44 protein-coding genes (2 of these 44 running past the window's edge) are annotated in these 57671 nt (G+C 46.6%); 34 read left to right on the top strand and 10 right to left on the bottom strand.

Going from position 1 to position 57671, the window contains the following annotated elements; translation table 11 throughout:
* On the top strand, nucleotides 1-24 hold the 3' portion of the coding sequence (gene mglC, locus JEM67_RS08530) for a galactose/methyl galactoside ABC transporter permease MglC (RefSeq protein WP_006322189.1). It extends 987 nt beyond the left edge of the window; 24 of the gene's 1011 nt are visible here — the last part of the coding sequence; the start codon falls outside the window, past its left edge; the stop codon is at nucleotides 22-24.
* Nucleotides 25-84: 60 nt separating this feature from the next.
* Here the strand turns inward: mglC and sanA are convergent, their stop codons facing one another.
* The 8 genes from sanA to metG all read right to left on the bottom strand — a co-directional run bounded on the left by sanA (nucleotide 85) and on the right by metG (nucleotide 9887).
* On the bottom strand, nucleotides 85-822 hold the full coding sequence (sanA, locus tag JEM67_RS08535) for an outer membrane permeability protein SanA (RefSeq protein WP_013812180.1): 738 nt from the start codon (nucleotides 820-822) through the stop codon (nucleotides 85-87).
* Nucleotides 823-991: 169 nt separating this feature from the next.
* Nucleotides 992-2689, bottom strand: a complete 1698-nt coding sequence (locus JEM67_RS08540; RefSeq protein ID WP_199635235.1) for an NAD-dependent malic enzyme — start codon at nucleotides 2687-2689, stop codon at nucleotides 992-994.
* Between the two features lie 221 nt (nucleotides 2690-2910).
* The gene (gene cdd / locus JEM67_RS08545; RefSeq protein WP_013812182.1) at nucleotides 2911-3795 is read right to left on the bottom strand and encodes a cytidine deaminase; all 885 of its coding nucleotides are present in this window, start codon (nucleotides 3793-3795) and stop codon (nucleotides 2911-2913) included.
* Between the two features lie 137 nt (nucleotides 3796-3932).
* Nucleotides 3933-4628, bottom strand: coding sequence for a CidB/LrgB family autolysis modulator (locus JEM67_RS08550; protein WP_199635234.1), 696 nt, complete (start codon nucleotides 4626-4628; stop codon nucleotides 3933-3935).
* Nucleotides 4625-5032, bottom strand: a complete 408-nt coding sequence (locus JEM67_RS08555; RefSeq protein WP_199635233.1) for a CidA/LrgA family protein — start codon at nucleotides 5030-5032, stop codon at nucleotides 4625-4627. The genes JEM67_RS08550 and JEM67_RS08555 overlap by 4 nt, the downstream gene beginning before the upstream one ends.
* A 138-nt stretch (nucleotides 5033-5170) precedes the next feature.
* Nucleotides 5171-6397: an MFS transporter gene (locus JEM67_RS08560; protein WP_199635232.1), complete on the bottom strand. Its 1227-nt coding sequence runs from the start codon at nucleotides 6395-6397 to the stop codon at nucleotides 5171-5173.
* Between the two features lie 181 nt (nucleotides 6398-6578).
* On the bottom strand, nucleotides 6579-7655 hold the full coding sequence (locus JEM67_RS08565; protein WP_199635231.1) for a sugar ABC transporter substrate-binding protein: 1077 nt from the start codon (nucleotides 7653-7655) through the stop codon (nucleotides 6579-6581).
* A 204-nt stretch (nucleotides 7656-7859) separates the two neighbouring features.
* Entirely contained in the window at nucleotides 7860-9887 is a 2028-nt protein-coding gene (metG, locus tag JEM67_RS08570; protein ID WP_199635230.1) for a methionine--tRNA ligase, read from the bottom strand.
* A 160-nt stretch (nucleotides 9888-10047) separates the two neighbouring features.
* Here metG and apbC point away from each other — a divergent pair, with 160 nt between their 5' ends.
* Nucleotides 10048-11160 (top strand): iron-sulfur cluster carrier protein ApbC, encoded by a 1113-nt coding sequence (gene apbC / locus JEM67_RS08575; protein ID WP_199635229.1) that lies wholly within the window; start codon nucleotides 10048-10050, stop codon nucleotides 11158-11160.
* A gap of 49 nt (nucleotides 11161-11209) precedes the next feature.
* Here the strand turns inward: apbC and JEM67_RS08580 are convergent, their stop codons facing one another.
* On the bottom strand, nucleotides 11210-11839 hold the full coding sequence (locus JEM67_RS08580) for a phosphatase PAP2 family protein (protein WP_199635228.1): 630 nt from the start codon (nucleotides 11837-11839) through the stop codon (nucleotides 11210-11212).
* A 243-nt stretch (nucleotides 11840-12082) separates the two neighbouring features.
* On the opposite strand from JEM67_RS08580, the gene udk reads away from it, so the two are divergent.
* From udk to dcuC, 5 genes are all read left to right on the top strand, one after another.
* A complete protein-coding gene (gene udk / locus JEM67_RS08585) occupies nucleotides 12083-12724 on the top strand; it encodes a uridine kinase (protein ID WP_004942376.1) in 642 nt (213 codons plus the stop codon).
* Nucleotides 12725-12850: 126 nt separating this feature from the next.
* Nucleotides 12851-13432 carry a dCTP deaminase gene (gene dcd / locus JEM67_RS08590; protein WP_004942378.1) on the top strand — a complete coding sequence of 194 codons (582 nt, stop codon included), beginning with the start codon at nucleotides 12851-12853 and terminating at the stop codon, nucleotides 13430-13432.
* 44 nt (nucleotides 13433-13476) lie between these two features.
* Entirely contained in the window at nucleotides 13477-15309 is a 1833-nt protein-coding gene (gene asmA, locus JEM67_RS08595; protein ID WP_199635227.1) for an outer membrane assembly protein AsmA, read from the top strand.
* 160 nt (nucleotides 15310-15469) lie between these two features.
* Nucleotides 15470-16576 (top strand): acyltransferase family protein, encoded by a 1107-nt coding sequence (locus JEM67_RS08600; RefSeq protein WP_199635226.1) that lies wholly within the window; start codon nucleotides 15470-15472, stop codon nucleotides 16574-16576.
* A 215-nt stretch (nucleotides 16577-16791) separates the two neighbouring features.
* On the top strand, nucleotides 16792-18150 hold the full coding sequence (gene dcuC, locus JEM67_RS08605) for an anaerobic C4-dicarboxylate transporter DcuC (RefSeq protein WP_199635225.1): 1359 nt from the start codon (nucleotides 16792-16794) through the stop codon (nucleotides 18148-18150).
* 37 nt (nucleotides 18151-18187) lie between these two features.
* On the opposite strand, the gene JEM67_RS08610 is transcribed toward dcuC, so the two are convergent.
* Nucleotides 18188-19774, bottom strand: a complete 1587-nt coding sequence (locus JEM67_RS08610) for a TerC family protein (RefSeq protein ID WP_199635224.1) — start codon at nucleotides 19772-19774, stop codon at nucleotides 18188-18190.
* 679 nt (nucleotides 19775-20453) lie between these two features.
* Between JEM67_RS08610 and galU (JEM67_RS08615) the strand changes: the two genes are divergently transcribed.
* From galU (JEM67_RS08615) to glf, 27 genes are all read left to right on the top strand, one after another.
* Nucleotides 20454-21353, top strand: coding sequence for a UTP--glucose-1-phosphate uridylyltransferase GalU (gene galU, locus JEM67_RS08615; protein ID WP_199635559.1), 900 nt, complete (start codon nucleotides 20454-20456; stop codon nucleotides 21351-21353).
* A 45-nt stretch (nucleotides 21354-21398) separates the two neighbouring features.
* Nucleotides 21399-22295, top strand: a complete 897-nt coding sequence (locus tag JEM67_RS08620) for a UTP--glucose-1-phosphate uridylyltransferase (RefSeq protein WP_199635223.1) — start codon at nucleotides 21399-21401, stop codon at nucleotides 22293-22295.
* Between the two features lie 279 nt (nucleotides 22296-22574).
* On the top strand, nucleotides 22575-23711 hold the full coding sequence (locus tag JEM67_RS08625) for a polysaccharide export protein (protein WP_199635222.1): 1137 nt from the start codon (nucleotides 22575-22577) through the stop codon (nucleotides 23709-23711).
* A gap of 9 nt (nucleotides 23712-23720) precedes the next feature.
* Nucleotides 23721-24155, top strand: a complete 435-nt coding sequence (locus tag JEM67_RS08630) for a protein tyrosine phosphatase (RefSeq protein WP_199635221.1) — start codon at nucleotides 23721-23723, stop codon at nucleotides 24153-24155.
* Nucleotides 24156-24167: 12 nt separating this feature from the next.
* Entirely contained in the window at nucleotides 24168-26333 is a 2166-nt protein-coding gene (wzc, locus tag JEM67_RS08635; protein WP_199635220.1) for a tyrosine-protein kinase Wzc, read from the top strand.
* 149 nt (nucleotides 26334-26482) lie between these two features.
* A complete protein-coding gene (locus JEM67_RS08640; protein ID WP_199635219.1) occupies nucleotides 26483-27622 on the top strand; it encodes a glycosyltransferase family 4 protein in 1140 nt (379 codons plus the stop codon).
* A gap of 57 nt (nucleotides 27623-27679) precedes the next feature.
* The gene (locus JEM67_RS08645) at nucleotides 27680-29095 is read left to right on the top strand and encodes a hypothetical protein (RefSeq protein WP_199635218.1); all 1416 of its coding nucleotides are present in this window, start codon (nucleotides 27680-27682) and stop codon (nucleotides 29093-29095) included.
* A gap of 63 nt (nucleotides 29096-29158) precedes the next feature.
* A complete protein-coding gene (locus JEM67_RS08650; protein ID WP_199635217.1) occupies nucleotides 29159-30214 on the top strand; it encodes a glycosyltransferase family 4 protein in 1056 nt (351 codons plus the stop codon).
* Nucleotides 30215-30229: 15 nt separating this feature from the next.
* Nucleotides 30230-31531, top strand: a complete 1302-nt coding sequence (locus JEM67_RS08655) for an oligosaccharide flippase family protein (protein WP_199635216.1) — start codon at nucleotides 30230-30232, stop codon at nucleotides 31529-31531.
* Nucleotides 31503-32318, top strand: a complete 816-nt coding sequence (locus JEM67_RS08660; protein WP_199635215.1) for a polysaccharide pyruvyl transferase family protein — start codon at nucleotides 31503-31505, stop codon at nucleotides 32316-32318. Before JEM67_RS08655 ends, JEM67_RS08660 begins: the two co-directional genes overlap by 29 nt.
* Before the next feature lie 9 nt (nucleotides 32319-32327).
* Nucleotides 32328-33314: a hypothetical protein gene (locus JEM67_RS08665; protein ID WP_199635214.1), complete on the top strand. Its 987-nt coding sequence runs from the start codon at nucleotides 32328-32330 to the stop codon at nucleotides 33312-33314.
* Between the two features lie 30 nt (nucleotides 33315-33344).
* Nucleotides 33345-34511, top strand: a complete 1167-nt coding sequence (locus JEM67_RS08670) for a glycosyltransferase family 4 protein (RefSeq protein WP_199635213.1) — start codon at nucleotides 33345-33347, stop codon at nucleotides 34509-34511.
* A 158-nt stretch (nucleotides 34512-34669) separates the two neighbouring features.
* Nucleotides 34670-36100 (top strand): undecaprenyl-phosphate galactose phosphotransferase WbaP, encoded by a 1431-nt coding sequence (gene wbaP, locus JEM67_RS08675; protein ID WP_199635212.1) that lies wholly within the window; start codon nucleotides 34670-34672, stop codon nucleotides 36098-36100.
* 20 nt (nucleotides 36101-36120) lie between these two features.
* A complete protein-coding gene (locus JEM67_RS08680; protein ID WP_199635211.1) occupies nucleotides 36121-38106 on the top strand; it encodes a right-handed parallel beta-helix repeat-containing protein in 1986 nt (661 codons plus the stop codon).
* Between the two features lie 42 nt (nucleotides 38107-38148).
* Nucleotides 38149-39231 (top strand): acyltransferase family protein, encoded by a 1083-nt coding sequence (locus tag JEM67_RS08685; protein ID WP_233527592.1) that lies wholly within the window; start codon nucleotides 38149-38151, stop codon nucleotides 39229-39231.
* A gap of 306 nt (nucleotides 39232-39537) precedes the next feature.
* Nucleotides 39538-42510, top strand: a complete 2973-nt coding sequence (locus tag JEM67_RS08690; RefSeq protein WP_199635210.1) for a beta strand repeat-containing protein — start codon at nucleotides 39538-39540, stop codon at nucleotides 42508-42510.
* Nucleotides 42511-42896: 386 nt separating this feature from the next.
* A complete protein-coding gene (locus tag JEM67_RS08695; protein ID WP_199635209.1) occupies nucleotides 42897-44663 on the top strand; it encodes a type I secretion system permease/ATPase in 1767 nt (588 codons plus the stop codon).
* Nucleotides 44664-44719: 56 nt separating this feature from the next.
* Entirely contained in the window at nucleotides 44720-46051 is a 1332-nt protein-coding gene (locus JEM67_RS08700) for an HlyD family type I secretion periplasmic adaptor subunit (protein WP_199635208.1), read from the top strand.
* 2 nt (nucleotides 46052-46053) lie between these two features.
* Complete coding sequence (locus tag JEM67_RS08705) at nucleotides 46054-47430, top strand: TolC family outer membrane protein (protein ID WP_199635207.1); 1377 nt, start codon at nucleotides 46054-46056, stop codon at nucleotides 47428-47430.
* Between the two features lie 302 nt (nucleotides 47431-47732).
* Nucleotides 47733-49157, top strand: a complete 1425-nt coding sequence (locus tag JEM67_RS08710) for a mannose-1-phosphate guanylyltransferase/mannose-6-phosphate isomerase (protein WP_199635206.1) — start codon at nucleotides 47733-47735, stop codon at nucleotides 49155-49157.
* A gap of 15 nt (nucleotides 49158-49172) precedes the next feature.
* Nucleotides 49173-50540 carry a phosphomannomutase CpsG gene (gene cpsG / locus JEM67_RS08715; RefSeq protein ID WP_199635205.1) on the top strand — a complete coding sequence of 456 codons (1368 nt, stop codon included), beginning with the start codon at nucleotides 49173-49175 and terminating at the stop codon, nucleotides 50538-50540.
* Between the two features lie 124 nt (nucleotides 50541-50664).
* On the top strand, nucleotides 50665-51687 hold the full coding sequence (gene galE / locus JEM67_RS08720; protein WP_199635204.1) for a UDP-glucose 4-epimerase GalE: 1023 nt from the start codon (nucleotides 50665-50667) through the stop codon (nucleotides 51685-51687).
* Between the two features lie 503 nt (nucleotides 51688-52190).
* A complete protein-coding gene (gene galU / locus JEM67_RS08725; protein WP_199635203.1) occupies nucleotides 52191-53078 on the top strand; it encodes a UTP--glucose-1-phosphate uridylyltransferase GalU in 888 nt (295 codons plus the stop codon).
* A gap of 362 nt (nucleotides 53079-53440) precedes the next feature.
* Complete coding sequence (locus tag JEM67_RS08730; protein ID WP_020438761.1) at nucleotides 53441-54208, top strand: ABC transporter permease; 768 nt, start codon at nucleotides 53441-53443, stop codon at nucleotides 54206-54208.
* The gene (locus tag JEM67_RS08735; protein ID WP_020438762.1) at nucleotides 54208-54948 is read left to right on the top strand and encodes an ABC transporter ATP-binding protein; all 741 of its coding nucleotides are present in this window, start codon (nucleotides 54208-54210) and stop codon (nucleotides 54946-54948) included. The genes JEM67_RS08730 and JEM67_RS08735 overlap by 1 nt, the downstream gene beginning before the upstream one ends.
* Nucleotides 54949-54982: 34 nt before the next feature.
* Nucleotides 54983-56878, top strand: coding sequence for a DUF4422 domain-containing protein (locus JEM67_RS08740; RefSeq protein ID WP_199635202.1), 1896 nt, complete (start codon nucleotides 54983-54985; stop codon nucleotides 56876-56878).
* Between the two features lie 7 nt (nucleotides 56879-56885).
* Nucleotides 56886-57671 carry the 5' portion of a UDP-galactopyranose mutase gene (gene glf / locus JEM67_RS08745; protein ID WP_199635201.1) on the top strand. The gene runs 369 nt beyond the window's last position, so only the first 786 of its 1155 coding nucleotides appear in the window; it begins with the start codon at nucleotides 56886-56888; the stop codon falls past the right edge of the window.

Here is a 57671-nt window from a genome sequence, read left to right on the forward strand (position 1 = left end):
CTAAAGTACGCCAAGAAGAAATAAGCGTTCTTCAGATATAACAACGGCCAGCAAATGCTGGCCGTTGTTATTTGTATGGCGGGATTACTTGGCCTTTTGCTTTTCTTCTTTCAGCTTGTGCTCCAGCTCCACCAGTTGCTCTGGCGACACCGCCGGATAACCCTGGGCATCCTCAGGCACGGCATGCATGGAGGAGATGGGGATCAGCGGGCCGAGGAAGCGCGGTTCGCGTTTGAGTATGTACAGGTCGGTCAGCGCGCCAAGGCGAGCGAAGATCTCGCGAGCGCGCACCGTCATCATGTCTTTCGGCGACGGCACTGCGTAGCATTGAGCCTGTATCCCCATATGCAGGGCAATAAACAGCGCGCGCTCGCAGTGGAAACGCTGGGTGATAATGATGAAGTCATTGGTGTCGAACACCTTGCGGGTGCGCACGATGGAGTCCAGGGTGCGGAACCCGGCGTAATCCAGCACAATATCGCTGGGCGCCACGCCTGCGGCGATCAGATCGCGGCGCATGGTCATGGGCTCGTTATAGCTTTGCTGGGCGTTGTCTCCGCTCAGCAGCAGGTATTTCACCTTGCCGCTGTTATAGGCGTTAATCGCGCCCTGAATACGGTAACGGTAATACTGGTTGATGACGCCGGTACGGTAATATTTGGCGGTGCCGAGCACCACGCCAACCTGGCGATGAGGCAGACCCTGGAGTTCGTCGTAGACGTAGGGTGCGGTTTTCCAACTGATCCAGCGATCGAGCGCGAGCGCCGAGAGCATCAACACCGCAATGATGATGAACAGGCTGATTATCAGGCGTTTCCACATGTTATTGCCTTACGCGCACAGGGGCCAAAAAAGATGGCTCAAGGCTACTTTACCTGACTGGCTGACGCAAGCTGTCCACCGCCTGAAGCACGTATTGCGCCGCATTTTTAGGCGGTTTTGACAATAAAAAAGGTCCGGCGTGCCGGACCTTGCGCTTCACCTGCGTAAATCAGAACGAGGTGCGTTTGTAGCTGCGGTACTGCGGTCGCCAGAAGTTGTGTTCAATGGCTTTCGACAGCGCTTCTTCAGAGGTGACTACCGCCATTCCCTGCAGCTGCGCCGCTTTACCCACTTCCATCGCGATGCACTTGGATACGCCCTGAATATCGTCGATATCCGGCAACAGCGCGCCATGTCCGTCGGTCGCCAGCGGCGAACAATCTGCCAGCGCACGGCTGGCGGCCATCAGCATGGCGTCGGTCACGCGAGTGGCGCCGGAAGCCAACACGCCCAAACCAATCCCCGGGAAGATATAGGAGTTGTTGCATTGGGCGATAGGGAACAGCTGGTCTTTATAGCTCACTGGTGCGAACGGGCTGCCGGTCGCGACCAGCGCGGTACCGTCGGTCCAGTTGATGATGTCTTCCGGGCGGGCTTCCACGCGCGAGGTCGGGTTGGACAGCGGCATGACGATCGGACGCGGACAATGCTTGTGCATTTCGCGGATCAGCTCTTCGGTAAACAGGCCCGGCTGGCCGGAAACGCCGATCAAAATGCTTGGTTTGGCGTTACGCACCACGTCCAGCAGAGAGATGGCGTCGCTGGACGTCTGCCACGAAGCCAGGTTTTCGCTCTTTTGCACCAGTTTGCTCTGGAAATCGAGCAGGTTGGGCAGTTTGTCGGTCAGCAGGCCGAAACGGTCCACCATGAAGACCTGGGCGCGCGCTTCGTCTTCGCTCAACCCTTCGGATTTCATCTGCGCGATAATCTGTTCGGCGATGCCGCAACCGGCTGAACCGGCGCCAAGGAAGGTCACGGTTTGGTCGCGCAACTGGCTGCCGGCGGCGCGGCTGGCGGCGATCAGGCTGCCCAAGGTGACCGCTGCGGTGCCCTGAATATCGTCGTTGAAGCAGCAAATCTCATCGCGATAGCGGTTCAACAGCGGAGTGGCGTTGTTTTGCGCGAAGTCTTCGAACTGCAGCAGCACATTTGGCCAGCGGCGTTTTACGGCCTGAATGAACTCTTCGACAAAGGCGTGGTATTCATCGCCGGAGATGCGCGGGTGGCGCCAGCCCATGTACAGCGGATCGTTCAGGCGCTGCGGGTTGTTGGTGCCGACGTCCAGTACGACCGGCAGGGTATAGGCCGGGCTGATGCCGCCACAGGCGGTATACAGCGACAGCTTGCCGATAGGAATGCCCATGCCGCCGATGCCCTGATCGCCCAGGCCGAGAATACGCTCACCGTCGGTGACCACGATCACTTTGACGTTTTGCTTGGTGGCGTTTTGCAGCATGTCGTCGATGCGATCGCGGTTTGGGTAGGAGATAAACAGCCCGCGCGCGCGGCGGTAGATATCGGAGAAATGCTCACAGGCCTCACCGACCGTCGGGGTGTAAATGATGGGCATCATCTCGCTCAGATGCGCGTCCAGCAGGCGGTAGAACAGGGTTTCGTTGGTATCCTGGATATTGCGCAAATAGATGTGCTTGTCGTTATCGTTCTTGAAATCCTGATACTGACGATAGGCGCGCTCAACCTGTTCTTCGATGGTTTCCACCGCTTCAGGCAGTAAACCGTGCAGGTTGAAATGGCTGCGTTCATCTTCAGTGAAGGCGCTGCCTTTGTTCAGCAGCGGAAATTCCAGCAGAATCGGGCCGGCGTAAGGGATGTAGAGGGGGCGTTTGCTTTCGTATTCAAGTTCCATTGTTTTGCTCTTCAACGTATCGGATAACTTTTATGATGCCGATCCTAAAAGATCGGGAAAATATGTACAGCAATTGTTATCGGATCATGAGGTAAATTGGCGTAATTATCGACGATCACGTCCTAATTTAACTAAAGAAAGTGTTTTAAGACGTGAATGCCATTGTAATCGGCTTACGGGGCTGTTAACAGCGGTGCCGGGCGGCACCGCCGTGATCGGGATCAGAAAGTGATGCGGCTGACGTTTTGGCAACCCAGCGCTTCCAGGGTGGCACGGGTCGCGTCCCACTGGGTGAGGATAGCGGTTTGTGGCTCAGCCAGTACCGCGCGGCGGATTTTCCGGCAGTCGCGTCCGGAGACGTTCAGCAGAATCAACGCAGCTTGCAGCGGCGGCAGGCTTGGGTTAAAGGCAGCGTTCTCCGCATAGCGCCCGGCGTAAATCGTGCCGTCTTCGGCCTCCAGCGCGACACCGCTGTGGGCGTTGCTGTAGGGCGCATGGCTCTGGTTAGCGGCGGCCAGCGCGGCTTTCTCCAGTTCGTCAGACAGCGTCAACTGGTAGCCCTGATCGACCCGGTCCATCAGCAGCGTGGCGATATCCAGATCTTTCGGGCCGAACGAATCCGGCAGATAGTCGCCAAGCGTGGCAGGCTCACGGCCGGGCAGGCGAATTTGCAGGCCGGCACCGCTGTTCAGTTCGTTCATAAACTGACGGCAGTGGCCGCAAGGCGTGTAGTTAACGGTGATCGAGACCAGGCCAGGTTCACCGCGTAACCAGGCGTGGGTCACGGCACACTGTTCTGCATGAATGGTTTGTTGCATCGGCGCACCGCTGAACTCCATATTGGCGCCAAAATAGAGATTGCCGCTCTGGCCGCGGGCAATGGCACCGACGTGGAAATGAGAGATCGGCGCTAACGAGCAGGCCGCTGCCAGAGGCAGCAGGGCAAATGCCAGAGCATCATCATCCAGCCCGCAGCGCTGCTTGATCGCGTCTACCTGCTCCGCTCTGAACATGGCCGGGAAATCGGGCGCATCAAAATAAGGCAGCAGGATGGATTGCAATGTCGCGGACAGTTCGCCGAAAGCAGTGTGAAAACGCGGATGCATAGAAAATCTCTCTACAGGTTAACGGGATAACATTTTAGGCAGCCTTGAAGCAATAAAGTGTGATTTATATCTCTTTATTGATGAAATCAATGCAATGAAAACGATAAATGCGAGATGTATCGCAAGTTTCTAACCCGTTAACCGAACAAATGCAGTAGCACCGGGAAGACAAAGGGCGCCAGCAGCGAAGTAATAATCCCGCAGATCACCAGCGCCAGCGAACTGAAAGCGCCTTCCTGATAGTCCATTTCCGCACAGCGTGCCGTGCCTATGGCATGCGAAGCGGTGCCCATCGCCAGGCCGCGTGCCGAACGGGTGGTGATTCTCAGTCCTCTGAACAACGAATGACCAAATACCGAACCGAAGATGCCGACGAAAATAACGCAGACGGCGCTGATTGCGGGGATGCCGCCAAGGGATCCCGCTACTGCCATGGCGATCGGCGTAGTGACGGATTTCGGCATGATTGACGCGGCAATCTCGGGCGTTGCGCCCATCCACAGCGCGATGGCGCCACCGCTGATCATTGCCGTCATGCTGCCGATAAAGCACACTGTGATAATCGACTTCCAGCGGGCGCGGATCTGATGCAACTGCTCATACAGAGGGAAGGCCAGCGCCACCACCGCCGGTTGCAGCAAATCGTTGAGAATTTTGCTGCCCTGAAAATAGCGTTCATAGGGAACGCCGGTCAGCAGCAGCAGGGGAATGATCACCGCCATGGAAACCAGCAACGGGTTCAGCAGCGGCATCTTCAGCCGCTGAGCCAGCCAGCGAGCCGCAAAGTAGACCAACAGCGTCAACGGCAATGACCACCAGATTTCATGGATCATTTTTTACCCTCCACAGGATCGTCACTGCCGATGATTTTACGTTCACGGTGAAAATAATGAGAGGTGCAGGCGACGACGATAAGCACCATCAGGGTGCTGATAACGCAGGAAACCACCAGCGGGCTGAGATGTTCGATGATTTCATCGTAATAGTTCATCACGCCGACGCCAATCGGCACGAACAGCAGTACCATATAACGGATTAGCAGATGACAGCCGGGCTTGACCCATTTCGCCGGCAAAATTTGGCTGGAGAGCAGGGCAAACAGGATCAGCATGCCGATAATGCTACCGGGAATGGCGATCGGCAGTAGCGCTGCGATGGCATTGCCGGCAAACAAGCAGAGGTAGATAAGGACGATTGCCCTCAGGTATTTCCAGCACAGTGCAAGCACGTTGACCATCACCTTTTCCCGTTTAACTGATGTATTCATCATACAATTAAACTGTGACCTGCGCCACAAATCACACCATGAATTCTCTCTATGACATCCATGCCAGTTAGGCAGGTTGACAGCACTGGCGAAAGGTTGCGCGCGGCCTTATTCCACGTGGGTGGCGATCGCATTCGGTTGCTGTTTTTGCGCCAGCCGATGGCCGAGGAAAAAGAATAGCAGGCTCAATAACGCGGCGGCAATCAACATCAGAAACATCAATGGCGGTGCGGCGTAGCTGAGGATAAAACCGCAGAGCACCGGGTTGATGGCGCCCCCCAACGCACTCAGGTTTTGCACGCCGTAGTAGCTGCCCTTCAGATGTGCTGGTGCGATAAAGTCGATAAACATATATTCCACCGGGATAACGATAATCTCCCCCAGCGTGAATATCGCCATGGCCACGGCCCACAGCCAGACGGATTGCCCCGCCAGCATGAAACCGACCAGCCCGACAATGAAAAAGAGTGTGCCCAGCGCCAGCCAGCGCAGCATGTTTTCCTGACGCATGCCCCGGCTCAGCAGATACTGCAACGCGATGACGATACAGGCATTGACGATCATCACCACGCCAATGATTTTGTACGCGAATTCGGCGTTCGAGACGATAATCAGGTATTGCGACAGATAGCCGGTGAACTGGCCGAAAACGACTGCCCCCAGCGTACTGCCGAGCGTAAAGTAGATCAGCCGACGATCGCTGCGCAGGATGGTCAGCGTCTGACGAAAATCAGGCAATGTGGTCGGCGCAGATTCGGCGGCCGCGGGTTGCCTTGAGTGCAACTGCCCACGCAGACGAAAGCTCAGTGTCGCCACCGTCAATAAGGCCAGCCCACCGGAGAGGTAGAACGGCAGCAGCGGGTTCAGCCCGGCCACCATAACGCCCAGAGATGAACCCACAGCCCAGCCGACATTTACCAGCGTGTAGTTGAGCGAAAAGGCTTTTATACGCTGAGTGACGGGCAGCCAGTCGGCAAAGCACGCCTTAATGGTGATGCCCAGCACCGAGTAGGCAGTATGCAGAATCGCCAGCACCAGAACGATACCCCCTGGGCGCGGGATCCACGGGATGGCGAAAAAGCTCAGGGCGAACAGTAAAATGGAAAGTAGGATCAGTGTGTTTTTGTTGAACTTGTCCACCAGATAGCCGCCATACAGGCTGGCGAAAATGCCGATCGCCAGGCTGATGCCCAGAATAATGCCGACGCTTTTCGGCAACAGGTGGAAATGCCCGGTGAGGTAAATAGTAATGAACGGCAGCGTGACGCCGCGGCCAATGGTCAACACCAGCGAACTAGCCAGCAGTGCGATGATCAGCGGTGGGAATCCCTTCATGTCGGACCTGTTTATGCATACAGCTATTAAGCGATGTTGATAACATAGCTCATTTTGGCCGACTGGGAAGATGTTGTGTGAAAAAAAGAGGTTATACCGCCGCTTTCAGGCTGCTGTTGCCCCGATCAATATGGGCGCTGCATGCAGCGCCCATACTCTACCTGGGGATAAGCGAAAGAGATTATTTGCCCGATTTGGCCTGTAGCGTGGCGAACCACGGCTGGATAAAATCGCTGCTGCTGCCCCAGCCCGGAATGATTTTTGCCAGCCCGGCTACGTTGATCGGCCCCGGCTGGCTGGCCAACAACGCCTGCGGAATAGACGCAGCCTTGAACTCATAGGTTGCAGGCGTCGGTTCGCCGGCAATCTTGTTCGCCACCAGACGCAGGTTTACCGCACCAATCAGCTTGGTATCCACCGCTACGCTGACTTTCCACGGGCTATTGGCTTCGCGCATCAGTTGCAGATCCTGATTGGAAATATCGATGCTGTACAGTTTGATTTCGGTACGGCCATTTTCTTTCAGTGCCTTGTAAGCGCCCTGGCTAAAGGCGTCCCAGGTGCCCCAGATCGCGTCAATCTTGCCTTTCGGATACTTGGCCAGCACCGCGCCAACCTTGTTGGCGGTATCACCCTGCACGTCCGATGACACTGCGCCGATCGATTCCAGTTCGTGAATGCCCGGATTTTGCCTCAGCAACTGCTGGTAGGCAGCCTGACGGCGCTCCATCGGCGGGAAACCGGCGACCCAAAGCTTGATGATATTGGCTTTCCCGTTGAAGTCTTTAATCAGTTGGCCGAACGACTCATTTGCCAGCGAAGCGTCATCCTGTTGCGAAACCGTTACGCCGGGAATGCTGCCGCTGACGTCGGTATCAAACACGGAGACGGCAATGCCCGCCGCCGCAATGCGTTTGACCAAATCGGTGGAATAGGGCGCGCGGCCCTGCGAGAGAATAATGCCGTCATATTTTTGGCTGATGGCCTGGTTCACGAAATCTTGAAAACGCGCGTCGTCACCGTTGCTGAGGAAGGTATCCACTTTGAAACCCAGCTTACGTCCTTCCTGAATGGCGCCGGCCAGAAACTGAGTGGTGTTGTCGTCGGAACCCAGGTTACGGATCACTGCAATGCGGATCGGCCCCTGATGCTGGGCAATGGCGGTTGGCACCGGTGCCGGCGTGGACGATTCTGCGGCGAACAGTGGCAGGGCGGCCAGCAGGCCAATGGCCAGTAGCGGTGTTTTTATCGTTTTCATTATTATTGGCTCCAAAAGCAGGTGATGGCTATCCCGGTAAGGGATTATTTATAGCAGCCTTTACGTCTGGACGTCTATATATGATGCTGAAATATATCGCTTGTGGGCGGCATATAAAATTTGCCTGCGATGGCGTCTTTTGAGGGGGGCGCAAATAAAAAGGGCCGAGCAGCAGCTCGACCCTTAAGGCAACGGAAACGGCGGTTACTTCACCTGCATTCCTGGCTGAGCACCGCTGTCCGGGCTGAGCAGGAAGATCTCTTCGCCGCCTGGGCCGGCAGCCATCACCATGCCTTCAGAGATGCCGAAACGCATTTTGCGCGGCGCAAGGTTGGCGACCATGATGGTCAGGCGGCCTTCGAGCGCTTTCGGATCCGGGTAGGCGGAACGGATGCCGGAGAAGATCTGACGAGACTCACCGCCCAGATCCAACTGCAGTTTCAGCAGTTTGTCAGAGCCTTCGACAAAGTCGGCGCTCTTGATCAAGGCGATGCGCATATCAACCTTGGCGAAATCGTCAAAGGTGATGGTTTCCTGAATCGGATCTTCAGCCAGCGGGCCGCTGACCACTTTAGCTGCTGCCATGTCTTCTTTTGAAGCGCTGACCATTTCATTCACCTTGTCCAGATCAATACGGTTGAACAGGGCTTTGAACGCATTAACCTGGTGGCCCAGCAGCGGTTGCTGGATTGCATCCCAGGTCAGTTCGCAGTTGAGGAAGGCTTCGGTACGTTCCGTCAGCGATGGCAGTACCGGCTTGAGGTAGGTCATCAGTACGCGGAACAGGTTGATGCCCATCGAGCAGATGGCTTGCAAATCGGCATCGCGGCCTTCTTGCTTCGCGACGACCCAAGGTGCTTGCTCATCCACATACCGGTTGGCCAGATCGGCCAGCGCCATGATTTCGCGGATTGCTCGGCCGGACTCACGGCTGGCGTAGGCGTCGGCGATGCTTTCTGCCGTGTCAACGAAGGTTTGGTACAGCGCCGGATCGGCCAGGTTATCGGCCAGTTGGCCGCCAAAACGCTTGCTGATAAAGCCGGCGTTGCGCGAAGCCAGGTTAACCACCTTGTTCACGATATCGGCATTCACGCGTTGCACGAAATCTTCCAGATTCAGGTCGATGTCGTCAATGCGCGAGGACAGCTTGGCGGCGTAGTAATAACGCAGGCAGTCGGCATCCAGATGTTGCAGGTAGGTGCCGGCCTTGATGAAGGTGCCGCGGGACTTGGACATCTTGGCGCCGTTTACCGTCACATAACCGTGTACGAACAGGTTGGTCGGTTTGCGGAAGTTACTGCCTTCCAGCATCGCCGGCCAGAACAGGCTGTGGAAATAAACGATGTCTTTGCCGATGAAGTGATACAGCTCGGTGCTGGAGTCTTTGCGCCAGAACTCGTCGAAGTCCAGATCGCCGCGTTTGTCGCACAGATTTTTGAATGAGCCCATATAGCCGATTGGCGCATCCAGCCAGACGTAGAAGTATTTGCCCGGTGCGTCCGGGATCTCAAAGCCGAAGTAAGGCGCGTCGCGGGAAATATCCCACTGTTGCAGACCCGACTCAAACCACTCCTGCATCTTGTTCGCTACCTGCTCTTGCAGCGCGCCGGAACGGGTCCAGGCCTGCAGCATTTCGCTGAACGAAGGCAGATCGAAGAAGAAGTGCTCCGAATCACGCAAGATCGGCGTGGCGCCGGAAACAACGGATTTCGGTTCGATAAGCTCGGTTGGGCTGTAGGTCGCGCCGCACACTTCGCAGTTGTCGCCGTATTGGTCCGGCGATTTGCATTTCGGACAGGTGCCTTTCACGAATCGGTCAGGCAGGAACATGCCTTTTTCCGGATCATACAACTGGGAAATAGTCCGGTTCTTGATAAAGCCGTTTTCTTTCAGACGGCCGTATATCAGGCTCGAGAGTTCACGGTTTTCATCGCTATGGGTGGAGTGATAGTTATCATAGCTTATGCCAAAACCGGCGAAATCCTGTTGGTGCTCCTGGCTCATTTCCGCAATCATTTCTTCCGGCTTGATGCCCAACTGCTGAGCTTTCAGCATGATCGGCGTGCCGTGCGCGTCGTCCGCACAGATGAAATGAACCTCGTGGCCGCGCATTCGTTGGTAACGAACCCAGATATCTGCCTGGATGTGCTCGAGCATGTGGCCGAGATGGATGGAACCATTTGCGTACGGTAGCGCGCACGTCACCAATAATTTTTTCGCGACTTGAGCCATAGTGAGAACTTGCTTTCTGTAATGAATAAAAAGGGTCTTCGATGTTACCCGATCGCGCCCTCTACGGCTAGGGCGGTTTCTTTCTACAGACACACGCCAGCGGACCTGCAGTTCTGATATGCTTAGCGGGAAGCTATCCATTCAAAATCAAGGAGCCGGGATGAGCGCAAAATCCCCCGAGCAGACCAACCCTGAAGTTCTGCGTGCCCTGGTGACCGGTGTATTGGCCGCCTTTGAACACCCGACGTTAAAAAACAATCTGACCGCGCTGAAGGCTATTCACCACTGCACGCTGTTGGATCATGTACTGCATATTGAATTGATCATGCCGTTCGCCTGGCAGAGTGCCTTTGAAACACTGAAAGACCACGTGAGTGCAGAACTGCTGCGCGTCACCGGCGCAGAGGCGATCGACTGGAAGTTGAAGCATGACATCGCCACGCTGAAACGCGCCAACGATCAGGCCGGCATCAAGGGCGTGCGCAATATCATCGCCATCAGTTCCGGCAAGGGCGGGGTGGGGAAATCCACTACCGCCGTCAACCTGGCACTGGCGCTGGCTGCCGAAGGCGCGAAGGTCGGCATTCTGGACGCCGACATCTACGGCCCGTCGATCCCCAATATGTTGGGCACCGAGCATGAGCGGCCAACCTCGCCGGACGGCCAGCATATGGCACCTATCCTGGCTCACGGTCTGGCGACCAATTCCATTGGTTACCTGGTGACCGACGACAACGCCATGGTGTGGCGCGGCCCGATGGCCAGCAAGGCGCTGATGCAACTGCTGCAGGACACGCTGTGGCCGGATCTGGATTATCTGGTGCTGGATATGCCGCCGGGCACCGGGGATATCCAACTGACGCTGTCGCAGAACATTCCTGTTACCGGCGCGCTGGTGGTGACTACACCGCAGGATATCGCCCTGCTGGACGCGGCCAAAGGCATTGTGATGTTCGAAAAAGTCCATGTGCCTGTGCTCGGTATCGTGGAAAACATGAGCGTGCATATCTGCAGCAACTGCGGTCATCATGAGCCGATTTTCGGCACTGGCGGGGCAGAAAAGTTGGTGAAAAAGTACAACAGCCGCTTGTTGGGGCAACTGCCGTTGCACATTTCACTGCGCGAAGATTTGGATCGCGGCGCGCCGACGGTAATCAGTCGTCCGGACAGCGAATTTGCGGAATTGTATCGCCAGCTTGCCGGCCGTGTCGCGGCGCAGATGTACTGGCAGGGTGAGGCCATTCCTACGGAAATTTCTTTCCGCGCGTTGTAATCCTCGCAGATTAAAAAGCAAAACCCCGGCGCAGGTCCGGGGTTTTTGTTTATGGCGTGAGGGGGAGTTTGTGTAAATCCGCCCTGGTGTATGGGTGTTCAATCTGTGCCAGCGCGGTGGCGATTTGCTCCAAGAGTCCCTGGGTTGGGGCAGGCTGCCGCACGCCCATAAGAACCAATGGCAAAGCAAGTACAACGGCGATCTGTGGCAGGGAGAGCTGCGGGCGCGGTTTACCGCGTTGTAACCACAGGAACAGCGTACTGGCCATATAACCTAACACCAGACCGCTAACCACTTCCGACGGGGAATGTACACGGATAGCTAACCGTGAGAGGCCAATGGTGAGGGGTAATATCAGACCCACGACCAGCATGACGCTGCGCACCGCATGCGAGAAACGCCCGGTCAGCGTCCAGAGAAGTACTGGCCAAATGCTGGCGGCTAGCGCCGAATGGCCGCTGAAACCGGTGAAGTCGTAACTTTTTATGCCGATGCCCCACCCCATAAAGGCCAGTTTGGATATGCATACCATACCCCCGGCACAGCCGAAGATCAGTGCCCATTGCCAGCCCGCTGTTCGGGTGGAGCGCGGAGCGATTAACGCGGCAAAAAGAATCAACGCGCAGGGCAGCAGCAACATGCTGTCGCCAAAAAATGTCAGAAAATACCAGTCCAGCACGTCAGTCTCCGGTGAAATACATCATCCCATCAGCAGGATAATGAACAAGCTACGAAGTTTACCCTGTCGCATCGGATTGCCCTAGACGCAATAATCTTAAAAACTTGGATCCGTTTCTGGCGAAATAACCGGAGATAGCGGCCCTGCGACTGCAATATAGAGTGGCGCAATGCCCGCTAACTCCCTATAATTGTCGCGTTTTAGTTCCCTCCCTCACACTTCGAAATCAGGTCTTTAAATTTTATGACTGACAAGCCGCATCAGTGCGTCATTATTGGTATAGCTGGCGCATCTGCCTCTGGAAAAAGCCTTATTGCCAGCACGTTATATCGCGAACTTCGCGATCAGGTTGGCGATGAACACATCGGCGTTATTCCTGAAGACAGTTACTACAAAGACCAGACTCACCTGACCATGGAAGAACGGGTCAAGACTAACTACGACCACCCGAGTGCCATGGATCACAACCTGCTGTTCCAGCATCTGCAAATGCTGAAATCAGGTAAGGCGATAGAGTTGCCGCTGTACAGTTACACCGAACACACGCGCAAGAAAGAGACGATCCACCTTGAACCGAAAAAGGTGATTATTCTGGAGGGGATCCTGCTGCTGACGGATATCCGCCTGCGTCAGGAAATGAATTTTTCAATCTTTGTCGATACGCCGCTGGATATTTGCCTGATGCGCCGCATGAAGCGTGACGTCAATGAGCGTGGCCGTTCCATGGATTCGGTCATGGCGCAGTACCAGAAAACCGTCCGCCCGATGTTCCTGCAGTTTATCGAACCTTCCAAGCAATATGCCGACATTATCGTTCCGCGCGGTGGCAAAAACCGCATTGCGATCGACATTCTAAAAGCCAAAATCAGCCAATTCTTTGAATAATGTCGTGCAATGGCCGGGAAATCTGTGTTTCCGGTCGACGGGCAAGTATTTACGCCGTGGCGTAGACCTTTCGTCCGTTGTGTGGCAATTTTTGTTTTAGTGACACGCCCTGATGGAGATGAAGAAATGAGACTGTGCGACCGTGATATAGAAGCCTGGCTGGATAGTGAAAAACTGGTGATTTCGCCGCGTCCGCCGATTGAGCGTATTAACGGGGCCACAGTGGATGTCCGTTTAGGCAATCAGTTTCGCGTGTTTCGCGGCCATACTGCAGCGTTTATCGATCTCAGCGGGCCAAAAGACGAAGTCAGCGCGGCGCTGGACCGCGTGATGAGTGACGAGATTGTGCTGCCGGAAGGGGAAGCCTTCTTCCTGCATCCGGGCGAACTGGCGCTGGCGGTCACGCTCGAGTCGGTCACGTTGCCCAGCGATCTGGTGGGCTGGCTTGACGGCCGTTCCTCATTGGCGCGTCTGGGTCTGATGGTTCACGTGACCGCGCACCGTATCGACCCCGGCTGGCAGGGCCGAATTGTTCTGGAGTTCTATAATTCAGGTAAGTTGCCGCTGGCGTTGCGCCCTGGCATGTTGATTGGCGCGCTAAGCTTTGAACCGCTTTCCGGGCCGGCGGCGCGTCCTTACAACAGCCGGCAGGATGCAAAATACCGCGATCAGCAGGGTGCAGTGGCCAGTCGAATCGACAAGGACTAACAGCGCTGGAAGCACTGTCGGTGTGGCGTTGACAAGAGGATGGCATGAGAAGATTACTGACGACTTTGGTGATTTTACTGGTTGTGCTGGTGGCGGGAATGTCCGCGCTGGTGCTGTTGGTTAATCCGAATGATTTTCGCGCCTATATGGTCACGAAGGTCGAACAAAAGAGCGGTTATCATCTGACGCTGGACGGCGAGTTGCGCTGGCATATCTGGCCGCAGCTCAGCATTCTGGCCGGGCGCATGACGTTGACGGCACCCGGAGCCAAAGCGCCGGTGGTGAGTGCGGATAACATGCGCCTTGATGTCAAACTGTTGCCGTTGCTGTCGCATCAGCTGTTTGTGAAACAGGTGATGCTGAAAAATGCCGTCATTCGCCTGACACCCGAGAGTGAAGAGCAAAATCAACCGAACGCACCTGTCGCACCTGCGGGCAATACCGAAGAGACCCTGGATACTCCGTGGAAATTTGATATCGATAATCTGCGGATTGTGGACAGCCTGCTGATTTGGCAGCGCGCCAATAACGAGCAGATTAACGTTCGCGATATTAATCTCACCCTGCAGCAAAATGCCAAACGTCAGGCGCAAATGGAGCTTTCCAGCCGGGTGAACCGCGATCAGCGCGATCTGACCTTCAGCATGGCGGCAGATATCGATCTGCAGCAATACCCGCGGCGTATCGCGGCCACGGTCACTCAGTTCAATTATCGACTGGAAGGTGCTGACATTCTGGGTGGCGGCATTAAAGGTGATGGCAGCGCCCAGGTGGCGTATCAACAAACACCGCAGCAAATTGCCCTAAGCCAATTGATTCTGAGCGCCAATGACAGCCAGTTCTCTGGCGGTGGCAGCGTGAGATTCGGCGAAGTGCCGGTTTATGCAATGAATCTGACATCGACGGCACTGAATTTGGATGCGCTTTCCGGCTGGCAATCCAGCTCGGGTACGCAACAAGCAGTGAGTGTGACTGCAGCGCCGGTGATAGCTAACCAAGCGGAAGATCCGCAACAAAATCTGGAAGTGTTGCGAGACTTTACTGCGCAGCTTAATTTGAACGTTGACCAACTGACCTATCGTGGCATGAACATTGCCCACTTGGCGCTGCAAGCAGACAACCAACAAGGTCTGCTGACGGTGCATACGCTCTCCGGCCAGTTGGCTGGGGGGGACTTTGCGTTACCGGGCTCGTTGGATGCGCGTGGCGGCAGACCGGTGATCGCTGTGCAACCGGTATTGAAGCAGGTTGAGCTGGGGGCCGTTCTGAAGGCATTCGACATGCCGCAGGTGTTGACCGGCAAATTCAGCATGCAAGGGGATTTAACGGGTGATCGCCTGACTTCGCAGTCGTTTGAACACCGGTGGAAGGGAACCGCCCAGTTGGCGATGCAGGACGCGCAACTGCATGGACTGAATATTCAGCAGTTGATTCAGCAGGCGGTGGCGCGTAACGACAGCAGCGTGCGCGGGCAGGATAATTACCAGCGCTTTACCGAAGTGAAACAGCTTTCGGCGAAAGCCAACCTGAGCGGTGGTACGGTAAACATCAGTGAGCTGAGTGCGGATTCCCCGCTGTTGAATCTGAGCGGTGGCGGTACGGTGAATATGCCGGGTAAACAGTGCGATATGGTGCTTAACGTGCGGGTGACTGGCGGCTGGCAAGGGCGCGGTGAACTGATTGAGCAACTGCAGAAAACGCCAATTCCACTGCGGGTTTATGGCCCTTGGCAACAGCTTAACTACCAATTGCAGGTTGATCAGGTATTACGTAAAACGCTGCAAAACCGGGCCAAGGACGCGCTGAATAAATGGGCCGATAAAAACAAAGATTCGCGTGAAGGTCAGGATCTTAAAAAGTTGTTGGATAAGCTTTAAATTTTCTCGAACACACCAGTTTTATGCTGGTGTGTTCGATGAGTTAGATTATGAGGAAATAAATAGTAGGTAAATTCTTATTTTTTCTTTGCTTTATTGTTAACAATAAAGCCATCGGCTACTATCTATTTATTTATCATTTACTATGGGTAAGGGTTACATGCGTTACATCAAAGAACTGGAAGGATTGAGAGGATGCATGGCATTATGGGTCGTATTAGGTCATGCTCTAGCCGCTTTACCTTTGATTCATCCGAAGATACCGGCTTCGATATTAAACTCTTATGCGGTCGATGTTTTTATAATCCTGAGTGGTTTTGTTATTTTCTTCATGATAAATAATAAAAAACAAAATTATAGTATTTACTTGATTCAGCGCTTTTTTAGAATATTCCCAGTTTATATGTTTGCCTTGGTAGTCTCAATCTTAATGATTGATTTCTCAAAAGGTGTATTGTCAAGTCTGCCTGAAGCACCATCAACAGGGCATCGTCTCGAACTGATAAATGCATTTCTTCAACAGCCTCTGTGGCATTGTATTTCACACTTCTCATTATTACAAGGGATGATCCCTGGCTTTGTGCTGCCCGATGCGCCTTATACCATTATTGGCCAAGCCTGGAGCGTATCGGTGGAGTGGCAGTTTTACCTGATCGCACCGTTACTCTTTGTATTATTAAACAATATTATGCCTAAAAAGAATCAGTTTTTTTTGGTTTTAATATTTTTGTTTTTGATTGTTAGCGGCTTCTTTATGACGGGTGGATATGTTGGAAATAATTTAATGGCCTTTTGTATAGGCTTTGCTTCATTTTTCTATTATCGGGATGTTCAACCTGGATTGTCAAAAGAGAAAAGCCGTGCTGTGTTTATTATTGCATCGATAGCGGCTATTTTGATGCTGAAAAAGGATGCGATTCCCGTTGTTATTTGGTTGATTGCTTTCAATGTGGCTATATCTAAACAACAATATTCAGGTCGGTCAGTGTTTACTCGGATTCTTGATAGTCGACCAATATTGTTCTTAGGGCGAATTTCATATTCCCTATATATGGTGCATATGATGGTGCTCTATATTGTTCTTTATGCGGTGAATAAACTTAGTATTGGTGCGACACTGAATTATATTGTTGTGCCAGTCGCAACTATTACAATATCAATATGTCTGTCATATATAACCTACACCTTTATAGAGAAGCCTTTTATAGCATTGGGGAAAAAGTTAACGGCCAAAAAAGAGCAAAAATTGTCTTCGGCACTAACATGATATCTCTTTTATTGAATAGATAAGGGAAATTGACCCAAGAGTGACTGCTTGAATGGCGTGGGTTAGGCAGTCCTCATTTTAATCTTATAATATTTCATCCTATTCTCTTGATAAGAATCATATTCTTTTATACTGATTTTGTGCACAGTAGAGTAGATCATAATTCTGCTGGTATTGATTGGTATAAACAGCGTAAAGGAACACATTGAGGGAATATGATAGAACTTCTTATTGGTGCAGCCGTTGCAGCTGCCGTTGGCCGCTATATTATCAAGGGCTACTCCGCCACGGGGGTACTTATGGTGGGGGGGCTGCTGTTGCTGGCTATCAGCGCCGTAATGGGGAAAAACCTGCTGCCTGCCGGCGCGGCGTCTACGGGATGGCGCACCACCGACATCATCGAGTACGTTAAAATTCTGCTGATGAGCCGCGGTGGCGATCTTGGCATGATGATCATGATGCTGTGCGGATTTGCGGCCTATATGACGCACATTGGCGCCAATGATGTGGTGGTAAAGCTGGCTTCCCGTCCGTTGCAGATGATCAACTCCCCGTATCTTTTGATGGTCGCGGCCTATTTTGTCGCCTGCCTGATGTCACTGGCGGTCTCTTCCGCCACCGGCCTGGGCGTATTGCTGATGGCTACGCTGTTCCCATTGATGGTTAACGTCGGCATCAGTCGTGGTGCTGCGGCCGCGATTTGCGCTTCGCCTGCGGCGATTATTCTGGCGCCGACATCCGGTGACGTGGTGCTGGCCGCCAAGGCGGCGGAAATGCCCTTGGTGGACTTCGCTTTTAAAACCACCTTACCTATTTCGATTGCGGCGATTGTCTGTATGGCCATTGCGCATTTCTTTTGGCAACGCTATCTCGACAAGAAAAATAACGAACAGCACCACATTATGGATGTGAGCGAAATTACCACGCATGCGCCGGGTTTCTACGCCGTTTTGCCGTTCACGCCGATCCTGGGCGTGCTGGTTTTTGACGGCAAATGGGGGCCGGAGTTGCATATCATCACGGTGCTGGTTGGCTGCATGTCGCTGGCGGCGGTGATTGAATTCCTACGTAGTTTCAGCGCCAAACAGGTGTTTACCGGTCTGGAAGTCGCGTATCGCGGTATGGCGGACGCTTTTGCCAGCGTGGTGATGCTGTTGGTGGCCGCCGGCGTATTCGCTCAGGGGTTGAGCACCCTCGGTTTTATCAGTGGGTTAATCAGTCTGGCGCAGTCTTTTGGTACCGGCGGCATTATCATGATGTTGGTGCTGGTGGTGATTACCATGCTGGCGGCGATGACCACCGGCTCGGGGAATGCGCCGTTCTATGCTTTTGTGGAGCTGATCCCCAAATTGGCTGCGCAGATGGGCGTTAATCCGGCCTATCTGGTGATCCCTATGTTGCAGGCCTCAAACCTGGGGCGCACGTTGTCGCCGGTTTCCGGTGTGGTGGTGGCGGTATCCGGCATGGCGAAAATCTCGCCGTTCGACGTGGTGAAACGGACGTCGGTGCCGGTGATTGTCGGGTTGATCGTGGTGATTGTGGCAACTGAGTTGCTGGTGCCTCAGCATCTATAAAGGTAGCAAAGGTAGCCGGGCATAGCCCGGCACCGATTTAGACCTCGTAGTCTGCCTCAGGTACCGACAGTGGGGTGATCCTCACTTTCAAAATACGGTGGCTACTGACTTCCAGCGGCTCAAACAGGTAGTCACCGATCTGCAATTGCTCACCTTCCTGGGGAATGCGCTGACTGTGTTCCATCAGCAAGCCGGCTATCGTGTGGTATTCGCGCTTATCCTCCAGCGGGAGTGGCAGATAAAGCACCAGGTCTTCCAGCGGCATATGGCCGTTGGCAGTCCAACTGCCATCTTCGTTTTGCTGAATGTCATGCCGTGCGTCAACGTCCTCGCCAGCCTCCGGCAGGTTACCGGCGATGGTTTCCATCACGTCTGTCAGGGTAACGACCCCCTCGACCGAACCGAATTCATCGACGACAAAAGCGAAATGTGTCTGCGCCTGCCGGAACTGCTCCAGCGCGCTTAGCAGCGTTAACTGCTCCGGGAAAATCAGCGGTTGACGCACCAGCGCGCGTAAATCGAGCGGCACCTGGGTTAACTGCTGTTTCAGGACATCAAGGGTATGGATGACGCCGAGCGGTTCATCGCTGGCGCTGTTTTCGACCACTACAATGCGCGTATGCTGATTTTTTTCCAGCAACTGGGTCAGCTTTTCCTGCGGATCATTCAGCTCGAGGTATTCGACGTCATGGCGGGAGGTCATGATGCTGCTTACGGTACGCTGCGCCATGCCCAGCACGCGTTCTATCATGTGCCGTTCCTGTTGGTTGAATATCTCTCCGCTTTCGCTCGCGCTGTCGGCCAGCAGGTTGGCGGAGTGGCTGTCTACCTCTGCTTCTTCATGTTTGCCGTTCAGCATGCGCAGCACTGCTTCTGCGGTTCGTTCGCGCAGTGGTCGCACCTTTGACAGAAAACGGCGACGGTTGAACTGAGACAGCTGGTTTAATGCTTCAATCATCACGGAGAAGCCGATCGCGGCGTACAGATACCCCTTGGGAATATGGTAGCCGAACCCTTCCGCAACCAGGCTGAAGCCAATCATCAGCAGGAAACTCAGACACAGAATGACGATAGTCGGGTGGGCGTTGACGAATCGCGTCAGCGGCTTGCTGGCCAACAGCATCAGCCCGATAGCGATACAGACCGCAATCATCATGACTGCCAGGTGATCAACCATGCCGACGGCGGTGATCACCGAATCGAGAGAGAAGACGGCGTCCAATACCACGATTTGCGCCACCACAGGCCAGAAACGAGCGCCTTTGCGCGGCCCTTGCTGCTCATCATCCTTGCCTTCCAGCCGCTCGTTTAGCTCCATAGTGGCTTTGAACAGCAAGAATATACCACCGACCAGCATAATGAGATCGCGGCCGCTGAAGGGGTGCTCCGCGACCACAAACAGCGGTTTGGTCAGCGTCGCCAGCCAGGAAATAGAGGCTAGCAGTGCCAGACGCATCAGAAGGGCCAGCAACAGACCCACGACGCGAGCTTTATCTCTTTGTTGTTTTGGTAGTTTTTCCGCCAGAATGGCGATAAAGATAAGGTTGTCTATACCCAGAACGATTTCCAGCACGACCAAAGTGGCCAGGCCGGCCCAAATTGTTGGATCTGCGATCCATTCCATACGCCCAATTTCACCTGTAAGTTCGACGGCTTATGCCGTAAGGGAATGATGGGTGTTGGGCGGGGAAAATTCAACTTTAAAACTGTGCTGGGATAGGGAACAGTGCGGCATTGTGATTTTAAGCCAAAATAATGCATAAAAAATCATCCACCATCGGTTTTTTTAACATGTTACGCCGAGATAAAAGGATGCTTTTCAGCAGAGAGTTACAGCTGTGGAGCATGATGTTCATTGCTTGCTGATAAAATAGGCGGAAAAATATTTTTTAAATCAATCCATTATGAATGTATCTAGCTGCTACACTTTGTGCTGAAAAAACCCAGCAGTAGTCTTATTCTGAAAAGGGCACTCAACGGACATCTTAGGCTTGTATCGCTAAGGCAATAGTATAAGAATCTTAGGCACATAAACATTTACAAGTATCATCGTTTGGTTATAAGGGTGTGTTTTTTTGTTTTTTCTGTGATCTAACTATCGCTTAAGGAAAGTGCGCGGCCCTTAATTTACATTCAAAGTGCGATTGGAATACCCCAGTCGTCCATAGAAAACGATGACAGTGCATTGGTAGCTGAAAGCCAGGGGCGGTAGCGTGTCTAAATCACGTTGCTCCAGACGTTGTAAGCATCTTGGAACAGACTTAGTTCGGCTGCGTTATAGTTATTTGATTGTGGATAAAAACATGCAAAAGAGATTGAAGGCTGTGATTCCCGTGGCTGGCCTGGGAACCCGAATGTTGCCGGCGACAAAAGCCATTCCTAAAGAAATGCTGCCGGTGGTCGATAAACCATTGATTCAGTATATTGTGAATGAGTGTGTGGCTGCCGGGATCAAAGACATTGTACTGGTGACTCACTCGTCCAAAAATGCGATTGAGAACCACTTCGATACTTCTTTTGAGCTCGAAGCTGTATTGGAGTCGCGTGTTAAGCGCCAGTTGTTGGAAGAAGTGCAGACCATCTGTCCAGCAGACGTGACGGTGATGCAAGTCCGTCAGGGGCAAGCGAAAGGCCTGGGGCACGCGGTGCTTTGCGCCAAACCGATGGTTGGCGATGAGCCTTTTGTAGTGTTATTGCCGGACGTATTGCTGGATGACTCTACCGCCGATCTGCGTAAAGAGAACTTGGCCAAAATGATTCAGCGTTTTGCTGATACCGGCTTCAGCCAGATCATGGTGGAACCGGTACCGGAACAAGACGTTTCGAAATACGGTGTTGTAGATTGCGGCGGTGCTGCGCTGGCGGCAGGTGAAAGCACACCAATGACTGCTGTGGTTGAAAAACCGACAAGAGAGGAAGCCCCTTCCAATCTGGCGGTAGTTGGCCGTTATGTGCTGTCTGCGGATATCTGGCCGTTGCTGGAGAAAACCTTGCCGGGTGCCGGTGATGAAATTCAGCTCACCGATGCGATTGCTGCTCTGATGGAGCAAGAAACTGTGGAGGCTTTCCACATGAGCGGTAAATCCCATGACTGCGGCGACAAACTGGGTTATATGAAGGCATTCGTACAATACGGGCTGCGCCATGCTTCAGAAGGCGAAGATTTTACCCTGTGGCTTAAACAGAAGCTGAACAGCAAATAAGACCTGCGGCTGAAAATACGATCACAAGATTGAAAGAGGATTACCATGACCAAGTTGAAAGCTGTCATTCCTGTTGCCGGCCTGGGTATGCGCATGTTGCCTGCAACGAAGGCTATTCCCAAAGAGATGTTGCCGATCGTTGATAAGCCGTTGATTCAATACATTGTCAATGAGTGCGTAGCTGCTGGTATCAAAGAAATAATCCTGGTGACTCATTCTTCCAAGAACGCGATCGAAAACCATTTTGACACCTCTTTCGAGCTGGAAGCGATGCTTGAGGCTCGTGTAAAGCGCCAACTGCTGGATGAGGTGCAGTCGATTACGCCTAAAGGCGTGACGTTGATGCACATCCGCCAGGGTCAACCTAAAGGTTTGGGCCATGCGGTATTGTGCGCTAAACCTTTGGTAGGCGACTCACCGTTTGTCGTGTTGCTGCCGGACGTGCTGCTTGACGACGCAAAGGCCGATCTGAAAAAAGATAACCTGCCGCACATGATTGCTCGTTTCGAACAGTCTGGGTTGAGCCAGGTACTGGTTCAAGCCGCTGATGAACATGTGTTGCACGATTACTCGGTCGTTGAATGCGAGACCAACAGTTTGCAACCTGGTGAAAGTTCCCGCATGACCTCGATTATCGAAAAACCGGGTCGTGACGTTCAGTTTAAATCCAATTATTCGGCGGTAGGGCGCTATGTATTGTCCGCCGATATCTGGCCATTGCTTGAGAAGACTGAGCCGGGTGCCTGGGGGCGAATTCAGCTAACGGATGCTATTGCCGAACTGCTGAAACATAAGCCAGTTGAAGCGATGGAGTTGGTGGGGGAGTCCTTTAACTGCGGTGAAAAAATGGGTTATCTACGGGCATTTGTCACCTATAGCTTGCGCCATCCGACTCAAGGCAAGGCGTTTCGTGCGTGGGCAGCACAGCTTCCATTATTATAAATACTTAAAATTTTTTCTGTTAACTGAGATCAAGGTTTACCAGTATCTAGTTGCATTTTTTGAAAGTATACTCATGCATCAGATAGTTGTGTAATAATACTTTTTTAGGGTCTTATCGTAACAAATCTAGGTTCAACATTAACTCAATAGGAGCGTGTTTTTATATGCTTATGAGTTGTTGTTTGATAAATCATTCTGCTGAGTGTCACATAAAGTGCCGTGGTTGGTTGGGGACTTAGCAAAGCGAACCGTTTTTACTTTGAAAGTGATGATAATTCGATGGCAAAAAATAAATTAAAAATGATACCTATGCTGATATCGATAAGCATAGTCAGCGGTTGCACTGTCTTTCCTGGTCAACATTTAAGTACAATGGGAAAAGATACAGTAAAACAAGAGGATAGCGATTTCAATATAGATGGGTTGGTTAATATCTACCCTGTGACGCCAAAGCTTTTGCAGAAACTGCGGCCAGCGGCAGCTGTAGCACAGTCGAATACTCAACTGGATGCATCACTGAGATCTTATGAGTATCGGATTGGTCCTGGCGATGTGTTAAATGTAACGGTATGGGATCACCCAGAACTTACTACCCCTGCAGGCCAATATCGCAGCGCGAGTGACACAGGGAATTGGGTACAATCAGACGGAACCATCTTCTATCCGTACATTGGTAAAGTTCGGGTCATTGGTAAAACCGTGAGCCAAGTCCGCGTCGAAATTTCCAATCGTCTTGCCCAGTATATTGAAAGCCCTCAAGTTGATGTGAATATAGCGGCTTTCCGTTCGCAAAAGGCTTATGTTACTGGGGAAGTTTCTAAATCGGGTCAACAACCAATAACAAACGTGCCTTTGACAGTTCTAGATGCAATCAATGCTGCTGGCGGTCTTACGGAAAATGCAGACTGGCGGAATATTGTGCTCACGCATAATAACAAAGAGCAGAGACTTTCATTGCAAAAATTGATGCAGAACGGTGACTTAACGCAGAACCATCTTTTGTATCCTGGAGACATATTATATGTTCCAAGAAATGACAGCCTCAAAGTATTTGTTATGGGGGAAGTCCGAGAGCCAGCGACCTTAAAAATGGATCGCAGTGGTATGACGTTAACAGAAGCTCTTGGAAATGCAGCTGGACTAAATCCGACAGCCGCTGATGCGACAGGTGTTTTTGTAATACGTCCATTGCATGGTAGTGAAGGTAATAAGTTGGCTAATATTTATCAGTTAAATATGGCTGATGCTACTGCTATGGTTATGGGGTCAGAGTTTCCTCTTCAACCGTATGATATTGTCTATGTAACTGTGGCACCGGTAGCACGTTGGAACCGTTTGATTGGTCAGTTGGCACCAACAATTTCCAGCTTCAACGATCTTACCGAAGGCGCGTTGCGTGTGCGTAATTGGCCATAGGGAGCAATTATGTTTGATTCTATCTTGGTTATATGTGTGGGGAATATATGCCGTTCCCCCACAGGGGAAAGATTATTAAAGAAATATCTTCCTCATAAAAAGATAAGTTCCGCAGGTATTGGGGCAATGGTTGGGAAGCCGGCAGACGGCAGTGCTATCAGCATCGCCGAATTAAATGATCTTTCGTTGGAAGGGCATGTCGCTAAACAGATAACTAAAGAGTTGTGTCGAGAATACTCGTTATTATTAGTGATGGAAAAAAAACACATTGATGCTGTTTGCCGAATATCACCAGAAGTGAGAGGAAAGACAATGCTGTTTGGTCATTGGGCTGGACAGAGAGAAGTTCCAGACCCCTACGGCAAAAGCAATGAAGCTTTTGAATTCGTTTATAGCCTACTCAATGAGTCAGCCCAAAAATGGGCGCAGGCATTAAATCGTTAATTAGAGATTAAAATGACTGAGAAAACAAACAGCACGAATAGCAGCAATGAGGAAATTGATCTGGGCCGATTGTTCGGTACTTTATTAGATCATCGATGGTTAATTATCGGCATTACCACCTTTTTTGCTGTTATAGGGATAGTATATTCTTTATTTGCAACACCGAACTATCAATCAGATGCACTAGTTCAGGTCGAGCAGAATACTGGGAATTCATTGTTGAGTGATTTGTCTCAAATGATTCCTAATAGTCAGCCTGCATCCTCAACTGAAATAGAACTCATTCAGTCTCGAATGGTTTTAGGGAAAACAGTGTCTGATATGGGCTTGGAAACTGTTGTTGAGCAGAGATATTTTCCTATATTTGGTCGTGGATGGGCTCGACTAATGGGGCACACGCCAGCCCAGATTGCATTATCTCGCTTAACCGTTGCTGAAAGCATGTTGAGCACCCCCTTTGAATTAGAGGTTTTAGACAGTAAGCATTATAAATTAAGCCTCGATGGTGCCGAAATCTTAAAGGGAACCGTTGGTCAGCAAGCCAACGGTAATGGTGTATCACTGCTTGTTAGTGATTTAGTTGCAGCGCCGGGTACTAAATTTAAAGTTGTAAAACAGCCAATGCTGGTTGCAATCAATGGATTACTTGACTCTTTCTCTGTTGCAGATAAAGGGAAGGACACTGGTGTATTACAGTTGAGTTTGACTGGTGAGGATCCTGTTACTGTCAGGAAAACGCTTGATAGCATCGCCCGTAACTATTTGCTTCAGAATGTTGAACGAAAATCTGAAGAAGCTGCTAAAAGCCTGGACTTCTTAAAAGAGCAATTACCCGATGTAAGAGGGGCACTTGACACAGCGGAAGACAAGTTAAATCAATATCGTCAAATGAATGACTCTGTAGATTTGTCACTTGAAGCTAAATCTGTGTTGGATACTATAGTTTCTGTAGAGTCTCAATTGAATGAGTTGACGTTCAAAGAGGCAGAGATATCTAAACTCTATACTAAAGAGCACCCGGCATATAAGGCTCTTATGGAAAAAAGAGTTACGCTTCAGAAGGAAAGAGACAAGTTAAACAAACGTGTTAGCGGCATGCCCAAAACACAGCAAGATATCCTGCGTTTAACTAGAGATGTTCAAGCAGGGCAAGAAATATTTATGCAGCTGTTGAATAAGCAGCAGGAATTGAGTATTACCAAAGCGAGCACAGTTGGGAACGTACGTATTGTTGACCCTGCAGTAACTCAACCTAAACCAGTGAAACCTAAAAAGACACTTATTGTTATTTTGGCCACTTTCTTGGGGGGGTTGTTATCCGTCGGTATTGTGTTATTGAAAGCAATGCTGCATAGAGGGATTGAAACACCGGATCAATTAGAACAAGAGGGCATAAATGTTTATGCTAGTGTTCCATTATCTGAATGGCAGCAGAAAAAAGACAGAGAAAGTTTACTGACTAAAAGACTTAAAAGTAACACTCGTTCTGAAGCATTACTTGCAGTTGGAAATCCTGCAGACCTTGCGATTGAAGCTATCAGAAGCTTAAGAACGAGTTTGCACTTTGCAATGTTAGAATCAAAAAATAATATTTTGATGATATCAGGTGCGAGTCCTAACATCGGTAAAACTTTTGTTAGTACGAACTTAGCTGCAGTTATTGCACAGGCCGGGCAGCGCGTTTTAATTATCGATGCTGACATGCGTAAAGGCTATTCACATAGCTTGTTGAATACAACATGGAAAAATGGTCTTTCAGATATACTTTCTCAACAGATATCTGTTGAAAATGCTATTAGAGCCACTGAAATCAAGGGGCTGGACTTTATTCCAAGAGGTCAAATTCCTCCAAACCCATCTGAGTTGCTTATGTCTGAGCGCTTGGGGACATGTCTTAAATGGGCATCTGAAAACTACGATATGGTGTTGGTTGATACGCCACCTATACTTGCAGTAACCGATGCCGCAATTGTAGGGCGACATGCTGGAACCGCATTAATGATCGCACGGTTTGGCATGAATACGGTAAAAGAGATCGAGATTAGTATTCGACGCTTTGATCAGAACGGTATAGATATTAAAGGGATTATATTGAATGCCGTAGAAAAAAGAGCTAGCAGCTACTATGGCGGCTACGGATATTATCAATACGAATATAAATCGTCTGATAAAGCTTAATTGTTAACACACCCAAGATATTTTTATTATTTTGGGTGTGAATCATTATTTTTTCACTGATTGTTAATAAATGAATAAACAACTCCCATAATAACCAGTGAAAAAATGTGTTCTGTAACTCACCCCTAAGCATAAGCGAAATAGTGCGCATGAAGATAATGATTGTTAACACTCTCTATTCTCCGTATAAAATTGGGGGTGCTGAGGTATCAGTTCAGTTTCTAGCTGAAGAGTTAGTTGCAATGGGTAACAAAGTTAGGGTCATTTGCCTTCACCAAGAAAAAAACAAAAAAACAGATATTATTAATGGCGTGGAGGTTGTGTACTTACCGCTTAAGAATGTTTACTGGCCATATGGAAGTAATGATAGTCAGGGTAAGCTTAAAAAACTAATCTGGCATTTTTTCGATAGCTATAATCTGGTTATGGCTAGAGTTTTTAGAAAAGAGTTGGCTGATTTTGAACCGGATGTTGTTCACACGAATAATATAAGTGGATTTTCAGTTTCAATTTGGAATGAAGTGAAAAAGAAAGGAATAAAATTAATACATACAGCACGTGACTATTATCTTTTTCATCCTAGTTCCACACTTTATGTTAAAGGGAAAAACCTTCATCCAGATACATTCAGTGTTTACTTATGGTCTATTTTAAAGAAGTTCCAGAGTAATAAGGTCGATGCTTTTGTTGGTATTAGTGATTTTATACGTGAATTTCATGTTGATAATTCATTTTTCCAAAAGGCACGCTGCACTACGATTTATAATGCAGTAGAGATTGATGTTGTTAAAAAAAGGCCATCAGAACGCGCCGTTATAGGATTTATCGGTCGTCTAACTGAGGATAAAGGCTTCAGTCAATTTTGTGAAATCGCAGAGCAACTCAAGGGAAAAGATAATATAGAGTTTGTTGCAGCAGGTCGTTTCAATTCAGATCATGCTGGTAAAGCCTTGGATAAAAGAGCACAGAATGCAGGTATTGATACGTTAGGTTTTATCCCATTAATTGCCTTTCTAGAAAAAGTGGACAGTGTGGTTCTCCCAATCAAATGGAGAGAACCATTTGGAAGGGCAGTAGTCGAGTGTGCAATGTCTGAGAAAATAGTACTCACAAACGCATTCGGGGGTGTTAGCGAGTTGGAAAAACTGTTGCCTAATATATATAAAATTGATCAGTCAAATCTTAATAATATATTAGAGTTAAGGCCACGCGCATTTAGCGAAGATGAAAAAGCGATTTTTAACAAAAGTGTAATCGCGAAAACGTATTTCAATGCATATAAAAAATAAAATAACGTTAAATGTGTAAGTTGGTAATAAAATTTAAAATGTTATTTGGAGACGTGTATGGCAGGGTTGATTTTTATTGACTCAATAGTTTTTTTTGTTTTTTTATCTATCGCAATTTTCATTTTGTTTAGATTCAAAAGAATAAATAGCATCAGCAAGTCGTTTTTTTTCCTACTTTTATTTTATGTAGTGTGTTCTTATTCGTCATATAACATGATGGTTAAACCTATTCATGATTATAACATGGCGATAGCGAGGACGTTTATATTTCACTTTAAAGTCATCGGGCCTCTTGCTCCTTTAGATATTGTTTTTCTTATTAGTCTGATGTTCATTGGGCTAAGAAAAGTAGCACAAGGAAATCTGTTAACTTTCCGCTTGGATATAGATACTGCCTTCTTTATTAAGTTCATCCTAATACAAGGCGTAGTCATAGTCACTATATCAACACTCGCATTTGTTTTACACACATATGGCGGCGGAAAGGGACAATTGGCAGACCAATTACTATACTTCCGCGGTATAATATATTTCCTTGTTGTTGTTTATCTATATCAACTGGCCGTAGATGATTTTAAAAGGCTAGGATTTTATAAAGTATTTTCTTTATTCTTGCTTCTGGATGTTATTAACGCAATATCAGGGTTCATTTCCACAATAATCTATAAAGATTACGTGTGGTCGCGATATGGTATTAACGTTAGCATTATCGATCAAGATGATGTTTATAACTTTTTGACAGTATACGCGTTACTGGCAGTTACATTTCTATTCACAAAACCGATAAAAAGAATATATATATATACTGCAATTCTTGGCATTGGCTTTTTGATTTTTGCAAATATATATAAATATATTTTCATGTTAGCGGCCCTGTTCTTCTTTTACGATACGTTTGTAAATGCAATGAAGGGGAAGGTTGCCGTGTTCAAGATTATGATAGCTGCTCTTTCCATCGTGTTGCTGACATCTACAATTGTTATGCTTTCAACAAGTAAATCTATGAATACCCGTTCTGGACAGATTACGGACTATTGGGAGTACACCGGTAGCAAATTTCCGGCTTCGATTATCGGGATAGGGCATGGTGGACAGTTCTATTCTCCAACAGAAACTGATGATGATGGCGAAGTTAAGGCCATTTTGAAAGAAAGTAGTATGGCGAACTATAAGCGAAATATACAAACGCCAGTAGTGTCATTCATCAAAACGATAGGTCCTCTTGGGACAGTTATTGCAATCGCTTTCTTGATTTATGGATTGATGAAGATAACATTTATAAATGTCAGATTGCCATTCAACCCTCTCTATAATGCTATTTTCTTTAACTTGATTTGGATGATGACCGTTTCTGTTGGTTTCTTCCAGTCGGGTCCTTTTGTTATTTTGACAATTGCTAAACTTCTTATATTTGTCACAGCAATAAGACAAGAAGAAAAAGTGGGTGAACCGAAAAAATCAATATCATCATGATGCATATGAATATAATAAAATTCCATGGTGTTTATATTTTATAATAACTACGAGCGAGTGGATATGATTTACATTAATGCCAGATTCTTGACGCAGGATTTAACTGGTGTACAGCGGTTTGCAGAGTCCATCTCTATTGCACTCTCTAAAATACGGTCAGATATTGTTTTTGTCTCACCCGATGATATCAAGCGTAAAGATGTTGCAGAAAAATTGAATGTCGTAGTGACAGGGCGTAGTAAAGGGCATTATTGGGAACAGGTTGAACTACCGCGATTTTTAAAGTCAAAGGGATCTCCTTTACTAGTGAATTTAGGCAACACTGCTCCGATAATGTATGCGAATAAAATATCCACTCTTCATGATATAACCTATAAAAAGTTTCCGCAAAGTTACTCGAGAAAATTTCGTATAGTATATGACTTCCTCATTCCCAGGGTTCTAAAGACTAGCTTAGCACTTCTTACAGTCAGTGAATTTTCCAAAAAAGAAATAACAGATTATTATCGCTATCCACTTGAAAAAATGCATGTTATCTATAATGCATCAAGTGATATTTTTAGAAAAAATGATATTCCATCAGAGGACGTGTTTTTTCTCGCGGTATCGTCTAACAATTACCACAAGAATTTCCATGGTCTTATTAGCGCCTTTGAAAAGACGACTTCGATACCGAATGTAAAATTAAAAATCATTGGTGGCAGCAATAGTAGCTTTGCGGCATCTCTAGCCTCGTCATCATCATGCACACTGGGTTCTGAAAGAGTTGAGTTTTTGGGTAGAATTTCGGATGAGGAACTAGTAAAACTATATAGTTCGGCATTGGCATTTATATTCCCTTCATTATATGAAGGTTTTGGCATTCCGCCTTTAGAGGCTCAGGCATGCGGCTGCCCTGTGGTATCCTCTGCATTAGCATCAATGCCTGAAGTGCTTCAAGATAGCGCATTATTTTTTAACCCTGCGGATGAAAGTAAATTCACCATTGCACTTGAACGGATTGCGCAAGAAAGTGACTTGCGAAACGAACTGAGGGAAAAAGGGTATAAAAATATAGAAAGGTTTTCGTGGGATTTATCAGCTGGAAAACTAAATAGTGTTATAAAATCATTAGAATAGGGCGTAATCTAAATAATGGGAAAGTTATTGTCCAATCTTATGTATTTGGTGATTGAAAAATTCTCAACTACATTGATACTGCTATTATCTAATATAATTATAATACGGTATTTGGGAGTTGAAGACTTTGGTAGGTTGGCTATATTTCAATTATATTATGCGCTGGCTGTAACCGTATCTGAGTTTGGTATTCGCAGGGTTTACTCTTCATTGAAAACCCCAAAACGCGAGGCGTTGATATTTTCCCAGGCATTCAACATAAAGCTGCTCAGTTCATTGTTTTTTTTCAGCATTGCCGCGTTATACATATATTATAATGCTTACGATGCTATTTTTTATATTTTGCTTGTTGCTTTTATCGCATCTCCCTTTGAGATATTCACATATCATTTCGAAGCGAATTTAAAAAATCAAGTTCTTGTAAAAATTAGAGTTGCGGTATCTTTAATTTTAGCACTGGTTCGTATCATCATCTGTTTTAGTGGTCCGGGTAATTTCATATATATACTTTTAACTTATGCTTTCAGTAATTTAATAATTAATCTTGTTTGTGTTGTCATGACCAAGCTGCACAAAATGGAAATAACAAAAATCCACAGTAGAACTTCAAGAAAAATAATAAGAAGTCATTTGTTTAGTCGATCATTTTTTTTCTGGATCTCTGTGGTCATTGTTCAGCTAAACCTGAGAACAGATCAGTTTATGCTATCTATGATGGCTGGAGCCGCGAGTGTCGGGATTTACGCAGGTGCGTATAAGTTAGTGGAACAATTATTGTCAATACCATCGCTACTGGCTGGTGTGTTTTTACCTTATATCAGTAAGAATAAAGAACTGGATAAAGAAAAATACTTAGAGAAACTGTATTTATATGGAATGCTTGCCAGTATTCCCATGAGCATTTTTCTCGCCGCTGTTTCACCAGCGTTAATACCATTTTTGCTCGGTGATGAATTTAAAGCATCTGCACCAATTTTTTCTGTCTTGATGTTGGCTTTGCCAGTGCTTGTTATTGTTAACCTTAGTGGGTTATATTATAGCATTTTCAAATTAGAAAGGTTTGCCATTATAAGGAACCTATTTGGGTTGGTGCTAAGCCTCATACTTAACTTTACATTAATACCAATTATGGGAGCAATGGGAGCCTCAGTTTCTGTATTACTTAGTTATTTATTAGTTGGGTATTTTGTCGAATGGTTTGTTCCGGCCACAAGAAAAAATGCACAAATCAAAGCTGACGCATTGTATTCATTGCTCTCATTTAATACCTATCAGGAAATCTATTTCTATGCTAAAACTAAATTTTTCAAAAAATGATAAAATGCGTAAGCGTGTATTTTGGTGGGAACCAAAAGATGGCATTCATAATGCCGGCGATCATCTTGCAAAAGTCATTGTCCAGCAAATGCTCACATTACGCGATAAAGAAATTTTAGACAAAGAGAGTTCTAAAAATAAGCTTTTATCTATAGGGTCTGTGATGCATTTTGCCAATGAAGGTGATTGCATTTGGGGAACAGGCGTAAATGGGAAAATTTCTCTGGATAAGCTAAATTTTACTAACTTGGATGTTAGGGCTGTACGTGGACCTAAGACAAGAAAAGTATTGCAAGATAAAGGTATTAATGTTCCAGAGATATATGGTGATCCAGCTCTGTTGTTACCTAGTCTTTTTGACAAAAAAATACTTATTGATGAAAATTTGAAAACTGAAATCCTTGTCATTCCGCATATGAATGAAGATATTAGAAAATATGACAAGTATTCAAGTGTTCTTTGCTCTCCAAGACAAGGTGCGTTAAGTTTTACGAGAAGAATAGTTAATAGCTCTTTCGTGGTTTCAAGTTCTTTGCATGGTGTAATTATTGCTGAAGCTTATGGAATTCCTGCCGTCTTTCTTGATGGGGAAAGTGGTGAGTCGATGTTTAAGTATGATGATTACTATAATGGCACTGGGCGTGATTACTATCCAGTCGCAAGAAATATTGACCAGGCATTTAAACTTGAACAAGCTAAACCCATTAATATGGATGACATAGTACCTAAACTATTTAACGCATTCCCATATGAACTTTGGGGTATTAAACATTCTAAAGACTGTTAATGTGAAAAAATGAAGATATTATATTATCCTGATAATAATGGCGTAAATGAATATAGTAATAGATTTAAATCTATTTTGAATAAAGTTGGAAGCGTCGAAGGCACTTCCTCCAGAAAAATAGTCAAAGATATCATTAATTTTAGAGTACGGACTCATGACTATATTTTTGTGAACTGGCTTGAGTCTGGATTGATAAATAAAAATGGCCGTTTTAGTTTTCGTGGATTTGCAAAATGTTGTTTAAAATTGCTGCTTTTCAAAATGACGGCGAAAAATACTATTTATGTGAGGCATAATGTTTATCCTCACGCAGTAATCGATAAAGACGTAAAGAAAGCTAAATATTATACTGACCTATTGGAGTCATTATGTGACAAATCTTTCGTTCACTCTCCAACCATCACTGGAGAACGAAGAGTATATATTCCACACCCACTCTATCAGTCAGTAATAATAAAAAAAGATTTTATAAATAATAAGCCATCTCGTTCGTATGTTTTTTTTGGACGGATAACACGATATAAAAAACTTGATGAATTAATTAAGCATATCCCTTCCGATGTTCAACTTACTATTGCTGGTAGTTGTGATGATGAAGAGTATTTGCATTATCTAAAAGAGTTGGCTCCGGATAATGTACATGTAAAGGGTGGGTTTATAAGTGATCCCGATGCTCATGCATTAATCGAATCATCTCAAGGTCTTATAATTGCACACGCTGATAGTGATATGATTGTCAGTGGGAGTTTTTTTTACGCCTTAAGTATTGGAGTTAGAGTCCTGTGCGTAGAGAGTGAATTTTTAAGGTGGGCAGAACGAGTATTGGGAAATGACATTCTTGTTTGTTACAAGAGTATAGTTGATTTAGGTAGTGATCTCAGTGCACTGCCACAAAGAAAATCATTTGACGAGAATTTACAAGTGTTAATTAATGAGCAGTTTGGTGATGAAGCGATATTAACTGCTATTAATGATAAAATTATAACTCAAGTTTGAGAGTAAACTTAAGTATTGCATGGAGCTAAAATGCAAAATGAAAATATAAGTATAGGAATCGTCGCTGATTGGTTAGTCACTTTCGCAGGGGCTGAAAAAGTAATTAAAGAGTTTTTCGAGTTATACCCCAATGCTGAACTTTATTCTGTTATTGATTTTCTGTCTGATAAAGCTAGAGAAGATGCATTTAAAGGCAAACATGCTAATACAACTTTTATCCAAAAATTACCTAAGTCACAATCGAAGTATCAAAAGTATTTACCTCTGATGCCGCTTGCGATAGAACAACTTGATGTTAGCTCTCATGACATTATTCTTTCCAGTAGCCATGCGGTGGCTAAAGGTGTTTTGACCGGTCCTGATCAGCTTCATATTAGCTATGTTCACTCGCCTATACGCTATGCTTGGGATCTGCAGCATCAATACTTGAGAGAGTCCGGGTTGCATCGCGGTATCAAAGGAATGCTAGCCAAGTATATTTTACACAAGATGCGTATGTGGGATTGCAGAACAGTAAATGGTGTGGACTATTTCATAGCTAATTCACAATTTATTGCTCGTAGGATTGGGAAAGTATATGGGCGTGAAGCCGATGTTATATACCCGCCTGTTGATGTTGAGAGCTACAAACTAAATTTAAACAAAGATAATTATTACGTCACAGCATCCCGCTTAGTTCCTTATAAACGTGTTGATTTGGTGGTTGAAGCTTTCACTCATTTACCAGATAAGAAACTTGTAGTAATTGGTGATGGGTCAGAAATGGATAAAATAAAAAACATTGCTGGGAAGAGTAAAAACATCGAGATATTGGGATATCAGAGTGACGAAGCTATGCGTGAATTGATGTCTAAAGCTAAGGCATTTGTTTTTGCTGCAGAAGAGGATTTTGGGATTACTCCTGTAGAGGCGCAAGCTTGTGGAACACCTGTGATAGCCTTTGGCAAAGGTGGATCGCTTGAGACGGTTCGTCCCTATGGCGAGGCTTTTGCCACCGGTATTCATTTTGATTTGCAAACAGTGGAGTCTCTTGTCCAGGCCATAAATAAATTTGATCATGTTAGTGAGTCCATCAATTATGCCGATTGTAGAACTCATGCAGAGAAATTCTCTGTTGAAAGGTTCAGAAAGGAAATAGGAAGTTACGTTGAAAATAAGTGGTATGAATTTAGCGATAAAAAAAGAATCATATATTAGATTGATATGTATTAAATGAATGTTTTCCTCTCTATTATTTTCTGTGGTTTATTTTAAGATGGCTATGGGTTGTTATTTATGCGATGAATTATACTCGAACTATGATATTTAAAAATGCTAATATATTGAATTAAAGTTTTATTAGAAGAGATGATTCAATGGATACTAAAAAAACCGGAAGTAACTTTATTTCAAAGTTTGCTTTGGCTATTTCAGATTTAATAACGTTCAATGCTTCTTTTTATCTTTCATGCTGCGTTATTTATTTTATCTTTGGTGATATAGAACAGTTCTTGCCAACTTCCGAGTTTGCAACACGCGTATTGGCCCAATTTATTTTGTCGGTTATTTGTGTGTTTTGGTTTTTAACAAGATTGAGACACTATACTTATCGGAAACCATTTTGGTTCGAACTTAAAGAGATACTTAGAACTCTGATTATATTTTCCGTTCTTGATTTGGCCCTTGTTGCATTTTCAAAATGGGATTTCTCTCGTTACATTTGGTTCTTCTCTTGGGTTATATTAATAACACTACTGCCATTAGGTCGTAGCATTACTAAGAGGATATTAAACAGATTAGGTCTGTGGAAAAAAGATACTGTCATTATAGGTACTGGGAAAAATGCAATGGAGGCCTATATCGCTCTCCAGAGTGAGGAGGTGCTGGGCTTCCAGGTATCAGCGTTTGTTTGTACTGACAAACCGTGCGAGATAGAATATTTCGGCGTTCCAGTAATAACTGATCAAGAAAAATTATGGGCTTCCATAGATTTAAACAACACACAGTTTATTATTGCGCTTGAATTTGAGCAGTATTCAGAGCGTGATTTCTGGTTGAAAAAGCTTGCAAAGTATAATTGTCGATCAGTTTCAGTCATTCCGACACTGAGGGGCGTTCCTCTGTATGGTACAGATATGTCCTTTATCTTTAGCCATGAAGTTATGATTCTGCGGGTAAGTAATAATCTTGCAAAAAGATCATCAAGATTTGTAAAACGAACCTTTGATATATTTGGCTCTTTAGCAATACTAATAATCCTCTTTCCGGTATTCATGATTCTTGCTTATAAAATATCTCGTGATGGTGGTAAACCTATTTATGGGCATGAGCGTGTTGGGTACAATGGAAATAAATTTAAATGCTTAAAATTCCGCTCTATGGTTTTAAACTCGCAGGAAGTTTTAGCTGAGCTTCTAAATAATGATGCGGAGGCTCGTAAAGAGTGGGATACCGATTTTAAACTTAAAAATGACCCGCGAATTACAAAAATAGGCGCATTTATACGTAAAACTAGTCTTGATGAACTTCCTCAACTCTGGAATGTACTCATCGGTGAGATGAGTTTAGTCGGTCCTCGTCCCGTCATTGAGGCGGAATTATGCCGTTATGCAGGCGATGTGGATTATTATCTTATGGCAAAACCTGGAATGACAGGGCTATGGCAAGTCAGCGGCCGTAACGACATCGATTATGATACCAGGGTATATTTTGACGCATGGTATGTTAAAAACTGGGCCCTTTGGAACGATATTGCAATCCTTTTCAAAACTATCGGTGTTGTACTGAAAAGAGATGGTGCCTATTAACTCAGAGTAGTGGAGTTTAAATGAATAGAAGAGAACTTGTTGGGAAGTTTTTAATTGGTGCGGCTGGATTTTATTCTTTAAAGTCTAGTGCTGATTCATTACCAAAGATGAACCGAATTGAGTTTATTAAAGACTCAGTGATGGGAGGAATTGGCGATATCAATGGGCAGGTTACATTAACTCCCGAAATGTTTATTTCTTCTGCTCCTAAAAATAGCACACTGAGTGATACCGATAATAAAAAGGATTTTTACTCTATATTTTCCTTGATGTTTTCTAAGGCACATGAGTTTTCAAAAAATAACATTGTTAACATTAAGTTGGAAAAGGAATATCGACTCACTCGGGCATCGTTTGTTTTACCCTCTAATTGCCATATTTCTGGGCACGGACTTGTTTATTTAGATTCGGATTCGGATTCTGAGTTTATCTTCCGTGTAGCAGGGAAAAGAAACTTCAGTATCAAGGATGTTATCTTAAGCTCTTCTAAAGTTGATAATCTTTGGAGTAAGTCTGCTAGTGGTATTTTAATTGAACAGTGTACAGGATTTACGCTTTCAAATCTTAATGTGAGTTTTAGGACTGATGCTATTGCCATCACTAATAGTCATTCTTTTAGGGTCATGCACTGTACCTTACATGACTTGGGTGAAGAGGGAATAGTGGTGCGTTCGAGCTCTAGATGGTTGATTTTCGATAACCATATTTATAACCATAATGGCGATGGGATACTGTTGAAGACCGGTGGTCGTGACTCTAGAGATGGGAAAATTATCTTCAATAGAGTTCATGGCGGTTCAGATCGTTATGGCCTGAAAGGGACGAATGGGGGTGGTATAACATTGAACGATGAGGTAAAAGGATCATCTACATATTTTCACAATTTACTTGTTCAAGGTAATACTGTTGAAAACACCTCTTACGGTATATCGTTCACGAATATAGAAAATCTTAAAGTGGTTGACAATAACATCACTGCTGTGCAACGGTTTGGTATTGTTATTGATAATGCTGTTTATAATAACCCTCAGAAACATTCAAGTAATAAGATTCTTATTTCTGGGAATTCGGTTCAACATACTCAGCAAGCGGGAATATCATTCAGTTCTTTGAATGGAGTAGAGGTTGAGAACACTATTATTTCTCAAAACTTCGTCTCTAACTGTGCTTTACAAGAAAATGCAGATTTCCCCGGGATTTCTGCAAACTATGCGACAGTCGTAAATAATAGGGTGTCTAGTTGCAGAACATTACTCAGTGCAAAGGATTGCATAATAGAAGGAAATAAATTTTCTGACAGTCTGAAATTAAAGTCAGGGAAGAGTTCAGCTGTATTGAAAATAGGTGGAAAGACTGTTTTTTCAGCTAACGTGGTTTCTGAAAATAATATGGGGCATATTAGGTTAGGTGATGTGTCGGGAAGTATTTTTAGCAATAATAGAATAGTGACATCTTCTGATTTTGCTGTATTTCATTCAGAAAGTGATTTTTCCGACAAAATTCTTTTTAAGAATAATAGTATCACCTCCAAAGCTGCCGCTATTTTTAAGCTGAATCCTGCTTCAATGAGCTATATCTCTACGGATCTTGATACTTTAGGATATAAAACCACTTATTTTGGTATCCCCAAAAAAGGACAGTTTAAAAAAGGTGACAGAGCTTATGATAAAAATGCAGAGTTTGGTATGCCCTGTGAATGGGTTTGTATCAGCGATGGAAATCCTGGTACATGGCAGATAGAAAAATTCCTGAACTTGGTTGTACGTAGTCCGTTATATAACGCAATTATACCTCCAAACTCATTTGGTGAATTAACAATCACTGATAACAGGATAAAAAAAGATTTTGTGGTTGATTCTGTTTTATCGTCTGTAGGTGCTCGAGGTGGTTTTTATACGGCCTCAGTGAAAGAACATGGGCAGCTTATCGTGAGAATTTCCAACATTGGAAATGAACCATTATCAATTGGTACTATTTTTACTGTTGTTCTCAATGATGGTTATTAGTTTACACTGCCTGTATTTAATTAATTTGAGTAGATTATTTGTATGGCCCGAAACATTACATTGGCGGAAGATATGATCAGAGACCTGTCTGAAAAAAAAGTGAATAATAGGGTCCCTGGGCGATTAGAGTATGTCGATTCTATACGCGGATTTGCTGCTCTTGGGGTGGTAATAGCGCATTTTATTGTACCTTTATATATAAGCTCATCATCTTTTTTTCACGATTTTTTTGATCTTGGTAAAGTTGGTGTTGTTCTATTCTTCATTATTAGTGGTTTCATTATCCCTTTCAGTTTTAAAGAAAAGAATGGCGGTGTTAAAGCATTTTTGATATCTAGGTTTTTTCGCTTATATCCAGCCTATTGGGTGTCGTTATTTGTTTTCTTGATTTCAAGTTTATTTATTGGAAAAGAGTTCCCCATTTATCAGATACTTGCTAACGTTACCATGTTTCAGACTGCGGTTGGGGTTAGAGATATTGTTGGGGTCTATTGGACTCTATTTATAGAGTTGATTTTCTATGGTCTTTGTGTTTTTCTTTTCGCTATAGGTTTGCTCAATAAAGTTAAAGTGAATTTCTCAATTTCATTGCTTATGTTATTTTTTGCGTTTGCGCTAGGCTTTGCCCGGAATTCTAGTGGAATATCCCTCCCGGTGGCATTACCATTAGCATTATCATTAATGATGTTTGGGGGCATGTGGAGAGCCTTTATCTTGCATGGCGATTGTCTTGCCCGTAAACTATGTATTTACTATATATTAATTTATGTCCTAGCCATTCCCGCCATATGTGGTTTCGCCTATGGTGGCTTCCTTGGCCATAGTATGCGCTATGTTTTAACATATTATTTTAGTGTGTTATTATTTGTCTTGTTTACAACAAAGATGCGCTTAAATAATCGTTGGTTTGTTTACTTGGGGACGATAAGTTACTCCGTTTATTTGATTCACCCGTCTATCCTTATCTTGTTTGAATATTTTTCTGATGGTTTAAGCCCCAATCTGAAACTTCTCTTTGCTATATTGGGTATATTTATCACTATCCCAGTCTCGCATTTTATTTACAAATTTATTGAGGAACCATCAATAAACTTGGGTAGAAAAATCAAAGGGTTAGTTGCATAGCGAGAATTTGAATTATTAACTTTAAAAAGGCCCTCATTCCCGAGGGCCTTTTTTTTGTCAAAATAAAGTTGAAATAATAACTATGCAAATAGTCAATAGCGGTCTTTTTCTATTTTATTGATATACATATGTTTTTTCTGTGATTAAATTTATGTTTTGCTGTTCTTGACAAGTTTTGTTTGGTGAACTTAACTCAAATTGTGAACCTGTAAGTCAATCCTATAGGTTCTATTTTATATTTTATGCCTGATTTTTATTTTCGGCTTCTCTACTCAGTTTGCATTTCGTATTGCAAGGGGAACTATAATGGCTGGTTTAGCGTATCAACAAAAAGCTGCGGCTTTTCTTTATGCGGTATTAGGAACAAAAGCGACACCTTCTGCTTACGATTCTATCGGGGGGCAGTTGGAAAGAACGGTAATCACTTCAGAGGGTTATATACAAAACCTTCTCTCATCAACTCAAGGGCAATCGCTCTATTCGGGTAAAACAACTTCTGAGATAGTTCAAAGTGTTTACACCAATGTATATGGTCAAGCACCATCTCCATCAATATTGACCGAGTTGCTTGGTGGCGGAACGGTAAGTCAGATCCTTTCTAAAATAGTGACGGGAGTATTGGACTACAGTGGTTTTGATACCACGTCACTGGCAGCACAAGATACCTTTACAAATACGATAGATACTATCTTGTACCCATCTGCAAGTGCAGCAGCTTCGTCTGGTTCTGGAGCCGCTGATATTCAAGCGCTTTACTATGTATTAGGTGCAGGTATAACACCAGATATTATTAATACATGGGGCGGCGCAATCAGTGCAGGTACTAAAACCCTCCTTGATGCTGCTACGGATGCAATAAAGGGGAGGGCATATCTCTCCGGTGGGAGTAACACAGATTTTGTGACGCGTCTGTTCACGCAAGGATTTGAAAGGGCACCTTCTCAAAATGAACTGAATACCTATCTTAACGAGATAGCGGGTGGCACTTCGCGAGCTCAGGTTTCTCTGGAAGTGATTGCAGCATTAAGAGGGGTGGTTTCTCCATCTGATGCACTGGCTCAGACACACTTTAATGGTGCAAGCAAAGTCTACGCGCCAGGTGAATTGGCCGCGCTCGTTTATCAAGAGCAAGTTGCGTCTATCTACCTTGCTGTTCCTGACCGTGCTATTGATGCTGCTGGTTTAGATCCGTACAGCAAAAAATTGGAAGCGGGCAAATCTTTTGAAAGCCTGACAACAAGTCTCCTTGGTTCTGCTGAGTTTCAGCGCAAAGGAGCACAATTATCCGGCGATGACTTTATTCAGCATGTTTATACAGCAGTGCATGGCGCCGCTGCAACTGCTTCGCAGTTAGCTGTTTATAGTGGGTTAGCTTCTAAATCTTTAATTACTCAAGCAATTATCAACGACCTGCGATCTTCGACGGCAATCGATGCCACCACGGTAACTCAGCAACATGGTTTCGAATTCGACATCGGTACCAGTCTGTTGTACAAAACTGCAGCTTCACTGAGCGCAACAGCGGCTGGCGGTAATGCCACCGGCATTGTGAATACCGGGGCTTCACATCAGATCAGTAATGCAGAAACTGCCGTACTGCAGAATGTTCTGCTTGCCGCCAATGCCGCCAGCGTCGTTAACCTGAAGTTCGCCGATCATCTGGCGAATCTCACCATTAACGGTACCAGCGCAGCAACGGTCAACCTGTCAGACAACGGGGTTAACCCGGGTGTTGATATCACAGTAAATAACGGCAACGTTATCCTTAACGCCAGCTCCGGCGCGGATGATGTGCTGGTCACCGCTACGGCGGCGGTCAATACCGGTACCGGTGATTTCAATCTGGGTGCAGGGAATGACTCGCTGAAATGGTTGGGCAATGCTGCGGTTGGTGGTGCTAATACCGTCGGTGCAGGCATTTCCGGCAATGGCGGCGCGGGTATTGACACTATCTCCGCCAACTTCATTACCAAAAACGTCGTGATGTCAGGCAACGCCATTGTCCGCACCGCGACTATTAGCAGTAACTCTGCGCAGTTCAGCAATTTCGAGAAGTTGGATCTGGCGGGTTATATCGGTAAGGCAACGGTCAACACCGGCTCAACTGCGGCAAACCATACCTTTGACTTTGGTGTGCTGACTGGCAATGCCGTTTCGGAATCCAGCACCACAGGGCTGACCAATAACGTCGTTCAGGCTGCAACCTCTAACATCGGTTCACAAGGCTTCGTACTCTCTGGCCTGGCTGAAGCGGTGAAAGTGATTAACGCTGCCGGCGGTAGCTCGGCACAGTTGGAAGTTACGGGTAATGCGACTGCGGCAAGCAGTGTGGAAATTACTTTCCTGCAGAATGCGACCAATCACTTTGATGTCAATTTTACCGCTACAAGCTCTTCTGATGTGAACGCTGGCTCTCTGGCGTTGAACAGCAGCAGTAGCCTGTTATTACCAACGGCATTGACCGACGTGAACATCGCCTCTGGCGGCACCGGTGATTTCGACAACATTCTGGCGCTGACCGGGACCAATGCTCAGGTACAAAACATCACCGTTACCGGCGATCACTTGCTTGACCTGACTCTGGGTAGCGGGTACAGCAACGTGCGTGATATCGATGCATCGGCCAACACTGGCGGCCTGAATCTTGATTCAAGCCACGGTGGTACCGGCGACGGTATCATCATTCAGCTGCTGAACATTCTGCCGCTGAGTGGTGTCACTACCGCACTGCTGGCGCCGGTTCTGACGGCTCTGGGTCTGAATGGTTACCAACTGACTGTGGAAGGCTCTACAGCTGCCGACAACCTGGCGGCGATCGGCAATACCACGTTGACCGGTGGCAGTGGTGCGAATACCTTCGAAGCGAAGGCCAGTAATACTCAGGCCGGTATCACCATCTCCGATTTTGACAGCACCAAAGACAAGATTGTCGACGTAGCTTCTGCCTTGACAATTTCCAACGATACCAGCGGTACCGCGGTGGCGGATTACGGCACCCGTGCTTCCGATACTCTGGATGCCCTGCTGGGGACTTTGGTTGGTGGCTTGACCAACGGCGTTATTGGCCTGTTGGGTGGTATCCTCGGTTTGGATAGCAGTAACTCGTTGACCGCTAAAGTCGGCGTGGCATCTGTGGTGTTCGGCGGTGCAGGCGACAATGCCAGCTCCTACGTGATTGTCGATAACAACGATAACCACGCTCTCGACCTCGGCGATAGCGTTGTTTACCTGACGGGTCAAAACCATCAGCAACTGATTGATACTTTGCATTACGCATGAGTGTAAACTCCGCAGAGTAATAGTTGCTATGGAAACTGTGAGTTATTAAATAATACGGGGAGGGTAAATCTCCCCGTTTTTTAATTTGTGAGCTGCGTCATCACCTCCGTCTTATTTCTCTTCTAAATAATCCCACTTTATTCATCATGCCTTTCATCTTCTTGTTTTCACTGGTTTTAGCGCGGCCGGTTGCGAGAGGTTTTTTTCGTGCTCCACCTTGCCGATATCCACTTTCTCTACCTATAGTTAAAAAAAAGTATCTGCAGTCTCGAGCATGTTTGGGGTGAGTCTTCTTTAGGATTTTTTTTAGTTTTCCCCTTTAGGAATTTCCTTAGAAGAAATCAATGCGGATTGGGCTGACAGTGCACATGATGTAAGGGCAGAAAGTGAACCAATTTATACCGCGCAATGAAATTGCGGATGTTATACGGACACGCAGCAAAATTTTCTGGACCGTTGGCATATTTACCGCATTTATTAATTTGTTAATGCTCGTTCCCTCGATCTATATGCTCCAGGTTTATGACCGGGTGCTTCCGTCGCGTAATGAGATCACATTGCTGATGCTAACGCTGATTATGCTGGGTATGTTTGGCATGATGGCGTTATTGGAATATGTCCGCAGCATGGTGGTTATCCGTATCGGCAGCCAGTTGGATATGCGTTTGAATACCCGTATTTATACTGCGGCGTATGAGGCAAATCTTAAAAATGGCTCTTCCGATGCAGGACAGATGCTGAGTGATTTAACTACCGTTCGCCAATTCCTTACCGGCAGCGCTTTGTTCGCTTTCTTCGATGCACCCTGGTTCCCGATCTATCTGCTGGTTATTTTCCTGTTCAACCCTTGGCTTGGCTTGTTTGCGCTAGTGGGATCCCTGTTGCTGATCGCCCTGGCGGTTATCAACGAAATGGTTTCCAAGAAACCTTTGGGCGAGGCGAGCAAGCTGTCCATCATGTCCAGCAGCCTGGCGAGCACCAACTTGCGTAATGCCGAGGTAATCGAGGCATTGGGCATGTTGCCTAATCTTAAACAGCGCTGGTTTACATTGCACCAGCGCTTCCTCAATAGCCAACGAGTGGCCAGCGAACGCGCCACCACCGTTACCTCAATCACCAAGTTTGTTCGTCTCTCGCTGCAATCATTGGTGCTGGGGTTGGGCGGATGGTTGGCGATTGATGGCCACATTACTCCCGGAATGATGATTGCCGGTTCTATTCTGATGGGGCGCACGCTGGCACCGATTGAACAGGTGATCAACGTCTGGAAAAGCTGGAGCTCAGCCAAGCTCTCCTATCAACGCCTGGTAAAATTGCTTGATAAACACCCGCCGCGCGGTCTGGGTATGTCTTTGCCTCGCCCCGTAGGTGTCATCTCGGTAGAAGGCGTAACCGCCACGCCACCGGGGTCCAAAGCCGATGCGGTATTGCATAACGTCAGCTTTGCCATTCAACCGGGCGACGTGCTGGGGATTATTGGGCCAAGCGCTTCCGGTAAATCCACGTTGGCGCGCTTGTTGGTTGGCATTTGGCCGGTAAGCGAAGGCATTGTACGGCTTGATAACGCCGACATTTACCAATGGAACAAAGACGAGTTGGGGCCCTATATCGGCTACCTGCCGCAGGACATTGAACTGTTCGCCGGCACCATTGCCGAGAATATCGCGCGTTTTAACGCTATCGATTCAGAGAAAGTGATTGAGGCCGCCAAACTGGCTGGTGTGCATGAACTGATTCTGCGTTTCCCTAATGGTTATGATTCGGTTATAGGCAACGGTGGCGCAGGGTTGTCTGGCGGGCAGAAGCAGCGCATTGGCCTGGCGCGTGCGTTGTATGGCGATCCTTCTCTGATCGTGTTGGACGAACCTAACTCCAACCTGGATGATGCCGGTGAAAAGGCGCTGAATCAGGCGATTCTGTTCCTTAAGCAACGGAATAAAACGGTGATTCTGATTACCCATAGAACCAATCTGCTGTCGATGACCAGCAAGTTGTTGCTGTTGGTGAACGGCACCGTCAATGCGTTTGGCCCAACTCAACAGGTGTTGCAGGCGCTGGCGAATGCTCAGAAAGCGCAGGCTCCGCAGCCAGCGGTTCGTGCAGTCAATTCCGAGCCGGACGAAGGCAATATCCCAAAAACTCAAATTAATTAAGCTGTGAACTTGCCGGGCGGCGCTGAAATGCGTCGTCTGCAGTCAAAGGAGTTGGTATGTCTACGCACATTGGCGAGCCGCAAGACTCGTATTCAGAGCAGATCCCTCAGGACGAGCGGCGTTTCACACGCATGGGATGGCTAGTGGTTGGGTTTGGCCTGTTTGGCTTTTTCGCCTGGGCGGCATTTGCGCCTCTGGATAAAGGGGTTGCGACACCTGGGTCCGTTACCGTCTCCGGTAACCGTAAAACGGTGCAGGCACCGGCCAGTGGCATTATCACAAATATCGCAGTTAAAGAAGGTGATAAGGTTAAAGCCGGCGAAGTGCTGGTGCAATTGAGCCAGGTGCAGGCACAGGCTCAGGTCGCTTCGCTGCGGGACCAGTACTACACCACGCTGGCTTCGGAAGGGCGGTTACTCGCCGAGCGAGATGGATTAAGCAAAGTCACTTTTTCCCCCGTTTTTGAGCAAATCAAAGATCAGCCACGCGTTGCCGAAATTATTGCATTGCAAACACAGTTGTTTTCTTCCCGGCGCCTGGGGCTGCAAAGCGAAATTGACGGCTATAAGCAGTCAATGGATGGCATGCGTTTCCAGTTAAAAGGCCTGCAGGACTCACGGGTTAACAAACAGATCCAGCTTTCGAGTCTGCGCGAGCAGATGAACAGCATGAAACAGCTGGCTGCGGACGGCTATTTGCCGCGCAACCGCTATCTGGAAGTTCAGCGCCAGTTTGCCGAGGTGAACAGCAGTATCGATGAAACCGTTGGGCGGATTGGCCAGGTGCAAAAACAGTTGCAGGAGTCCAAGCAGCGGATCGATCAACGCTTTGCCGATTATCAGCGTGAAGTCAGAACCCAGTTGGCGCAGACCCAAATGGATGCCAGTGAATTCAGAAATAAGCTTGAAATGGCGAATTTTGAACTCGGTAACACAGCGATCACTTCGTCGGTAGATGGCACCGTGGTCGGATTAAGCATCTTTACTCAGGGGGGCGTCGTGGGAGCGGGTGACCACCTGATGGACGTTGTACCCAGCCAGGCTACGCTGGTGGTGGATTCTCGCCTCAAGGTAGAGCTGGTCGATAAAGTGTACAACGGGTTGCCGGTGGATTTGATGTTTACCGCCTTCAACCAAAACAAGACCCCGAAAATTCCGGGAACGGTGACGTTGGTTTCCGCCGATCGGCTGGTGGATAAGGCCAACGGCGAACCCTACTATCAGATGCAGGTCACGGTAACGCCTGAAGGCATGAAGATGCTGAGTGGCGAAGATATCAAACCAGGTATGCCTGTTGAGGTGTTCGTGAAGACGGGGTCGCGCTCACTGTTGAGTTATCTGTTTAAACCTATTTTGGATCGCGCTCATACTTCTTTAACCGAGGAATAATTTTGATTCAATTTAAACGACAGGTTGCTGGCCTTGCTATCAGTACCCTCTTGTTTGCGATATCTGCGCCGGTTCATTCGATAGGGATTCTAGACGCATATTCGCTGGCACTTGAAAAAGATCCGACCTTCCGGGCGGCCATAAAAGAGAAAGAGGCAGGAGACGAAAACGAAAATATCGGCAGGGCGGGGCTGCTGCCGAAGGTATCGGGCAATTACCAGAACTCGCCGAGAAACTGGCAGACGCAAAAATATCCATCGGGTGACATTTTTGGCAATGTTAGCGAAGTTACCCAGCGCAGGCAGTATCGCAGCTATTCCAGCTCGGTTACGCTGACGCAACCATTGTTCGATTATGAGGCTTATGCGCGTTACAAGGCCGGTGTTGCTCAGACATTGATGTCTGACGAACGTTATCGCAGCAAGTTTCTGGATTTGGCGGTGCGGGTGATTTCCGCTTACGTGGAGGTGGCTTACTCGAAAGACCAGATCGCGTTGGTCTCCGCGCAGAAGGCGGCTTATAAAGAGCAGTTGGCGCTGAACGATCGTTTAATGGGGGCTGGTGAAGGCACCATTACCGACGTTTCGGAGACCCAGGCCCGTTACAGCCTGGCCGAGGCGCAGGAGATTGAAGCGCGTGATGCGTTGGATGCCGCTCAACGCGAGCTGGAGGTGATTATTGGTGTCCCGCTCAACCAACTGGATGAGCTTCAAACGTTGCGCCCAGGAAAATTCCAGGTGGCGCCGCTAATCCCTTCCAGGTTTGAAGAATGGCAAAAGATCGCCCTGGAAAATAACCCGACGTTGGCGGCGTCGCGCCACGGCGTCGATGCGGCGAAATATGACGTGGAAAGAAATCGTGCAGGTTTTATGCCCCAGGTGCAGCTTTACGCCTCACATTCGGAAAATGACTCCAGCAGCGATAACACGGTTAATCAAAAATATCGCACCGACAGCATTGGCGTGCAGGTCAGCGTACCTATTTACGCCGGTGGTGGCGTTTCGGCGTCGACCCGCCAGGCTGCCGCACGCTATGGGCAGGCTATGTATGAAATGGATGCCCAGACGGGCACCACGCTGAATGATTTACGCAAGCAGTTCAACTTGTGCATCAGCAGCCGTGCCAAGCTGGCCGCCTACGAGTTGGCGGTTAAGTCGGCGACCACTCAGGTCACGGCTACCCGGCAAAGCGTGCTGGCGGGGCAACGCGTCAACGTAGATGTACTTAACGCGGAACAACAATTATACAGTGCGCAAAAGGACCTAGCGTCGGCGAAATATACCTATATCAAGGCTTGGATCACCCTGCTAAGTGATTCAGGTACCCTGGATGAGCATGATGTGAAACGTGTGGCTCAGTATTTTTTCCATAATCGCTAGAGAATTTCCGCTGCGTAGTGACCATGAGTATTAATCTGAAAGAGCAGCGTCAAGCTGCTCTTTTTTGCATGAATACGTTATGTTAGCTATCAATAGTGTTTCTATCGTCACCCTGGATGGCCCATTTTTCGATGAATGTACTCGCATACCTCAATTGAGCTCCAGCTAGCTCCGGGGAAGTGTTGGTTTTGGCATAACAAACGTAACTGTTGTGTAGATGAAGGGCTTTTATAGTGAAGGGGGCAACTGGCGATAAATGGCGCTCTCTTATATGAGAAAGACAACTGAGTAAAGGGTTAATAATGGCAAAACTAATTCCTGTGGTTATGGCTGGTGGTACTGGTAGCCGGCTGTGGCCGCTGTCGCGCGAATCGTTTCCTAAGCAGTTTTTATCCATTGATGACAGTGGATTTAGCCTGTTACAGCAGACTCTGCAACGTTTATCCGGGCTCGATGGTGTGGAAGTCGCCGCACCTTTGGTTATTTGCAATGAAGGCCATCGCTTTTTAGTCGCTGAACAACTGCGTGAAATCGACCAACTTGCGACCAATATTATTTTAGAGCCCATTGGGCGTAATACTGCCCCTGCAGTGGCGTTGGCAGCACATTTGGCTGCGGAAGAAGATGAGGACAGCATGCTGCTGGTGTTGGCAGCCGACCATCTGATTAAAAAAATTGATAATTTCCACTCGGCGATAAAAACTGCAATTCAACATGCCACCGAAGATAATTTGGTGACATTCGGCATCATTCCCGGTCATCCGGAAACCGGCTATGGTTATATCAAGCGCGGGAAGGCTCTTTCTAACGAATGTTTCAAGGTTGACTCGTTTGTTGAAAAACCTTGTCTGGAGAAAGCTGTCGAGTATCTGGCTTGCGGAGAGTATAGCTGGAACAGCGGCATGTTCATGTTTAAAACAGCCAAATTCCTGCAAGAACTGCAACAATTTAGCCCTGAGATATTTAGCACTACGCAACAGTCTGTGGCTGATAGTCAGCGTGATATGAATTTTATCCGCGTTGAGCAGGAAATATTCAAGCACTGCCCAAGCGACTCAATTGACTATGCTGTCATGGAAAAAACGCGTGATGCGGTGGTCATTCCTATCGATGCAGGCTGGAGTGATGTGGGGTCTTGGTCATCTTTATGGGAGGTTTCCGAAAAAGATGGCTTAGGGAATGTAAACGTTGGCCAGATTATCTCCATCGATTCCAACAATAACTATATTTCCTCGGATTCTGCTCTTGTGGCGACCATCGGTTTGGATGATTTGATCGTAATCAACACCAATGATGCGTTGTTGATCTCGACTAAAGATCGCGTTCAGGATGTCAAAAAAGTGGTTGATGAACTGAAGAAACGCAATCTTCATCACTTCCGCCAACATTCCTCATCTTATCGCCCATGGGGCAAGATCTGCGATATCGACAGCGGCGAGCATTTCCAGGTCAAAAAAATCATCGTGCGCCCCGGCGAAGGGTTGTCAGTACAGCGTCATCTTCATCGCGCAGAACACTGGGTGGTCGTCAGTGGTACGGCAAAAGTGAATGTTGAAGATAAAGAATTCTTTTTATCGGAAAATCAATCCACATTCATCCCGGCCGGCAGCGTTCACACGCTGGAGAATCCTGGGAAAATCGATCTTGAAATTATTGAGGTTCGATCGGGATTTTACCTTGAAGAAGATGACATTGAGCGTTTACACGATCGGTATGGCAGAGTTTAATTAAAGGATTTGGCGATGGAAAAGTTAACGTGTTTTAAAGCTTATGACGTGCGCGGTAAATTAGGTGAAGAATTAAATGATGACATTGCCTACCGCATAGGGCGTGCTTATGGCGAGTTTTTGAAACCGAAGACCATTGTTTTGGGCAGTGATGTGCGTCTGACCAGCGAAAGTTTGAAGCTGTCTCTGGCAAAAGGTTTACAGGATGCCGGCACCGACGTTATCGACATCGGCATGACCGGGACTGAAGAGGTTTATTTTGCCACCTCGCATCTGAAAGCTGACGGTGGCGTGGAAGTGACGGCCAGTCATAATCCCATCGACTATAATGGAATGAAGTTGGTTCGCGAAGGTTCACGCCCAATCAGCGGAGATACCGGATTACGGGCAATTCAGGAACTGGCTGAAACCAATCAGTTCCCTGCGCCGGCCGCTACGCGCGGTAGCTATGTGCGTCAGGATGTGCTGGCCGATTATGTTCAGCATGTGTTGTCTTATGTAAATGCCGAAAACTTTAAGCCGTTGAAACTGGTTATCAACTCAGGCAACGGTGCGGCCGGGCATGCAATCGATGCGATTGAGGCATCTCTTAAGGCCCTGAATGTCCCACTGGAGTTTATTAAGGTCCATCATCAGCCGGACGGCACATTCCCGAATGGTATTCCTAACCCGTTATTGCCCGAATGTCGTGCGGATACTGCTAATGCCGTGCGTGAACACGGTGCAGACATGGGGATCGCGTTTGATGGCGACTTCGATCGTTGCTTCCTGTTTGATGAAAAAGGCGATTTCATCGAGGGTTACTATATTGTTGGCCTACTGGCGGAAGCTTTTCTGCAAAAACAACCAGGGGCAAAAATCATTCATGACCCGCGCCTGAGCTGGAACACTATCGATGTTGTGAATGAAGCTGGCGGCGTGCCGGTGATGTCAAAAACGGGTCATGCCTTCATTAAAGAGCGTATGCGCTCTGAAGATGCCATTTATGGTGGCGAAATGAGCGCCCACCACTATTTCCGCGATTTTGCTTATTGCGATAGCGGCATGATTCCGTGGCTGTTGGTGGCTGAACTGGTCTGTGTCAAGGGCCAGACGCTGGGGCAACTGGTGCAGGATCGAATTGCGGCTTACCCGTCCTCGGGAGAAATCAATATCAAACTGTCGCAGCCGGCAGCTTCAATTGAAAGCGTGAAGCAACATTATCTGGCCCAGGCCGGTGAGGTAGATTACACCGATGGGATAAGCATGGAATTTGCAGATTGGCGCTTTAACTTGCGTTCATCCAATACCGAACCGGTAGTGCGTCTCAACGTTGAGTCACGTGCGAATGTAGCGTTGATGAAAGAAAAAACAAACGAAATTTTGGCGATGCTGTCTCGCTGATGTCATTACCACGATGTTGCATCAGAACAGGGCTGCTATTGCAGCCCTGTTTGTTTGAATGAACGTCATGGGCGATAATCAAAATTTATATCTTTAGCGCCATAGGCGCGTATAAGGAGTTGTTATGGCGATTTTAGTCACTGGCGGAGCCGGTTATATTGGTTCTCATACCGTGCTGGCCTTGTTGGGCCGTGGCGAAGATGTTGTTGTGCTGGACAACCTGTCGAATTCATCAGAGGAGTCGTTGCACCGCGTCGAACAGCTGGCGGGCAAAGCGGCTATTTTCTACCAAGGGGACATCCTGGACGGTGAATGCCTGCGTCGCATCTTTGATGAGCATGATATTTCATCGGTGATCCATTTTGCCGGCTTGAAAGCAGTGGGGGAGTCGACCCGCAAGCCACTCGAATATTATCAAAATAATGTTTCCGGCACGCTGGTATTGCTGGAAGAAATGCGTCGGGCGGGGGTACATCAATTCATTTTCAGTTCTTCCGCTACGGTCTATGGGGCTAACTCCCCGGTCCCTTATGTTGAAACGACACCGATCGGTGGCACGACCAGTCCTTACGGCACATCAAAGCTGATGGTGGAACAAATCCTGCAGGATTTTGCCAAGGCAGAATCGCAGTTCTCTATTATCGCTTTACGCTATTTCAACCCGGTAGGCGCTCATGAGTCGGGAATGATTGGCGAGGACCCGAATGGCATACCCAACAATTTGTTGCCTTATATTGCGCAGGTGGCGATAGGTAAACTGGAGAAATTGGGGATATTTGGCGGTGATTACCCGACGAAAGATGGCACCGGGGAGCGCGATTACATCCATGTGATGGATTTAGCCGAAGGGCACCTGATGGCGATGGATCATCTGAAAAAAGTTGATGGTTTCAAAGCGTATAATCTGGGCGCTGGGATAGGGCACTCGGTATTGGCTATGGTGAAGGCTTTTGAGAAAGCGTCAGGAGTAAAAATCCCATACCAAATTTTGCCTCGTCGCGACGGAGACCTGCCAGCGTTTTGGGCTGATGCCAACCTTGCGCGTCAGGAGTTGGGTTGGGAAGTACGCCGCGGGATTGATGATATGATGCGCGATACGTGGAATTGGCAAAAGAACAACCCGCAAGGGTACGGCAATAAACTCTAAGGCCGCGCCAGCGTACAATGAATCTTCAAAAGCCCCTATTTTGTGGGCTTTTTTGTTTATTAACAGTATGTTGATATTTATAGCCTATGGGCTGAACCAATTGAACAATAACTATTCTCAATAAATGGGGTTGTTTGTAACGTATGTTACTATATTTTGGCTATTTATTGTGATTGATATTTGTTCGTAAGCCGATACTTTCTATATCTATATACTTGACTCAATGTTAGCGCCAAAATAGGCGCGTATTTAGTTTTTTCCATTTTTTTCATTATCTTACTTTGATTTTTTAGTTGTGTTCAGGCTAACTGATAGGCAAGTAGGTGGTCGTCTATGTGGTGTTAATGTATTAACCCTCAACATAGGTGTATACTTCAGCCCGAAGAAAATTGACATCATTTTGGCAATACACCCAAGATTGGCGAACGGAACGATGGGCCACAGCGGTAAACATTTGGTGTGTTGTGTTAATGAAACTAAAGTAGTTGGGAGTCTCCACAGAAATGCTTAAAGCTGTTATTCCAGTTGCAGGTCTTGGCACCCGCATGTTGCCGGCAACAAAGGCTATTCCTAAAGAAATGTTGCCAGTCGTTGACAAACCCCTCATCCAATACATCGTGAATGAATGTGTCGCTGCCGGCATTAAAGAAATTATTCTGGTAACTCATTCATCTAAAAATGCCATCGAGAATCATTTCGATACTTCCTTTGAACTGGAAAGCATGCTGGAGTCGCGTGTCAAGCGGCAACTGCTGGAGGAAGTTCAATCGATTTGCCCTAAAGGCGTCACGCTGATGCATGTCCGTCAGGGGCAATCCAAAGGTTTGGGTCATGCGATTCTGTGCGCTCGGCCTTTAATTGGCGATGAACCCTTTGCTGTGCTGCTGCCTGATGTTTTAATGGACGATGTTGCCAGCGACCTGAAAAGAGATAACCTGGCCAGTATGATAGCCCGTTTTGAACAGCACGGTCACAGTCAGGTGATGGTTGAGCCGGTGCCAGAAAAGGATGTTTCCAAGTACGGAGTGGTGGATTGCCGAGGTGCTGTGGTCGCGCCGGGTGAAAGTGTGCCAATGCACGCGATTGTAGAAAAACCAGCGCTTGATGAAGCACCGTCCAACTTGGCAGTGGTAGGCCGCTATGTTTTGGCTGCAGACATTTGGCCGTTGCTTGAAAAAACGCCTTACGGGGCTGGCGGTGAGATTCAACTTACCGATGCCATCGCAATGCTAATGGAGCAAAAGCCGGTTGATGCTTTTGCTTTGGTGGGGCGTTCGCATGACTGTGGCGATAAATTGGGTTATATGAAAGCGTTCGTAGAGTATGGCGTTCGTCATCCTGTGCAGGGAACTGCATTCGCCGAGTGGCTGAAGGGGATGCTGCAGGACTAAGCCTTACAAGTGACTTGATGGCGGTGAATCCAGCCTATTCCTAGAGCAATAGGCTGCGGTTGGATGTAACTTGGTGAGCACCCAGATCCGCAATAGAGAGGCTGTTGGGGCCACTATAGCGAAAGCGAGTAGGGGCGTGCACAGTTTGCTGTTTTAATCAAAATCAGTGAGTTATCTTAAATGTACTCTGGTTGCAGTAATGCCAGGGGCGGTAGCGTGGTTGAAAATATCGTTTAAAATTGAGCAGTACTTGATTCCTTCGAGCCAGTCGTAGGTAAGTGTTTCTCATCAAGATCTGCACCGGTTGAAATGCTATTACGTTTCAGATGTTAGGGAATTTTAATCTTAAATCGAGTTTTTATATGAAGTATAGTCTAGGTTACCTCTGGGATTTGGCCGCGGTCATTACAGAGAAAGAATTAAAAGTAAGATATAAAAGTAGTTTTTTTGGTTATTTATGGTCAATTGCTAACCCATTGCTGTTTGCCATGATCTACTATTTTATATTTAAGTTAGTCATGCGGGTTCAAATCCCTAACTATACTATTTTTATTATTACTGGACTTTTTCCTTGGCAATGGTTCGCCAGCTCAACGTCAAACTCGTTACACTCTTTTCTAGCAAATGCTCAAATTATTAAAAAAACCGTTTTTCCTCGTTCGGTGATTCCATTCAGTAATGTGTTAATGGAGTGTTTGCATTTTTTATGTACGATCCCAGTTATTATCGTATTTCTTTATGTCTATGATATGCGACCATCTATTGATTGGATTTGGGGGGTTCCATTAATAGGCTTAGCGCAAATGATGATGACTTTCGGTATTGCCATGATGTTATCAACATTGAATCTTTTTTTCCGTGATTTGGAGCGATTTGTCACGTTGGGTATTATGCTGATGTTTTATTGCACCCCAATTCTCTATTCCGGAGATATGATTCCAAAAGAATACAAATTCCTGATTGATTATAACCCACTGGCCAATATGATATTGAGCTGGCGTGATCTTTTCATGAATGGTGTCATAGATTATCAACAGGTTGGTATGCTATACGGATATGCACTGTTGTTTATTATCATTGGCGTTAGTATATTCAATAAGCTGAAGTACAGGTTTGCAGAGATTCTATAATGAGCATAGCTATCGAATTTAAAAATGTGACTAAGCGCTATCCATTATATCATCATATTGGATCTGGCATTAAAGAGTTAATTTTTAATCCGCGCCGCGCGTTCAACCTGCTACGGGGACGTAGCTATTTGGCTATTGGCGACATTAGTTTTCAAGTTCAAAAGGGCGAATCAGTTGCGCTGATAGGCCGAAACGGTGCAGGAAAAAGTACTTCTTTAGGACTTGTAGCCGGTGTGATGCGGCCTACCTCGGGTACGGTTAGCGTACAGGGGCGCGTGGCTTCCATGTTGGAGTTGGGGGGCGGTTTTCATCCTGAATTGACCGGCCGTGAAAATATCCGCCTCAATGCAACTTTATTGGGACTGCGCCGCAAGGAGTTGAAGGAAAGACTCGATAAGATTATTGAATTCTCTGAATTGGGGGATTTTATTGATGAACCTATTCGTGTTTATTCCAGCGGTATGCTGGCAAAGTTAGGTTTTTCTGTGATCACCCAAGTTGATCCTGATATTCTCATTATCGATGAGGTTTTGGCTGTGGGGGATATTTCATTCCAACGCAAATGCTTAAATACCATCAGTGAGTTTAAGGCAAAAGGTGTCACTATTCTTTTTGTGAGTCATAATCTTGCGGATGTTGAGAAAATTTGTGACAAGGTCATTTGGATAGAAAACCATAAAATGAGAGAAATTGGAGATGCTAAAACAGTTATCTCTCATTATAAAGAGGCAATGGCTTGATGTTTATGAACAAGGTAACCTTTAGGTAATACAAATGAGTAATATTAAAATTTACACTTGTCATCATAAGCCAAGTGCTTTTCTTGACTCTACATTAATCCAACCGATTCATGTAGGAAAGGCAAATAGTTTAAATGAGATTGGTTGCCCAGGTGATGATACTGGCGATAATATTTCATTCAAAAATCCGTTCTACTGTGAGCTGACGGCCCATTATTGGGTGTGGAAAAATGCCGCTCCAGCTGATTATGTCGGTTTTATGCATTATCGCCGTCATTTCAATTTTTCTGAAGATCAACATGCCCCAGAGGATAATTGGGGGGTGGTCAATTATGAAAAAATCGACGAGCAGTATCAGAGCCAATACGGGTTAAACGACCAGGATATTACCAAATGCCTGGCGGATGTGGATATTATTCTGCCAAAAAAATGGGATGTTAACGCTGCGGGTAGTAAAAATAACTACCAGCATTATAAGATATCCAACTATCTTCATATTGAAGACTATGATGCTGCATTGGAAGTTCTGGATGCGCTTTATCCAGAGTATAAGAACGCGGCAGATAAATTTAATAACGCATCAGACGGTTATTACACAAATATGTTTGTCATGAGGAAATACATATTTGATGACTATTCAAAATGGTTGTTCGCCATTCTTGATAAGTTAGAAGGAAAAATCCGTTTTAAAAATTACAATAATCAAGAAAAACGGGTTGTAGGTCATATTTCAGAAAGATTGCTAAATATTTATATCAATTATCAAATTGATAAACATGAATTAAAAATCAAAGAGTTACAGCGCACGTTCATTCAGCAGGAAACTTTTAATGCAAAGTTGAAGCCTGCATTTTCAGTCAAAAATGTGCCGGTAGTAATCTGCTTTGATAATAATTATGCGATTAGCGGTGGGGCGTTGATTCATTCCATTATTGCCAATGCCAATCCGGAACTGAATTACGATCTGGTGGTGTTGGAAAATGGTGTTTCTTTAGCCAATAAAGAACGCTTTTTCACATTAGTTTCCAAACATGAAAATATCAATCTGCGTTTCTTTGATGTTAATGCTTTCAGCGAAATAAAAAGCGTATTTACGCGCGCGCACTTTAGTGCTGCAACCTATGCCCGTTTATTTATTCCGAAACTTTTTTCTGATTTTGAAAAGGTTATCTTTATCGATTCCGATACTGTCGTGGAAAGCGATCTGGCGGAGTTGATGACGGTACCGTTGGAAGATAATCTGGTTGCTGCAGTAAAAGATATTGTAATGGAAGGTTTCGTCATGTTTGGCGCCATGTCGCAATCCAGCGATGGTGTGATGCCCGCGGAACAATATTTGTCAACCTCACTGGGTATGGCTAATCCGGAAGGTTATTTCCAAGCCGGAATTTTAGTATTCAATATCGCTCAGATGAATAGAGAAAATACCTTTTCCAGTCTGATGAATGCCCTGAAAAGCAAGACCTATTGGTTCCTGGATCAGGATATTATGAATCAGGTATTCCATGGACGCGTACATTATCTGCCATTAGAATGGAACGTATACCATGGCAACGGTAATACTGATGATTTCTTCCCGAACTTACGTTTTGCCACGTATATGAGTTTCCTCAAGGCACGTAAAAACCCTAAAATGATTCACTTTGCCGGGGAAAATAAACCCTGGAACAATCGACATGTTGATTTCTTTGATAATTATCACAAGAATGTCGTAAATACGCCTTGGGCATTTGAGAGTTATGAACGCTTAGTGACTTCAGTAGCACTCTCGGGTAGCACGCAGAAAGATCATCATGTACCCGTACTACATCTGACAAAGGTCAAAAGGTTACTAATGCCTACCTTGAACAAGTTGGCACCAAAAGGAACTGTACGCCGCAACACATTGACGAAGTACTATTATAAAGTTAGACGCGTAATTCTTGGGTAACATACTGATGAATAGCAAAAATGTTTTAATCGTTGGCGCTGGTTTCTCTGGCGCGGTTATTGGTCGTCAATTGGCTGAGCAAGGACATAAAGTCCAAATCATCGATAGTCGCGAGCACATTGCAGGTAATTGCTATGATGCCCGTGATGAGAAAACTGATGTAATGGTACATACCTACGGCCCACATATTTTCCATACCGATAATGAGCTGGTGTGGAATTTTGTGAACCAATACGCCACCATGATGCCTTATGTAAATCGTGTAAAGGCTACAGTGAATGGTCAGGTTTTCTCTCTGCCTATTAATTTGCATACCATTAACCAGTTTTTTAAAAAGACCTGTTCGCCTACAGAGGCGAAAGCATTAATTGCTGAAAAAGGCGACAGTAGCATAACGGATCCTCAGTCCTTTGAAGAGCAAGCACTGCGCTTTGTCGGTAAAGAACTGTATGAGGCCTTTTTCAAAGGTTACACCATCAAGCAGTGGGGAATGTCACCTGCCCAATTGCCGGCTTCAATCCTGAAACGTTTACCGATTCGATTTAATTATGATGATAATTACTTCAATCATAAATTCCAGGGCATGCCGAAAGACGGGTACACCAGCATGATTGCGGGTATCCTTGATCATCCTAATATCGCGGTGTCTCTGAGTACCGCATTCCAGACGGAAACACGTGCGCAATATGATCACGTGTTCTACAGTGGGCCGTTGGATGCTTTCTACGGCTTCCAGTTCGGTCGTCTGGGCTATCGGACCCTCGATTTTGAGCGTTTTACCGTGGAAGGGGAC

It is taken from the genome of Serratia sp. PAMC26656, from assembly GCF_016469055.2.
In the GTDB taxonomy this organism is placed as follows: domain Bacteria; phylum Pseudomonadota; class Gammaproteobacteria; order Enterobacterales; family Enterobacteriaceae; genus Serratia; species Serratia plymuthica.

Excerpts from the sequence above, each read along its gene's own strand:
- sanA (WP_013812180.1), bottom strand. The coding sequence starts at position 822 with ATGTGGAAACGCCTGATAATCAGCCTGTTCATCATCATTGCGGTGTTG.
- JEM67_RS08540 (WP_199635235.1), bottom strand. The coding sequence starts at position 2,689 with ATGGAACTTGAATACGAAAGCAAACGCCCCCTCTACATCCCTTACGCC.
- cdd (WP_013812182.1), bottom strand. The coding sequence starts at position 3,795 with ATGCATCCGCGTTTTCACACTGCTTTCGGCGAACTGTCCGCGACATTG.
- JEM67_RS08550 (WP_199635234.1), bottom strand. The coding sequence starts at position 4,628 with ATGATCCATGAAATCTGGTGGTCATTGCCGTTGACGCTGTTGGTCTAC.
- JEM67_RS08555 (WP_199635233.1), bottom strand. The coding sequence starts at position 5,032 with ATGGTCAACGTGCTTGCACTGTGCTGGAAATACCTGAGGGCAATCGTC.
- JEM67_RS08560 (WP_199635232.1), bottom strand. The coding sequence starts at position 6,397 with ATGAAGGGATTCCCACCGCTGATCATCGCACTGCTGGCTAGTTCGCTG.
- JEM67_RS08565 (WP_199635231.1), bottom strand. The coding sequence starts at position 7,655 with ATGAAAACGATAAAAACACCGCTACTGGCCATTGGCCTGCTGGCCGCC.
- metG (WP_199635230.1), bottom strand. The coding sequence starts at position 9,887 with ATGGCTCAAGTCGCGAAAAAATTATTGGTGACGTGCGCGCTACCGTAC.
- apbC (WP_199635229.1), top strand. The coding sequence starts at position 10,048 with ATGAGCGCAAAATCCCCCGAGCAGACCAACCCTGAAGTTCTGCGTGCC.
- udk (WP_004942376.1), top strand. The coding sequence starts at position 12,083 with ATGACTGACAAGCCGCATCAGTGCGTCATTATTGGTATAGCTGGCGCA.
- dcd (WP_004942378.1), top strand. The coding sequence starts at position 12,851 with ATGAGACTGTGCGACCGTGATATAGAAGCCTGGCTGGATAGTGAAAAA.
- asmA (WP_199635227.1), top strand. The coding sequence starts at position 13,477 with ATGAGAAGATTACTGACGACTTTGGTGATTTTACTGGTTGTGCTGGTG.
- JEM67_RS08600 (WP_199635226.1), top strand. The coding sequence starts at position 15,470 with ATGCGTTACATCAAAGAACTGGAAGGATTGAGAGGATGCATGGCATTA.
- dcuC (WP_199635225.1), top strand. The coding sequence starts at position 16,792 with ATGATAGAACTTCTTATTGGTGCAGCCGTTGCAGCTGCCGTTGGCCGC.
- JEM67_RS08610 (WP_199635224.1), bottom strand. The coding sequence starts at position 19,774 with ATGGAATGGATCGCAGATCCAACAATTTGGGCCGGCCTGGCCACTTTG.
- galU (WP_199635559.1), top strand. The coding sequence starts at position 20,454 with ATGCAAAAGAGATTGAAGGCTGTGATTCCCGTGGCTGGCCTGGGAACC.
- JEM67_RS08620 (WP_199635223.1), top strand. The coding sequence starts at position 21,399 with ATGACCAAGTTGAAAGCTGTCATTCCTGTTGCCGGCCTGGGTATGCGC.
- JEM67_RS08625 (WP_199635222.1), top strand. The coding sequence starts at position 22,575 with ATGGCAAAAAATAAATTAAAAATGATACCTATGCTGATATCGATAAGC.
- JEM67_RS08630 (WP_199635221.1), top strand. The coding sequence starts at position 23,721 with ATGTTTGATTCTATCTTGGTTATATGTGTGGGGAATATATGCCGTTCC.
- wzc (WP_199635220.1), top strand. The coding sequence starts at position 24,168 with ATGACTGAGAAAACAAACAGCACGAATAGCAGCAATGAGGAAATTGAT.
- JEM67_RS08640 (WP_199635219.1), top strand. The coding sequence starts at position 26,483 with ATGAAGATAATGATTGTTAACACTCTCTATTCTCCGTATAAAATTGGG.
- JEM67_RS08645 (WP_199635218.1), top strand. The coding sequence starts at position 27,680 with ATGGCAGGGTTGATTTTTATTGACTCAATAGTTTTTTTTGTTTTTTTA.
- JEM67_RS08650 (WP_199635217.1), top strand. The coding sequence starts at position 29,159 with ATGATTTACATTAATGCCAGATTCTTGACGCAGGATTTAACTGGTGTA.
- JEM67_RS08655 (WP_199635216.1), top strand. The coding sequence starts at position 30,230 with ATGGGAAAGTTATTGTCCAATCTTATGTATTTGGTGATTGAAAAATTC.
- JEM67_RS08660 (WP_199635215.1), top strand. The coding sequence starts at position 31,503 with ATGCTAAAACTAAATTTTTCAAAAAATGATAAAATGCGTAAGCGTGTA.
- JEM67_RS08665 (WP_199635214.1), top strand. The coding sequence starts at position 32,328 with ATGAAGATATTATATTATCCTGATAATAATGGCGTAAATGAATATAGT.
- JEM67_RS08670 (WP_199635213.1), top strand. The coding sequence starts at position 33,345 with ATGCAAAATGAAAATATAAGTATAGGAATCGTCGCTGATTGGTTAGTC.
- wbaP (WP_199635212.1), top strand. The coding sequence starts at position 34,670 with ATGGATACTAAAAAAACCGGAAGTAACTTTATTTCAAAGTTTGCTTTG.
- JEM67_RS08680 (WP_199635211.1), top strand. The coding sequence starts at position 36,121 with ATGAATAGAAGAGAACTTGTTGGGAAGTTTTTAATTGGTGCGGCTGGA.
- JEM67_RS08685 (WP_233527592.1), top strand. The coding sequence starts at position 38,149 with ATGGCCCGAAACATTACATTGGCGGAAGATATGATCAGAGACCTGTCT.
- JEM67_RS08690 (WP_199635210.1), top strand. The coding sequence starts at position 39,538 with ATGGCTGGTTTAGCGTATCAACAAAAAGCTGCGGCTTTTCTTTATGCG.
- JEM67_RS08700 (WP_199635208.1), top strand. The coding sequence starts at position 44,720 with ATGTCTACGCACATTGGCGAGCCGCAAGACTCGTATTCAGAGCAGATC.
- JEM67_RS08710 (WP_199635206.1), top strand. The coding sequence starts at position 47,733 with ATGGCAAAACTAATTCCTGTGGTTATGGCTGGTGGTACTGGTAGCCGG.
- cpsG (WP_199635205.1), top strand. The coding sequence starts at position 49,173 with ATGGAAAAGTTAACGTGTTTTAAAGCTTATGACGTGCGCGGTAAATTA.
- galE (WP_199635204.1), top strand. The coding sequence starts at position 50,665 with ATGGCGATTTTAGTCACTGGCGGAGCCGGTTATATTGGTTCTCATACC.
- galU (WP_199635203.1), top strand. The coding sequence starts at position 52,191 with ATGCTTAAAGCTGTTATTCCAGTTGCAGGTCTTGGCACCCGCATGTTG.
- JEM67_RS08730 (WP_020438761.1), top strand. The coding sequence starts at position 53,441 with ATGAAGTATAGTCTAGGTTACCTCTGGGATTTGGCCGCGGTCATTACA.
- JEM67_RS08735 (WP_020438762.1), top strand. The coding sequence starts at position 54,208 with ATGAGCATAGCTATCGAATTTAAAAATGTGACTAAGCGCTATCCATTA.
- JEM67_RS08740 (WP_199635202.1), top strand. The coding sequence starts at position 54,983 with ATGAGTAATATTAAAATTTACACTTGTCATCATAAGCCAAGTGCTTTT.